Source organism: Hoskinsella mucinilytica (assembly GCF_045223415.1).
GTDB lineage: Bacteria > Bacillota_I > Bacilli_A > Erysipelotrichales > Erysipelotrichaceae > Hoskinsella > Hoskinsella mucinilytica.
Window position 1 is genome coordinate 1 of sequence record NZ_JBEQZJ010000034.1, and the last position, 44,715, is coordinate 44,715.

The following is a 44,715-nucleotide window of genomic DNA, read 5'->3' on the forward strand; positions in this document are numbered from 1 at the left end:
AACATAAGAATTTTTATCTTTAAGAAATATATATTGTAATAATAAATTACTATACCTCTCAAAATACTCAATAAGTCTATCAACAACTAAATCGTTAATTTTTTCCTTATAAATTCTAATTGAGTTTTTATTTAAATATTTTTTATTTGATTCCTCAATAAAATACGCTATTGGTATACTACCAAATGCTATAAAAAACTTTTCTAATTCAATAGAGGAAATTTTGATAATATCTATTATAATACCAATACAATTTTTTAAATCTATATTAAGACAATCTTTAATAATGATGGTTTCATGTTTATTTAAAGACCTCTTTTCAATATTTTCTTTTAATTTTCTACTTACTACATTATCGTCTGATATCAAATAAATTTTCATTATAAACCCTCATCTATCTATAAAAAAAAGATAACATAAAAATTATCTTTTACCAATACTATTTAATTCAATTAACTATTTTTTTTATATCTATGCTTCATTTAGATTTTTTTATAAATTCATCAACTAACTAAGATATTTCTTACCGCATAACTTGCAGCCACAAGCCCTGCAACACTTGGTACAAATGGAGAACTTGCAGGTGGCATCTTTTGTTTTCTTGTTACACCCTCTTCATTCACGATCAATGATTGTGTCATAGGTTGTTCTGTAGAAAATAATACAGGTATTTTTCCTTTGATTTTATGTTTTCTTACCATAGAACGCATGATTTTAGCTACAGGATCATAGCTTGTTTTCATAAGATCTGTAATTTCAATTTTCGTTGGATCCATACGATTTGCCATACCCATGCTCGAGATAAAAGGAATCTTATGTTCTAGACAATATTGAATCAAATCCAATTTCGAGCTCATAGTATCAATGGCATCTACAACAAAATCGACAGGCTGTTGAAATAATAACTCATTTTGTTGAGCTGAATAAAACATATCATAACAAATAACACGGCAATCTTTTCGATAAGTTTCAATACGCTCTTTCATCACCTTAGTTTTAGATTGATGTAAAGTATCATAAGTTGCGTGAATTTGACGATTTAAATTACTGATGGCTACAGTATCTCCATCTACTAGAATCAAAGATCCTATACCACAGCGAGCCAACGCTTCTGCTGCATAAGAACCAACGCCTCCTACGCCAACAACCATCACGGTAGCTGTACTTAATCTTTCTATTCCTTCTTTTTGAATCAAAAGTTCCATTCTCTGTAATGGTGTTTCTATCATGAAATTCTCCTTTTAGTTATTATTTTTTATTCTTTATATATCAGTATAATAACAAATGAAATACTATCTTTTTATCCATTCCTTAATATCATCTATAACATGATTAGGATATCCATCCTCAGTAATATCATACCAATGAACATCCATTTGATTTTTAAACCAAGTATATTGACGCTTTGCAAAGTTTCTTGAATTTTTTTTGATTAAGTCAATACAATCCTGTTTCGATGCTGTTCCATCAAAATAAGCTTTCCATTCCTTATAACCAATTCCTTTGAAACTTTGATACTCCCAACAATCAGGATATTGCTTGACGATATTTGTGATTTCCTCTAATAAGCCATCTTCTATCATTCGATCAACTCTTGCATTGATGCGTTCATATAGTGCATCACGATCCATTGTTAAACCAATGATATATGCATCATAGATAGGAGCATGTGTTTGTGCTTCTACAATTTCACTTTTCTTTTCTCCCATATGTGCCATATAAATTGCTCTACAAAGACGTTGTCGGTTATTAGGATGTAAATTACCACATGCTTTTGGATCAACTATTTGAAGAATACTCCAAAGTTGATCTCTTCCAAGTGTATGTAGAAACTCCATAAATTCATCATCTGATGGTTGTTCTACGAATTCATAATCATATAATGTAGATTTTACATATAATCCTGTTCCTCCGCAAATGATAGGTAATATATCTCTTTTACTCATATTTTGGATATAAGCTCTTGCTTTATCTTGAAATATTTTTACGTTATAATCTTCATTTAATGAAAAACAGTCTATCATATAATGAGGTATCCCTTTTGTTTCTTCTAATGTTACCTTAGCCGTTCCTATGCTCATTTCTTTATACACTTGCATAGAATCTCCACTAATAATTTCGCCATGTAATTGGCTTGCGACCTCAACACTTAATGCGGTTTTTCCTACGCCGGTAGGACCAACGATCACCAATACTTTTTCCATATCCTACCCTCTCTCGAATTGCTTAAACAAATCATCATCACTCATACAGATCAACGTTGGTCTTCCATGTGGACAATGAAATGGCTGTTCACATTTTCCCAAATCCACAATAACCTGTTTCATTTCTTCCATCGTTAAACTACGATGGAATCGAATAGAACTATGACATGCCATCGTTGCGATTGCATGTTTTCTTAACTTTTCGATACTGATATCACTATCTTGTTCGAAATAATCAATCATATCTCTGATAAAATCTTCTTCTTTGGTATCCTTCATCCAAATCGGTAATTCTCTTACAATAAAAGTTTGATTACCGAATACTTCTAAATGAATTCCAATTGATTCCATTAACGCATTGATTGCATCCACTTTTGTAATGGCTGACATCGGACAATCAATGGTAATCGGCAACAATAAAGGCTGTGTATCAGTGACACCATCTAATATTTGTTTTCCAATGACTTCATAATGATAACGTTCTTGAGCTGCATGTTGATCAATGATATAAAGTCCTTTTTCACCTTGTGCTATAATATAACAATTATGGAATTGTCCAATCACTTGTAATTGAGGTAAGCTTGGATTCACCGGTGTGAATTCTTTGATGACTTCTTTTGATGGTTCTTTGATTGCTTCTATAGCAATCTTATCTTCCTCAATTGGCGGTTGTGTTACTTTGACTTCCTCTATGTTTTGTAACTCTTCAACTTCTTTTTTTTCTATGATAGGATGTTGTTGCGTATCTTGTTTTATGTTAGTTTTTGTAAGTTTTTCTGCTTCTTTTACAAATGTTTCTCTTACACCTTTGGGATAAGAGGATTGTGGATATTGAATGGATGTTTTTTTATCCTTTTCTTCTTTTGTGACTGGTGGTTCCTCTATCATAGGGACAGGATTATTTTCCGGATGTACAAAGGAATCATTAATGTCATCATGTAGTTCTTTGACTGGTTTTTCTCTATCATAACTAAACTGTAATTCTTGTATTTCAACTTTTTCTTTGATGATATCTGCTTTCTTTATTTCAGGTACTTGTAATTGTTCCTTTAATGCTTGATGAATCGTTTCATATACCAATTTTTCAAGTTGCTTTTCTTTTGATAAACGTATTTCCCATTTACTAGGATGTACATTCACATCTACCAATTGTGCATCCATTTCCATATTGATGACAACAATAGGATATCTATCTTTTGGTAGATAATTTGCATAAGCATCCATTACTGCTTTTTGTAGATGGTAATTTCGAATCATACGACCATTGATATATAATAACATATAGTATTTGGTAGCACGATTGAATTGCGGTTGCATGACATAACCGGTAATATGATAATCTAAGTCTTTCCCGTTTAATTCAATTGCTGTTTTTGCAGTATCTCTACCATATATTTGCATTAAAACTTCTAATAAAGAACCGTTTTCTCTTGTTTTGAAAATGGTTCTTCCATCATGGGATAGACAAAAGCCAATTTCAGGATGAGATAATGCAAATTTCTGTACAACATCACTGATTAAGGAAAATTCATATTGTGGACTTTTTAAATGCTTAAAACGTGCAGGTGTTTTCTGAAAAAGGTTCTTTACTTCGATCATTGTTCCCTTTGGTGTTCCACAAGGTTTCGCACTTAACAGCTTACCATAATTGATTTCTACCTCAGTGGCATCTATACCATTATTGGTTCTCAATAATACATGGGATACAGAAGCAATAGATGGAAGTGCTTCGCCACGAAATCCCATCGTATGAATATTCCATAAGTCATTGACTTCTTTTAATTTACTGGTAGCGTGTCGCTCAAATGCTAAAGTCGCATCTTGTGCATCCATACCATCTCCATCATCAATAATGGTTATCGTATCGATACCTCCTTGTAAAATCTGTATTTCTATATTTTTCGCATGTGCATCCATACAATTTTCTACAAGTTCCTTTACGATTCCCATTGGGCGTTCAACAACTTCACCTGCCGCTATCATATTGGAAAGATGTTCATCTAGACGATTGATTTTTCCCATGAGAAGCACCTCCTTTTTATTTTATATTTGCTTTTAATTCATATAAAAACTGTAAAGCTTCCATTGGTGTCATTTTATTGACATCAACTGCATTGATCTGTTCTATCAGTTCTACATGTTTTGGATTTTCCTTTTCTATTACTACAGGACCTGTTAATTCCTTAAGCTGATTCGGCTGAGTCTCCAGATTATCTAATATCTGCTTTGCTCGATCTAATACTGAACTTGGAAGATGTGCAAGTCGTGCGACATTGATACCATAAGATTTATCTGCTTTGCCATCTACAACACGATATAAGAAGGTGACATGCTCATCTTCTTCATGAACATCTACATGAACATTATGAATAGAAGGATTTTTTGATTCCATCTCAGTTAGTTCGTGATAATGAGTTGAAAATAATGTCTTTGCTTTAATGTTTCGATCGATATATTCGATCATTGCTTGAGCTAACGCCATACCATCATAGGTTGAAGTACCACGACCTATTTCATCAAATAAGATTAAGGAGTTGGCAGTTGCATTTTTTAAAGCATTGTTTGCCTCTATCATTTCTACCATAAATGTAGATTGTCCGCTCATGATATCATCACTTGCACCTATTCTAGTAAATATTTGATCAAATATTGGCATATCTGCTTTTCTAGCCGGTACAAAACATCCGATTTGTGCCATGATGACGATCAGAGCTGTTTGTCTCATATATGTAGATTTACCACCCATGTTAGGCCCGGTAATCATTAAGATATCATTTTGTTCATCCATCTTCAGATCATTAGAAACATAACGTGTTGTTTTCATCATCTTATCCAAGATAGGATGACGTGCTTCTTCTAATAGAATACTATGTGATGTATGAAATTGGGGTCTTGTATAACCATTTTCACTACTGATTTCAGATAAAGAGAATAATGCATCAATGGTAGATAACGCATTAGATAAATCATGTAGCTTTGGAAGATATACTTTAATTTGATTTAATAAATCATTAAATAATTCTATTTCCAAACGAACGCTTCTTTCCTGTGCATGTACAATGGCATCTTCTTTTTCTTTTAATTCCTGTGTTACGAAACGTTCAGCATTACTTAGTGTCTGTTTTCGGATATAACCATATTCTTCTTTGATTTGTCCGACATTGGTTTTGGTTACTTCGATATAATATCCAAATACCCTATTATAACCGATTTTTAATGATTTAACACCGGTACGTTCTTTTTCTTTATTTTCTAAATCTAAAATCCAATCTTTTCCATGCTTTCCGATTTCTCTGACACGATCTAATTCTTCACTATAGCCATCTACAAAGACACCTCCATCCTTGAAGGTCAAAGGTGGATTATCTATTATAGCGCCATTGATAACATCATAAAGCTCTTTACATGGATCAATTTGACGAAATTCATCATAGCTCTTACATCCTTGAAAAAGTTCAAAGATCGTAGGGGCATGTTCTAATGTTTTTACCAGACGAAGAACATCTCTTGGATTGGCATTACCATATGCAACACGTGCACTTAAACGTTCCATATCATATACATAACCCAAATGCTCTTTTAATTCATCCTTGGTGATAAAATTATCGTTTAAGTATTCAATCGCATCTAATCGCTGATTGATTGCGGATGGATCTACTAATGGATATTCGATCCATTTTTTTAAAAGTCTGGAGCCCATAGAGCTTCTGCATTTATCTAAAAAATCCCATAACGTTTGTGATTTTGAATTATTGCGAATACTTTGCGTCAACTCTAAGTTTTGTTTTGTAGAGAAATCCATCTGTAAGAATTCATTTTCATACACCATTTCTACATGTTGTAGATGTGCCATATTACGCTTTTGTGTTTCTTCCAAATAATTCATTAAAATACCAAATGTTTGATGAACTCGATCATCTTCGATACCTTGTAATAAATATTGATATTCCTCTTTGATTTGCGAATTATTTTCTATGGATATGGTAATGCATTGCATATCTTCGATCATCTTTAAGATTTTTTTATCAAATTTTTCTTCCACGACGATTTCTTTTACATTATTACCCAATAGTACCTTTTGTATCGCCATAACTTGTTTGTCAATTAATTGTGCTCTCATTTCTCCTGTGGTCATTTCACATAATACCACGGCAAGACCAAATTGATAATCATGCATAGACGCAATATATACGGTATTTTTTTCATCACTAACTTCATCCATGATCGTTCCTGGTGTTACAATTTTGATTACATCTCTTTTCACAAGGCCTTTTGCTAAAGCCGGATCTTCCAGTTGTTCCACAATGGCAACCTTATACCCCTTTTGAATTAAACGCTGGATATAGCCATTTGCTGCATGATGAGGAATGCCACACATCGGTACTCTTTCCTCTACACCGGCATTTCTTCCGGTTAAGACTAAATCTAGCTCTTGACTAGCTGTTTTCGCATCATCAAAAAACATTTCATAAAAGTCTCCTAAACGATAAAATATAATTGCATCTTTATGTTGTTCTTTCACTTCCAGATAGTGTTTCATCATCGGTGTATAACTAGGTTTTTTACTCATTGTATCAACTCCACTTCGATTATATATTATAACAAATTTTCCTATCTTTTTGTGCGATTTCACTTGATTATTTTATCTTTCAAAATATTTAAAAATCCTTTTATTTACCAGTTTTTTGTTCCTAGATGAAATCTTTCTAATTCTTAAGAAGTTTTGCATATAACCAATCACATAACAGTTTTAAAACGTGTTATAATAAATACACTTGAGAAAATGGAGTTGATGCGAATGAAGTTAGGATTATCGCGTGCGAAAAGCCCCGATAAGTTTGATTATATACTCATAGGAACCATCATTATGATGATGTTTACAAGTCTTGCGGCGATATATTCTGCATTTGGAATCTTAGGAACTGCAGCTGGTATGAATTACCTTATAAAACAAATCATGTGGTATGTGTTAGGTTTCATCGTCATTGCTGCTTTGATGTTTTTAGGAAATGACTCCTTATTGCAATTTGCTAAAATCGGTTATTGGATATTACTGGTCATGCTTGCCTTATTGCTTGTTGATAAAGTGTACCATTCCTTTACATTAAGAGATCTTCCTTTTTTCCTTACAGTGAATGGTGCTACCTCGTGGTTTGATTTACCTGCTGGTATTGGTTCTTTCCAACCAAGTGAATTTATGAAGATCGTTTTGATTATACTAGTTGCGAATATCATTGATGAGCATAACAAAGAAAAGCTAACGGAATCCTATGAACAGGATTTTAAATTAATTATAGAAATATTAAAGTGGGCAATACCTCCTGTGATACTGGTGTTGATTCAACCGGATACAGGTGTAGTACTGATCATGTTTATCTCAATTGCGGCTATGGTTATGTGCAGTGGTATAAAAAAAGAATGGATCATGATATTACTTAGTATTGTAGCCATTGCGCTTGCATTGTTCTTCTATATGTATTTCTTTCACTTTGATACATTGAATGCCTTGATTGGCGGTGAAGGCGGTTATAAACTAAGACGTATCACAAGTTGGTTAAATCCTGAATCAGATATCGGTGGTGATGGTCATCAATTATACTTATCGCTTCTTGTTATAGGTTCTGCAGGGTTAAGCGGACATGGTATGCAAGCTAGCCTAGTTAGTTTACCTGAGGCTCAAACCGATTTGATTTTCGCAGTTATCGGACAAACATGGGGATTTATTGGAACGATATTTGTTGTTGGTTTATGTTTATTCCTTGATTTACATATTTGTAGGATTGCTTCATTATCTAAAAATATGATTGATAAATATATGTTGATTGGGTTTTTAGGTTTGTTGTTATATCAGCAATTTCAAAATATTGGGATGTTGATCGGATTACTACCGATTACAGGTATTACATTACCGTTTCTATCTTATGGTGGTTCTAGTATGTTATCCTATATGGTCGCAATCGGTATCATTATGAATGCTAGTAGAAAAGCAAAAAAACTTTCGGATTATGTATACGAATAAGCCAGGTCACATGACCTGGCTTTTAATATAGATTTTTTAATCGCTTTAAGTAACTATATTCTCGATATCTAGCAAACTTTACTTTTTTATCTGACATTCTACAAATAACTTGAGTTGTATTTTCCAGTTGTTCGTTTAAGTGATCATAACAAAGCATTGCTGTATCAAAGGTATTACTTTTCATTGTAACAACCCTATTTTCCATTAGAATATATGGACTTCCAAGCGAACGATGTTTAGAATGTTGAATAGCAGTTACTTCTGCCAATTGCATAACAGATAACCCACATTCAATCACAGCACCGCCCAATCCTCGATTATATGCGGTAGAACCTGCTTGGGTTGATAAACAAATTCCCGATCCTCTACATGTTTCAAAAAATTCACCATCGATATAGACGTCAACAATTTGTGATTTCACAAGATTTTCGATTCTCATTTCATTTAAAGCATAGAAAGGCGTCTTATGATCATCCAATTCGATTCTTAGTAAACGTGATTCATAAATATGTGGTGTCTTATGAAGAATATCATGTAGACACTCTTCTAACTCCTCTTCCGTATAGTCAGTGAAAAAACCAAGCGTCCCTGTATGGATACCTAAAAAAAGAAGATCATTGATTCTATCTAAAAACTGATGCACACCATATAATAGTGTCCCATCTCCACCAACACAAATAATGAGTTGTGCTGTTTTTTCATTTTCGATCCAGCCTTCTTCATTTAATCTTTTTCTGATTTTTTGTGAAACAATATGAGACTTCTCATCAACTTTAGAAACAATTGCATAATTCATCACAAATCACTTCCTTTTGCGTTGTTTCTATTGTATCATAGATTTCAGGGTGATGAAAGATGAATCAAAATATAGAAAAAGAATATAAGGTTTTATTAACGAAAGAACAATTTCATATTTTAACAAAACAATATGATCATTTGGTTTTTATCCGACAGATCAATACCTATTATGATACGGAAGATTGGCAGATACGAAAGAATTATGGTTCTATGAGAATAAGAGAAAAAGAAGGCCATTTTATATTTACGTTAAAAAAACATACGAATGAGGGTCTTATGGAATTTGAGAAAGAGGTTTTTGAAAATTCTATTTTAGCATTTGAAGATAGTGAAATAAAGGCTTTGTTGCTTGAGTTAAATATTAAATCCCCAATTGTTGAGCTAACGAGTCTTACAACAGATCGTGCTGTTATTTTTAATGGTTATGCTGAAATATGTTTTGATCATAATATGTATCATGGAATTGAAGATTATGAAATTGAGTATGAATATAAAAAAGAGCATGATGGATTGCGAATGTTTGAGGATATTTTAAAACCGCTAAACATTCATTATGAAAAAAATTGTGTTTCAAAAAGTAAGCGAGCCTTATCTACATTATGATTGATATTTTTTATATAGTTTACTTTATTTGGAACATGTTTGTCTTCTTCTTAATGGGTCTTGATAAATATAAGGCTAAGCATCATTTATATCGTATATCAGAAGCTACCTTACTAGGTTGTGCTGCTTTATTTGGTGGATTCGGTGGATGCTTGGGAATGGTATGTTTTCATCATAAAACTAAAAAAAGAAAGTTTCAGATACTCATGCCTCTTGCATTTGTCCTTCAGCTTTCTTTCTACTTGCTAGTCATCATTGACTAGCTTTTCTTTATATTGTACACCACTATGGTCTAATAATTTCTTCATTTCCTGATTTAACTTTTGTTGGAATACTAGGATCAAATCAATACTATTTGCATATTCACTCATTTGAATATAACTATTAAATAAAACATAGTGTCCTATATACCTCTGGAGTTTACTAATGGAATCATTTATACTGATCAAACAAGGAAGATATACACTTAGTTTCTCATCCTTATGATCAATCCAAGCATTTCTTCCAACCATCTTTTGATTTGCGGAGGTAATGAAGTGTTGGCAATATTTAAACACTTTTATATCTTCATATTTACTTATATCCAATTTTAGTTTTTCATTGATATTCATAATAAAATTAAACTTTGCATCATCTATGAATGTTTCATCATTTTCATATAAGATATTGGACCAGATATCCATACCTATTTCATTAGCAACATTAAGGATCTTACTTGTATTCATCATATCGTCTTTATCTAAATAAAAATAACTTTCTATTTTATTTGATATTTCAACACCAATCTCACTTAAATAAACAGGAGCTTGAAAGAATGTCACTTCTTGTAATTCAAAACAACTCAAAGAAGTCGGTAGTTTATGATTTTTAGTAATTTTAAGAATTGCTTCTTCTAATGCTTCTTTTGTTGCATATCCGTTCTTTGTACCATATCTCAACCACATTTGATCAAAGGAAAGAATATGGTTAACTTTTAGCTTTCCATAACCTAAAATTCCCTTTTCTTTCTTAATTCCCTTCTCTGTTCCTTTAGCAAGGAAAAATAGAAAATCACCATACTTAAAATTTGTTATCTTTTTTAGGCTTGGTTTCCAAAAGTTTATTTCTCTATTTGCATTTAGTCGATGGTATTCTATCATCTGTCGGTCTGTGACATAAGCAATGGAAGACATAGTATCACCCTTTTCTACTTTTATTTTAACATGAAATAAAAAGAAAAACCGTGGATATCACGATTTTTACATTTTATTTCGACCTTCAATTGCTTTGATTAATGTCAGCTCATCTGCATAGTCTAAATGTCCCCCCATAGGAAGCCCATGGGCTATTCTGGTCACTGTTACCGGATAGTTTTCTAATAGTTTTGAAATATAAAGAGCAGTGGTTTCACCTTCAACAGTTGGATTTGTCGCAAGAATGACTTCTTTTGTATCATCATTGATTCTATCCATCAAGGATGCAATATTGATATCATCCGGTAGAATACCCTTTGATGTTGAAATCACCCCATTTAAAACATGATATACACCATTAAATTCTCTTGTTTTTTCCATGGCGATAACATCCTTAGCGGTTTGTACAACACAGATTACAGATTCATCTCTTGTATGATCTTTACAAATTTCACATGTATCTCCTTCTGATAAGTTACCACATATATTACATCGTTTTAAATCACCATTCTGAATATTGCTTAGACTATGAATAAAATCATCTAACTTTTCTTCATCCCATTCTAGAATTTGAAATGCATATCGTTCTGCTGTTTTTAAGCCTACACCTGGTAAATTTCTAAGACTTTCAACCAGCGCTTCAAATTGTTTAGGATACATTAGAAGCCTCCTGGCATTTTTACTCCACCTGTAATTGAGTTCATAGTTTTTTCTTTATCCTCTACAGCTTGTGTAAAAGCATCATTTAATGCTGCTTTTAACATTTCTTGTAAATCCTCTTTACCATCCTTTTCAAGAAGTGATTCTTCAATTTGAATATCTTCTACCTTCATATCCTTTATCACTACTTTAACAACACCTCCACCCATGGTTGCTTCATATTCTTTTGTGGAAAGTTCTTCTTCTACTTTTGCTAAATCCTTTTGCATCTTCTGTGCCTGTTTTAATAATGCTTGCATATTCATATTGTTATTCCTCCATCACTGTTATATTTTCTTTTCCAAAGAGATCTAAAACAATCTCTTCTTGTGTTTTTTCTTTATTTTTTTCTGTATCGACTACTACATCTTGTACTTGAATTGGATCAGGTAATGTTCCATTTAGCATTCTCTCTTTAAATGCTTGAATTACTCTTTTCTGTTGATCCATAGAGATTGCAAATATCTTCTTAGACTTTTCTAATAATTCTAATAAAAACTCACACAATTCATTATTACTATCTAGTTCATTGATTTGATTTGCTTCAGCTTGATTATCAACAACAAGAACAACATAGTTATGTCCAGATCCAACAATTCCACCATGTTTTAATAGATTCGCATATTTTGCCCATTTTAAATTAATGGTATACTCATCAATACGCTTAAAATTTTTCATATCATTCGCTTTTTCAGGTTTATTTGCACCGGCTAATAAACCAAGTATGAATTCATCATCTAAAGGCTCTGCTGCTTTATTCTCATGGACCTTTACTTCAACAGGCGCCGATACTACTTCTTGATGAAAATTAAAGCTTCCATCATCTATATCTTGAATATCAGGGGATGTTTCCGGCATTTTATACACAGGCTTTGATTTTGATGTTTCACGTGAAACATTATTAGATGTTGGTTCTATAGAAATTGGTGTTTCCCTCTTTTTGAATAGAGGCTCTGGCTTCTGCTCAATTTGTTGGACATTAGATACTGCTTCATCAGAAGCCGCCAAATCTAGCATTTTCAGTAAACATACTTCAAAATATGATCCAGCATTTGCCGCCGTTCTATATTTATCATAAGTTTCCATCAAAAGAGTTATCATATCAAATCGCTTTTTAATTGATATTTGATCAGTAATATGGATAACCTCATTAGAAGTTAATACATGTAGCAGATTTGATTCTTTCGTATATTCGAAAATAATGGTTTCCTTTAATATCTCAATCAAATCATTAGTTAATCGTTTGATATCGATTCCCTTATCAATTAAAGTATCAATAATATTCAATAGTTCTAAAGCATTCTTTTGAAAGATATGATCAAATAATGTTAGTTTTTCTTTTACTGTTGTGATACCATAAATCTCATTGATATGATGTACTTTTATATCATCTTGAGCATAAGCAATACACTGATCAAGAATAGAAAGAGCATCACGTAGCCCACCATCTGCCAATTGAGCTATGATCCTAACAACCTCATCCTCACATGTAATATGCTCAGCCTCTAATATTGTATGCAAACGACCTATTATTTCATTATCAGAAACCTTTGTGAAATCAAATCGTTGACATCTAGAAATGATAGTTGGCAATACTTTATGAGGCTCTGTAGTTGCTAAAATAAAGATTACGTGTTCAGGTGGTTCCTCTATTGTTTTCAATAATGCATTAAATGCACCGGAAGACATCATATGAACCTCATCAATGATATAAACCTTATACTTGCCCTTTAATGGAGCATATTTTACTTTTTCAATTAAACTACGTACCTCTTCAACACCATTATTACTGGCTGCATCTATTTCAATGATATCAGGATGAGTACCACTTAATACTGCTTGGCAGTTTTCACAAACACCACAAGGTTTATGATCAGTACTCTCACAGTTAATCATTTTTGCAAATATCTTTGCGATAGAAGTTTTTCCAGTTCCTCTTGGTCCACAGAATAAATATGCATGTGCTATCTTATGCTGTTCAACAGCATGCTGTAGAGTCTTTACCACATGTTGTTGTCCTGCAACTTCCTCAAAGCTATTTGGTCGATAAGTACGATAAAGTGCTTTATATGCCATACTTCACCTGCTTTCTCTAGTGATTATTATACCATGGATTCATGAAGAAATTAATATAAAAAAGCAAATAAACAAATGCATAATTAACCTTCGTTTATTCGCTTATTCTTCTTACTTTCTCTCTTTTTTTTAAAGAAATCCTTTAATAATTGTGCACACTCAGTTGCTAAGACACCACTACTTATTTCAGGATAGTGATTAAAACCTTTATACTCATAGAGTTTAATACAACTTTCAATACATCCACCTTTTGGATCAGCAGCACCATAAACAACTCGCTTGATTCTTGATTGTAATATTGCACCTGTACACATTGCACATGGTTCTAAAGTAACATATAAGATACAATCATCTAATCTCCAACTTTTTAATTTTCTGCAAGCTTTTTGTATTGCAATAATCTCAGCATGTGCAATTGATTGTTGCTTACTCTCTCTAAGATTATATCCTCTTGCGATAATTTTATCATCCTTTACAATGACACATCCAATTGGAACCTCATCTATTGATTCAGCCTTTTTTGCTTGTTTCATTGCTTCCTTCATATATTTTTCATCCATTGATTTTTCCTCATAAAATAAAAAAGTGCTACCACACATAATAGAGCTCCCTTAAGGCTGCTTCGTTCCCGACCTGACCTAATTCAGTAGATATCATTGTAGTAGCTTTTATATTATAACATAGAACAAGAAAAATTCAACATCAACTTTTTATATTTTTCTAATTTTGATAATTTGTTTCACGTGAAACAAAAAAATAGCTATTTTTTTGTGAATTGAGATTAGTCATTCTCTATATCATGATATTTCGATGCAAATTACAAGTTGATAAAAGATAGTATAAAATACAAAATTATCCTTTATTTATCACTTATTTTAATATATTATATACATTGATTTTTAAGCTGTTTTTTTATCAAATAAGAGCAATTTTATATAAATTTCTAATGTTTCACGTGAAACTAATCATAGTTTCATAAAAAAATACTCTCATTCATAAAAATATGAAAAGAGTATCCTTTTATTATTTTGTTGGAATCATTTTTTCAGTTCCACCCATGTATGGACGAAGAACTTCCGGTATGTTTACTGATCCATCTTCATTCAAATTATTTTCAAGGAATGCTATTAACATTCTTGGCGGAGCTACCACTGTATTATTTAATGTATGAGCAAAATATTTTCCATCTTCACCTTTTACACGAATACCCAAGCGTCTTGCCTGTGCATCAGTTAAATTAGAACAGCTACCTACTTCAAAATATTTTTTCTGACGAGGACTCCATGCCTCAACATCAATAGACTTACATTTTAAATCAGCAAGATCACCTGAACAACATTCTAACGTTCTTACAGGAATATCTAAACTTCTAAATAAGTCAACTGTATTTGTATATAGTTTTACAAACCAATCTGCACTTTCCTCTGGTTTACAAACAACGATCATCTCTTGTTTTTCAAATTGGTGAATACGATACACTCCACGTTCTTCTATTCCATGTGCACCTTTTTCTTTACGGAAACATGGAGAATAGCTAGTATAAGTATATGGAAGTTTCTTTTCATCTAAAATCGTATCGATAAATTTTCCAATCATAGAATGTTCAGAAGTACCAATCAGATACAAATCTTCACCTTCTATTTTATACATCATTCCTTCCATTTCCGCAAAACTCATAACTCCTGTAACAACATCACTACGAATCATGAAAGGAGGAACAACATAAGTAAAACCTCTATTGATCATGAAATCTCTAGCATAAGAAATAACAGCAGAATGTAATCTAGCAATATCGCCCATCAAATAATAGAATCCATTACCGGCAACTTTTCTTGCGCTATCTAAATCTATACCATCAAATTTTTCCATAATCTCAGTGTGATAAGGAATTTCAAAATCAGGAACCACAGGTTCACCATATTTTTTCAATTCCACATTTTCACTATCATCCTTGCCAATTGGAACACTTGGATCAATGATATTTGGTATCTGCATCATGATATTTTTAATTTCAGTACTTAGGACAGCTTCTTTTTCTTCAGTAACTTTCATTTCATCAGCCATAGATTGCACTTGTGCTTTTATCTTTTCAGCTTCTTCTTTTTCACCTTTAGCCATCAATCCGCCAATTTGTTTACTCAACTTGTTTCTTTGACTTCGAAGTTCATCACCTTTTTGTTTTAATTCACGATTTTCCACATCTAATTGGATTACCTTGTCTACAAGTTCTAATTTGTGATCCTGAAATTTTTTTCTTATATTCTCTTTTACAAGTTCAGGATTTTCACGTAAGAATTTCATATCTAACATACTTTATAACCTCCATATTCCTATATAAATAAAAAAGAGGTATTGTCCGAAAGGGACGATACCTCGTGTTGCCACCCTTTTTCAATCAGAAAAACTGATTATCTCAAAGCGATAACGGTGCTACCGTAATCAACTACTCAATTCATTGATTCACTCCAAGGTTGATTTCATAAACAGTTATCATAACTTCCACCAGCCGTTATTTCTCTATGCATAAACATGTTTATTACTTATCCTTTTCAACGTTTGTTTATTTTATATCATTCTTTGTTTTCATTGTCAATCACTTCTTCAGAAACATCATTGATTTCCGTAGTTTCAGTAACATTGTCACTATTTTCTACTTCTTTTTCCTCTTCAATTTCTTCTGCATCAACAATTGCTACCTTAGATACTGATTCTTCATCGCCTACATGGATCAATCTTACACCTTGTGTATTACGGCTATAAATACCAATATTTTCTACTGCGATACGAATGATAATTCCACTATTTGTGATAATCATAACATCTTCATCACCATTCACTGCACGTACAGATATCAATTCACCGGTTTTATCAGTTACATTGATGGTTTTTACACCTTTCGCTCCACGTGTTGTCAAACGATATTCTGAAATTGGTGTACGTTTACCATAACCATTCTCACTTACTGCTAATAGATGTGTTCCATCTCTATTTGTAGCAAGACCAACAACGATGCTGCCATCTGTATTAAATCCTTTGACACCACTTGCTGTTCTTCCCATAGGACGAATATCATCTTCATTGAAACGCACTGCTTTACCATTTGATCCTGCGATAATGATTTCATCATCACCAGTTGTTTCTTTAACTCCAACAAGTTCATCATCTTCACGTAACGTGATAGCGATTTTACCGTTTTGACGAATAGAATCAAATTCACTCATAGGAGTACGTTTTACAATACCTTTTTTCGTCACGAACATCAAATATTCAGACTCAGATTCACGTTTTACAGGTACCAATGTACAAACTTTTTCTTCTTTATCTAAATTCAATAAATTAACAACCGGCAAACCTTTTGCAGTTCTTGAAGCATTAGGTATTTGATATCCTTTGATACGATATACTTTACCATAGTTTGTAAACAACAATAAATAATCATGTGTAGACATCGTAATCAATAAATCTACAACATCATCCTCATTCACTGCCATTCCCTTCACTCCACGACCACCACGATTTTGTGTACGATAAGTATCTACAGGCATACGTTTTACATAGCCGTTGGTTGTCATAGTGATCACCACATCTTCTACAGGGATCAAATCTTCATCCTGCATATCGAAGTCAGCTTCACTGATTTCTGTACGACGTGGATCACCAAAGCGATTTTTCACTTCAGTTAATTCATCTGTAATGATTTGAACAACTCTGGAATGATTTGCTAGAATATCTTTTAAATCGGCAATCTGAATCATCAATTCTTGATATTCATTTTCAATTTTATCTCTTTCCAAACCTGTCAAACGTCTTAAACGCATTTCAAGAATCGCATTAGCTTGTATTTCACTTAAATGAAAACGTTCGATCAATTCATTACGTGCAACTGAGTCAGTTTCTGATGCTCGAATGATACGAATGATTTCGTCAATATGATCTAATGCAATTCGTAAACCTTCTAATATGTGTGCACGGTCTTCTGCCTTTTTCAGTTCGAATCTAGTTCGACGAACCGTCACTTCAATTTGATGATCAACATAATGTTGAAGCATCTCTTTGATTCCCATTTGCTTAGGTGTTTTATTTACCAAAGAAAGCATATTGCATCCAAAACTGGTTTGTAAAGATGTTAATCGATAAAGTTGATTTAAGATAACCTCAGTCTGAACATCCTTACGAACCTCAATGACGATACGAATACCCTCACGATTGGATTCATCATTCAAATAAGTGATTCCTTCTATTTGTTTATCACGTACTAAATTTGCTATTTTTTCAATCAAATTTGCTTTATTTACTTGATATGGGACCTCAGTAACAACGATTCTATGCTTTCCATTATCCATTTCCTCAATATGAGATTTTGCACGTACTACAACACTTCCACGCCCTGTTTCATAAGCCTGTTTGATCCCTGCTCTACCTAAAATGGTAGCTCCTGTTGGAAAATCAGGTCCTTGAATGTAATTATCCATCAAATCTTTTACTGTGATTTCAGGATTATCCATGATAGCTAATGTAGCATCAATAACTTCGTTTAAGTTATGAGGTGGAATGTTTGTAGCCATACCAACTGCAATACCAACAGCACCATTCACCAATAAATTTGGAAAACGAGCCGGTAACACTTCAGGTTCCACTTCTTCTGCATCATAGTTAGGACGGAAATCTACGGTATCTTTATTGATATCCTTCATCATTTCCATTGCGATTTTGCTCATACGAGCTTCGGTATAACGCATAGCAGCTGCACCATCGCCATCCATAGAACCGAAGTTACCATGTCCTTGAACTAACATATAACGATAACTGAAATCTTGTGCCATACGAACCATAGCATCATATACTGCAGTATCACCATGAGGATGATACTTACCTATAACTTCACCGACGATACGTGCTGACTTTTTAAACGGTTTGCTGGCAACGATACCTAATTCATTCATTGCATAAAGAATACGTCTATGTACTGGTTTTAATCCATCACGCACATCCGGCAAAGCACGATCCATAATAACTGACATAGAATAGTTTAAGAAAGAGGTACGCATCGTTTCATATATATCTACTTGTTTTAGTTTATCTTTATTTATATCCATCTAATTGTTACCTCCTAAATATCCACAGTTGCATATTCCGCATTTTCTTGGATAAATTGTCGTCTTGGCTCTACTTCTTCACCCATCAGCATTTCGAATACTTCATCTGCTTTCATCGCATCTTCGATATTTACTTGCTTTAAGGTTCTAAATGCAGGGTCCATGGTAGTTTCCCATAGCTGTTCCGGATTCATCTCACCTAGACCTTTATAACGCTGAATACCAACATTATCACCCATCTGAGCAAGCTTTTCATCACGTTCAGGTTCTGAATATACATATTCTACCTTGTTTCCCTTTTGAAGCTTAAATAGCGGAGGCATTGCAATATATACATATCCACCTTCGATAATAGGACGAAGGAAACGATAGAAGAAGGTTAACATCAAAGCACAAATATGTTCACCATCGACATCGGCATCGGTCATGATTATGATCTTATGATAACGAAGCTTAGTTACATCCATTTCTTCGCCAATACCACAACCGAATGCTGTAATCATGGAACGAATTTCTGCATTTTCGAAGATTCTTTGCATTCTTGCTTTTTCTACGTTCAAGATTTTACCACGTAATGGCAAAATCGCTTGAAATTTAGAATTTCTACCTTGTTTGGCACTACCACCGGCAGAATCACCCTCGACTATGTAGATTTCACATTCACTGGCATCTTTACTACTACAATCGGCAAGCTTACCAGGAAGACTACTGATTTCAAGTACATTCTTACGGCGGGTCAATTCTCTTGCTTTCTTTGCGGCCATACGTGCTTTACTAGCAAGAATTGCTTTATCTACAATGATCTTCGCTGTATTTGGATTTTCCATAAAGAAGCGTTCTAATTGTTCTCCTAAGATACTAGATACAATTTTTCTTACTTCACTATTTCCAAGTTTTGTCTTTGTCTGCCCTTCATATTGAGGATCTGGATGTTTCACAGATATAATAGCGGTTAATCCTTCACGACAATCTTCACCGGCTAATGTTTCATCCTTTTTGATCATTCCCGCTTCTCTTGCATAAGCATTAATGATACGTGTTAACGCAAGACGGAAACCATCTTCATGAGTACCACCTTCTGCAGTATTGATATTATTACAGAAAGAATAAATATTAGGAATATAACCATCGTTGTACTGCATTGCAATTTCCGCTAGAATTCCATTTTCAATACCTTCTACATATACAACATCTTCATGTAAAGGCGTTTTATTTTTATTTAAATATTCTACATACTGACGGATACCACCATCGTATTTATATTCAATTCTTTTTGGTTCTTCTTCTCGTTCATCGATCAGCACCAATTTGATACTTTTATTTAAGAATGCAAGCTGACGAACTCTTGTATTCAGGGTATCGAAATCATAGATTTGAGTTTCTTGAAAAATGGTCGGATCCGCTTTAAAACGAACCATAGATCCATGCTTTTCACTATCACCGATTACTTTTAACGGCGCAACTGCTTTACCTCCGTCTTCAAAGCGCAGATAATGCGTATGACCGTTTTGAAATACCGTAACTTCAAGCCATTCACTTAATGCATTTACAACACTTGCACCAACACCGTGAAGACCACCGGATACTTTATAAGCTCCACCGCCGAATTTTCCTCCGGCATGTAGCACTGTAAAGATGGTTTCGACACCTGAAATTCCTGTTTTTTCAACGATACCTGTTGGCATTCCTCGTCCATTATCTTCTACACGAATGATATTATCTTTTTCAATCGCAATTTCTATATCTGTCGCAAAGCCTGCCAAAGCCTCATCGATTGAGTTATCGACGATTTCCCATACCAGATGGTGAAGTCCTCGTTCACTGGTGGAACCAATGTACATACCAGGTCTTTTACGTACCGCTTCTAAACCTTCTAATACCTGTATATCATCTGCGGTATAAGAATGATCAACCTTGATATTTTCCATTTCTTCTATTTCCTTTAACTGATTCTCATCCATGCGCATTTCCTCCTTCACATCGTTGAATCGTACCATGATCAACATTCCAAACACATACTTCCCGTCTGGTTTCTATATCCTGTAGTTCCAGTTGATCAGTCGTCGTAATAAATATCTGTACACTTTCCGGTAGAAAGGTCAACAGTTTCATCTTGCGGGTTTCATCTAGCTCAGAAAATACATCATCCAACAACAACACCGGATATTCATGTATGATTTCCTCGATCATATACACCATACCAATTTTCATTGCTAACAAAACACTTCGTTTTTGTCCTTGCGATGCAAAACTATTGATGTCTTGATCATTGAGCTTAAAAATAAAATCCTCTTTATGGATACCACTCATGGTCTGTTTCAAATATTTGTCTCTTTGAAGATTTCGTTGATACTTCTTTTTCAATTCTTCCTTCAATGCTGCTTCATCTTCATGAAATGTTACACAGCTCACATATTCGATATCCAATTTTGTATCATCTTGTGTCAGTTGTTGATAAAATTTCTGACACTTTGACAACAGGTTTTTTAAGAAAAAAAATCGTTGCTTCATCACGATGACAGATGCATCGATCAACTGATCTGTGACCACTTCAAGATAAGTATCATTTACAACCTCTTGCTTCAAATAAGAATTTCGCTCTTTTAAGAGCTTCTGAGCAGTAAATAAGGTATTCATGTACTTTTTACTTACCTTACTCAATTCCATATCCACAAAGCGTCTTCTGACTCTTGGAGAGGCCTGAAATAGCATCATATCATCCGGGCAAAACATCACCGCATTAAATTCACCAATAAAGTCACTTACCTTATTGACAGGGTTTTGATAAATAAACAAATTTTTCCCTTTCTCATTCACGGTGATTCTAATATCTTCCTTACGATTTTCTTTTTGAATCAGTCCCTTAATAAAAAAAGCATCACAGCCTTTCTTTATCAAATCCTGATCATCCTTTGTCCGATGAGATCTTGTTGTCGATAAATAAAGAATTGCCTCCAGTAAATTCGTTTTTCCTTGGGCATTTTTACCAGTTAATAACTGGATGCCTTTTGAAAACGAAAGCTTCTCTGTTTCATAATTTCTATAATTATGAAGACTGATTGCCGAAAGCATCATATAAGCTTCATTTTCTTACCCTCGATCACGATGACATCACCCTGACGTAGTTTTCTTCCACGTCGATTTTCTTTTTCTCCATTCACTTCGATAGAAAGCTCCTTCACTGCAAATTTTGCTTCACCACCGCTTTGAATAAAATCCGTCATTTTTAATAATTGACCTAGAGTAATATACTCACTGTTTATCTTTATTTCCATCACAAAACCTCTTTCGCATGCTTCTATATTATATCATATTTCAGGGCGTTTTTGTTAGTTTTTCTCTATGTTTTCGTGACCTTTTTAGAAATTTTTTTCTATGTGAAAAACTATTTACGATAATCGACTTTTTTCTATTGATTTTACCTAATATCTGACATATCAATCAGACAAAAAAAGAAATCTTATCTACTAATAAGACTTCTTTATCCAACCAAAGTGCTTATGACTACATTTCACGAAATTCTTGATGACCATAAAAACCTCTATACCATGGTGCTCTCAAACGAATTTCCATGATTTTTTCTTCATCCATCCACCAATCTTCGTATGAATCAAACTCTTCTTTTGTTATCTTGTAGAAATCAAAAGCCAAACTACTTTGAATCAGGCGCTCCATTACATAGTGTCCATCAAGAAGTCCAAAAGATACTAGCTTTCCAGAAACCATTCTTTCATAATCCTGCCATGTCATAACGCTACCTCCATTTTAATTTCATTATAAAACTAAACTATTAAAAAAATCAATCAGCTTTTCAATCTTTAAGCAACACCATGATAAAGAATCAATGGTATTTGTAACTCTTCTTCAGTGAAACCGGCATGAGAACCTTTTACTATGATCGATCTATCATAGTATAAATCAGTTGATGAGATAGCACATGCAACAAAATCACCCAAAAAGTCTTCGAATTTCGGATGAGATGTTCCTGTTCCGAAAAGTTTCATCGCTACTGCTTCTTCTCTTGTAAATAATTTAAAATCATTTTTAAAATAGGATAAAAATAACTTTTTAAATATATCCTTTTTTTCTTTTTTGATATAAAAAGCCATCGTTCTAGGTTCTAGTGCAGGAAGGTGTGAAAAGCATTCCAATAAATCAGGATAATCTATAAGATATTTACAAGTTACGTCAATATGTCCATGATCTGCAAGAATGATCAATCCTGTATCTTTAGATAATTGTGTCATTGTTTGATTTAAGATCTGGTCAAAACTTCTTAACATCTCTACGCTTTCTTTTGCGGATTGACCATGTTCATGCATAAAGGAATCATATCCATCCCAATATGCATAAACCAATTGATGTTGTTTGCTTTTGCTTTCGCTTTCTTTTACGATAGTATCACATAGTTCTTTAAAAGTTTTCGCTCCGTTATTTTTCCAGTAAGGAAAATATTCCGTAGCCTGAATACCTATTTCGTTTGCTTCTTCGATCATTGTTTTGATTGGTAGTCTTTGATAAGAAAACCTTTTTTCTAGTTTCTCATGTGTAAAAAAATCTGTACCGAAAAACATTTCTATATGATGATCGATATCTGAAAAATATTGTTGCCATCCTAACCAACCGGTTTCACATGGGTGCTTTCCAGTCAATATAGACGTTGTGGCGGCCACTGTGGTAGGTGGATATACTGTATCTAAAGTTTTCGCATGATACGTCTTTAAAAACCCTGTTTCATCGCAATGTTTATGTATTTGATGATCTCCCATACCATCTATCAACAAAACGATAACTTGTTGAATTTGATGTTGATGTAACCATGTTTTTATAGATTCATCTTGAGTGTGGTAAACAGGAATTCCGAAATGATCTCGAATCGCACTCATCACACCTATGACTCCTTGTTCATAATCAATTATTTTCATATGATTCCTCCTAGTTATTATAAAAATGACCTTCACATATGGAAAGTCATTTTCTTATTCTTATGTTATGCGTAAGTACGAACCGGCAATACCAATTGTAAAACAGAATCATCATCCACTGATTGAATGATAAAAGGTTTCATTTCTCCACATAAACTAAATTTTACCAAAGATCCATTCAATGCTTTGATCGCATCAAATACATAGCGTCCATTACAACTGATTTCCAAACGATCTCCGCTAAAACTTGCGCTATTTAAGACCTCAGTTGAAGAACCTACTTCGACGGATTTACTGGAAAGTACACATTCATCTTCGCTTAAAGAGAATTTGATGACTGATACACCATCATTCTTGATAAAGCTAGCACGATCAATGGCATCTAGTAAATCTTTTGCGTCCATGGTCAGCTCATATTCAAAATTTAATGGAATCAATCGATTCGTTTCAGGATAAACTCCATCGATCAATCTAGTTTGTACGATCGTATCGCTGATAATAAATTGAGCTTTCTTATCATTTACTGCAATTTCTACTTCTCCGACACCTTCCAAAGTTTTCACAACTTCTTGTAAGGATTTTGCTGGTACCGTGATGTTAAAATGAAGACTCTCTTTAATTTCTATCATTTTTTTCGCAAGTCGATAAGAATCGGTCGCAACACAATTTAAGGTAGTTCCTTCACATGCAAAATTAACACCAGTCAAAACAGGTCTTGTTTCTTTATCACTTGTCGCAAAACATGTCTGAAGGATGACTCTTCTTAAGACATCCTCTTCCATGGTAAAGCATTCCTTTGGCTTTGAAAAATCTATCGCAGGATATTCATTTGCTCTCATACCGTTGATTCTAAATTCTGCAGTATTTCCACTGATTTTTGTAGAACATCCATCAATCACTTCAAATTCTATTTCATCTGCATTTATTTTTCTTACGATTTCTAATATATATTTCGCTTCAATTACGATGCTTCCCATATCACGAATTTCCAATGTACAGTCATCACTTTTGATTAGCTTTGTCTGAATGGATACATCAGAATCACTACCAGTCAAAATCAAGCAATCCTCTTTGGCATCAATCTTGATTCCAGAGAATGCAGGTAGCGGTGAGAAGGTTGATATAGCTCTAGCAGCTACAGACAATGCGTTATAGAAATTCTTTTTCGATACTTTAAAATACATGGGTAAGACTCCCTTCTTTCTTTTTCTTTTTACAATACTATAATAATAAGTACTGTGGAAAATGTGGAAAACTCACAAATCCCTTGTAACTTACGTATATTCTAACACATTTTCATTGTGTAGTGAATGTGGAATTGTGTTGAAAACTCCTAATCTTTTACACCAAGCTTATTTTTGATTTGGAAGACCGCCGTTTGAAAGCTTTCTTTATCTTTCAACAATTTGACCATTTTTTCATAAGATGCCATGATCGTTGAATGATCTCTGTTTCCAAATTCAAATCCAATTTTCACAAAAGGCATATTCAATAGTGTTCTACATAGATACACTGCAATATGACGAGCATTGGCGATATTTTTGGTTCTGGATTTTGATTCGATTTGGGTTCTGGTAAGTCCATAGTATTCACAAACTGCTTGTTTAATGCTTTTTGCACTCAATACATCATCAGCAGGAATGCTTGGATTTTCTTTGAATATTTCTTTGGCAAAGGATAAATCAATGGTATCCGGGTTATATAATATTGCTTTAAAGAATAACTCATTTAAGCTGCCTTCCAGTTTTCTTACATCACTGCTGAATTTTTCTGAAAGATAATCTAATACTTCATCTTCTATTAGGATATCATCTTTGCGTCCTTCCATTTTCTTCTTAAGAATAGCTTTCGCTGTTTCAAATTCAGGGCTTCCCACAGAAACCGATAAGCCACTACTGAATCTTGAAATCAAACGATTTTCTATTCCTTTTAATTCTGTGGGATGAATATCACTGGTGATAACGATTTGTTTGTTGTCATTAACCAGTTTGTTATAAAGATTAAAGAAGATTTCTTGTGAGGTACTTTGTTTCAAGCGTTGAATATCGTCAATTAACAGATAATCAACCTCACAAATCTTTTCTTTAACTTCCTCCACATTTTTATTTTTCATTGCTTCGATCAGTAATGTAACAAAGTCTTCACTATATATATAGAGAACCTTTTCTTCTGGTTTATTTTCTTTTACATAATTACCGATTGCATGCAATAAATGTGTTTTTCCTAGTCCTGAATTACCGAAAATAAACAAGGGATTATTAAATTTACCCGGATAGTAGCAAACAGATAATGCCGCCGCATGGGCTTCTCTATTATTTTTACCTACCACAAAGCTGTCAAAAGTATAATCCTTCTTTATTTTATCTTCGAATAGTATATCGTTTCTTCTTTTTACCACAGATTGCGGTGTCATTTGTGCTACTTCATTTTTTAATAAAATCTGTATGGCTGTTGGTTGTTCCATGACTTGAGAAAGTTTTTCTTGAAGGAAGTCGATACTGTCCATCAAAACTTGCTTATATATCTTATAAGGAACTACAATCGTTGCCATTCCATCTGCGATATCGTATAATTCTGCACCTTCTTTAAACCATGTGTTAAAAACAGCATCATCAAACTTATTGCTGCTTTTGATCAGTGCCAATGTACTTTGCCATATTTCTTCTAATTGTTCGTTTACCATATTTGACATAAGACAACTCCCTTTGAGCTTTTATTTTACTATATTATGTGGAAAAATTCTACTTTTGTTGTTAGAAAAATAGTTTTCCACAGTAAAACAAGTGGAAATCATGATAAAAAAAGGACTTATGAAGTTTTCCACGATTATCCACATGGAAAAATAGTGGAAATTCCACTGTGGAAATATCCATTTTGTGGAAAAGTGTAAAAGTTATGGCTTTCCACAGCATTGTGGAAAGATAATCCACATCAAAATAGATGATAAATAAAGGCTATTATACATAATCCACAGTTTCCACAATATGTGGAAAACTACTTGAAAAACCTATGTGGAATACTTGTGGATAAGTCGTTTTTAGTGTAGAAAACCACAAAATCCTATTCTTTCTATTCAGTTTTCCACTTTTTTCTGTTGTATTGTGTAACTAATGGTTGAAAACTGATGAAATCTTTGGAAATATTATTATCATATCTTGTGGATTTTTTGCATATCATAAAAAGAGTGTGAAAGATTATGATATAATAGTTCAATATTGGAGGTAAAAATATGATAGAAGAAACAAAAAAGACCTCTTTGTCTTATCAACGTTTGTTATTGCTCTTGGTATTATATTTCGTTGGGTTTACGATGATATTACCTGATTTATTAAAAAAAATTACTTTATTTTTAGACCCTTATGCTGTAGTGATCAATATACCGATATTATTGGTAAGTTATCTTGTTATTACATTACTTGCAATCTATATTGCTTTGCCAGTCTGGAAAAGTTCGATTCAAAACTTTATTGCTCATAAAAAAGAAGGTATTACGATGATTTTTATTAGTATCGTCGCAATATTATGTATTAATTTTGCTTTAAGTGCGATTATTTCTATTTTGACTCAGACAAGCAATAGTCAAAATCAAGAGGTAGTAATTGAAAATGTTAAAATTTCACCTTTATATTCCTTTTTTTATACATGTATGATTGCTCCTATATTAGAAGAAACAATTTTTCGTGCCGGTGTGTTTACTTTTATCAGAAAGCATGGTGGATATATTCCTGCGCTTTTGATTAGTAGCTTTTTATTTGGGTTTATACATGTCATGAATTCTTTTACTTTAGGTAATTTTGCCGATTTAGCTTATCTTTTGGTTTATGCAGGTGTAGGTCTAGTATTAGGTATCGCATATGAAAAAAGTGATTCTGTACTCGTATCTATTGGGATACATGCAGGAAACAATTTATTTGCTTTTCTTTTGATGATGATTTAAGCTAAAGTATCTTTTAACATGATAAAATATATTATCTTTTCTATATAAGATGTCCATACAAGAAAAAATAATTGATGTCTATGATATTAGATTTCACTTCAGAAATTTCACTTTCTTTATATGTTTTATTGACTTTACTATTGAATTTATGTATAATTTAACAGCAATGCTCAATTTGTATAAAAATGAAAAGAAGTGGAGGTGGCTCTTATGAAAAGAACATATCAACCGAGCAAAAGAAAACACCAGAAAACACATGGATTCAGAGCCAGAATGGCTACTGTTGGAGGACGTAAAGTTTTAGCACGTCGTCGTAGCAAAGGTAGAAAAGTGTTATCAGCATAAAAAGTCGCCTTCGGGCGATTTTTTTGATGTAGTATGTTATAACTTTTATAGAAAGGAAAGTGATGGTATGAAAAAAGAATTTCGAGTGAAAAAATCACAAGAATTTTCTGAAATTATGAACTATAAAAAATTCTTTGCTTGTCCTTCCTTTTCTATCTATGTTAAACCAAGAAAAGAAGATCACGCAAGAGTAGGACTTTCTGTTGGAAAGCGTATGGGAAATGCTGTTGTACGTAATAAAATAAAACGTCAGGTGCGTGAAATGGTACATGATATTTATACATTTGATGAGAATTTTGATACGATTATACTTGTTCGTCCGAAATATCATGAAGAAAGTTACCAAAACAACAAAAAACTCTTGGAAAGATTGGTTAAAAAAGTTAAAATATAAAGGTAGACAAAAATAGTGAGGAGAATAACAGATGAAAAGTATTCTAAAAGGTAAAAAGAAACTTCTCCTAGTAGCAATGTTGATGATGATTACGTTAACTGGGTGTAGTGTTCCCCGTGATCAAAAAGGTAGAACCTTTGTCGATAAGATTATTGCTATCAAAGAAGTACAAGTAGAAAAAGGAAAGGTCAATACAGATCACAATGAAGAAGTAGAAAAGCAATATAAGGATTTAAAGGATGATGATCTAATCACGATCCAGGGTACTTCCTTCGGTGAAATCATGGATGATGGTTGGTTTGATGGATTGATCGTTTATCCGATCGCTCAGTTGATCAACTGGGTCGCAAGCTTTAGTGATGGTGGTGTTGGTATCATCGTTACAACGTTATTGATTCAATTGTTGATCTTCCTGTTCTCAATCAAATCTCAGGTCGCAAGTCAGCGAATGCAGACACTACAGCCTGAAATGAACAGAATTCAAGCAAAATATGCGGGAAAAAATGATCAACGTAGTAAAATGATGTTAGCACAAGAAACACAGGAATTATATAGTAAATATAAGATCAATCCATTTGGTACGATCATTATTACCTTTATACAGTTCCCAGTTATTCTTGGTATGTATCAGGCAACAATGCGTGCATATGGTGTTGTAACCGGTGACTTTATGGGAATATCTCTAGTAGATACACCAATCGAAGGATTTACAGGCGGACATGTTGCGCCAATCGTAATCTTTATATTGATGGTATTGTTCCAGTTGATTTCCTTTAAGCTTCCACAATGGCTACAAGCTCGTAGAAAGAAAAAGAGTCATGTGAAAGAAAAGAAATACGCAGAACCAAAGAATCAGCCAAAGGGTATGATGGGTTCTATGAATATGATGATGTACATGAGTACAGGTATGATTGCGATTTTTGCGATTAACTGGCCATTGGGTATGTCATTCTATTGGTTGGTAAACTCTCTTGCCAGAGTAATCCAGAATATTGTTATTCACAAATTCTTCATTAAAGACTAGGAGGTTTCTTATGAAAACATATACCAGTAAAAATCTGGAGGAACTGTTGAAAGAAGCCGCTGCTGATAAAGGTGTGAATGTAGAAGATCTAACCTATACGGTCCTAGAGGAAACAAGTGGTTTCCTTGGACTTGGAAGCAAAGTCACAGCTAGTGTGTATTGTGATCAAGATATCAAAGAATTCATGAAAGAATACATGATGACTTATTTCGATGGTATCAACATGCCTGCTACAGTAGAGGTTGAGGAAGAAGATGGTTTCTTCCATGTAAATATCGATGCAGAAAATAATGCAATTTTGATAGGTAAAAATGGACAAACATTGCAATCTATGAATAATGTGTTAAAATCTGCTGCTTCCAGTGAGTTTAAGCGCCGTATCGGTGTTCTGATTGACATCAATGGATATAAAGAAGAGAAGTATCAAAAGGTAACTTCTTTGGCTATCAGGGTTGCAAAAACAGTACAGCGAACAAAAACTGATGCTGTCCTTGATCCAATGCCTGCTGATGAAAGAAAAGCAATTCATAATTGTCTAACCAATATGAAGCATATTTCAACAGTAAGCGAAGGAGAAGGAAATCAAAGAAGATTAAAAATCTGTTATAGCGCAGATAAAAATTAAAACAATAAGAGGAACTCTAATGAAAAAAGGTTCCTCTTTTTATATGAAATTGAAATTATTTTTACTGGTTAATTTCATATTTGTTAGATTTCTGATATACTGTACCTATACATGTAAGGAGTGAGCGATTGTGTTGAACCTAAAAGAAATAGAATTTCAAATGAATAGGTATAAAGATGACAAAGATCTAGTGCATTTAGCGCAGTATGCCCAACTTCTCTTAGATGAATCTTTAAAACAAAATAATAAATATTATCAAGTCATCGCAAATTACCATATTGCGAGCGGTCATTATCAAAAAGGTGAATTTAATGAAGCATTAAAAATCGTATTAAATACATTACAATTATGTAAATTTATCGATCACCCTTTCTATGAAATGGTATTAAATAATCTTGCCGGTGTTTTATATGGATCTTTCAGCGATGAGATTACTTCAATAGAATATACATTAAAGGCCTATTACATTGCATTAAATCATCCTGAATTAGATTATATATACATCATTGAAAATAACTTAGGAGTTTTATTCTTTAACTTAAATATATATGAAATCGCATATGATTATTTTTTGAAAAGTATTGAACGAAGAAACATCAACGATTATGAAGATATGAGAGAAAGAGATGGTTTTAATATCATAAATATCGTTGGTTGTTGTATGAAAATGAAACATATAAAAGAATATAAAAAATGGATACCTTATTTAGATTATTACTTAGAAAAATATGATAATCAGACGGTAAAAGATGATTATTTGTTATATCAGATCTATCAATCCTTTTATGAACATAATGAATCAGAAATTTATGAGAAAGTTTTGATTTTATTAGATAATGTAAATAAAAATGCAGATAAACTTCATACGCTAAAGAATCTGAATGATGTATTTAAAATCTGTATTGAAATAGAAAATAAGACTTTATGTGAAAATGTTTATCATAAAATGCAAGAAATTATAAAGGAGTATCCAGACTATAAATATATTTCCAGATTAAATGATTATTTGATACAAATGAGCATTACATTTCAAGATGATAGAGTTCTTTATCAAGCATTGTATGACTATTATGTTGATAAGAAAAAAGAAGATGAACGATGGCGCCAAAATTTACGAAAAAGTTTGATTACAAAAATAGAATTAGAAGAAACACTTTATCAACAAAAGGAAATCGTAAAGAAAAATGAAGAGCTTATGAAAAATAATGAGATTGAAGATTTCACAAAGGTATTGAATAAAACGGCTTTTAAAAAGCATGTGGAAGAAGAATTAAAGTATTTTAAAGATGATCAATATATGGCTATGTTTGTAATAGATTTAGATAAATTTAAATCCATCAATGATAATTATGGGCATTTGTCCGGTGATCAATTATTATTAGATGTGGTGGATATCTTAAAATTAGAAACAAGAGAGATTGACTATATTGGAAGAATCGGTGGAGATGAGTTTTGTATCTTTATGAAAAATATTCTTTCTTTGCCTTATATAGAAGAAAAAGCACTTATGTTATTAAAGAGTATACAAGCAATAAAAATTAACAATATTGGAATTGATATGACAGTCAGTATCGGTATTCAGGTAATTTCTAAGGCATGGGATTACAATAAGCTGTTCAAAGAGGCTGATCGCCTTATGTATTGTTCAAAAACTGCCGGAGGAAATCGATATACAATGAAAGTAGATGAAAGCATTGACTAATTTAATCAATGCTTTTCTTGTGTGACTGATATAGAATACAACTAGGTGGTAAAAGTATCCTTGAGAGGATAATAAACATACACTGTACATTAAAGGCTGAAAAAAGGATGAAAACGGTGTTGTCATTCTTATCCAGTAGCTTCTATAGATTTTGGGCGAACTGAAAATCGAGCAGAAAACAATCTTTAAAAAGCCAGTCCAAAGTATCTTTGATATTGTGAAATATCCATTGTCAACATCAACTGAAGTGCGATATAATAGTCACTACAATTAGGTTCTGTTAATATAGTGGTTTCTATAGCCTAGTGATACAACAATAGTCAGAAATTCTTCACAATGAATTTAACTGGCTTTTTTTACTAGGATTTTGTATTGTTTTTTTACATTCCTATGATCTTTTCCAATATTTGTGATATTTCAAGTAAATTATCATGATTGAATTTGCTTTCATGATCCTCTTGCTTTGTGATGATACCATTAAACTCAGCAACATCATTTTTATATTGAAAATAAGTCTCATATTCATCAGTTCCCAAACGATTTCTTATTAATGTAACATTAATTTTCTTGATATCAATGGTGATGGTATCACTTATAACTTCATCATCGAAATTTTTATTATCTGAATTTATATTTAAAAGTACTTGAGTATGATTATTTAAAAGCATATGAATCTGATAATAGGGTTGTTTGAAAAAACCTTGATGTTTACTGACTTGCCCAATATCGATGTCATAAAGTCCAAGCTTATAAGTTTCACATAATGTTTCTACAGTAAGATTACTTCTAGATGTTTTTTCAAACATGATGGAAAATATAATTGAAATTCCAATTAGTATAATAATGATCATTACGAAAAAAGCCTTTAGTATCTTTCTGATTCGATCATAATTGCCCATTAATACCATATCTCCTCCATCATATAATCTTGTGAAAAGTAATGAAACGAAAATATTAACCTAACACTCTTGATGATATCAATCTTATTTTATTTCTCAATTCTATTTTTTCTTTTTAAACGATGTTAAAACGATTATATAGTAAGCATAACAGAATAAAGTAGGAGAGAAAAGGTAGAAATAAAAAATTTATCATCTTTCTTATTTATATAATAGATATAAATAACGATAATTTCAGCCATTTTTTTAACTGTAATGTATTTTTGATTTTATCAACTTAGCTTGTATGAGATATTAAGGATACATAATAAAAAAATAATGAATACTTATGAAAAAAGTGTTTTTCTCAATGCATTTCTTGTAGTTTTATGGTATCATGTACTAGCTATTGAGGTGATGAAAATGAAATTGATCGTTGGATTAGGTAATCCAGGTAAGGAATATGAAAATACAAGACATAATTCCGGCTTTTGTGTCATGGACGAGCTGGCTAAGGAATGTCAAGTTCAAATAGAACAAAAAAAATTCAAATCATTGATTGCGACTACTAGAATTCATGGTGAACAAGTCATGTTAATGAAACCACAGACATATATGAATAATAGCGGGGAAGCTGTCATTGAGGCTGTTAAATTTTATCATATCGATTTAGAAGATATCCTTGTTATTTATGATGATATGGATATGCCGATCGGTAAGATCCGTTTACGTGAAAAAGGAAGTGCAGGTGGACAGAATGGTGTAAAAAGCATCATTGCACATTTACATACTCAGGATTTCAAACGAATTCGTGTAGGAATCGGAAAAGATTCACGAGTACCTGTTGTTGATTGGGTGTTGGGAAAGATACGAAAAGAGGAATTAGAAGATTATCATCAAGCAGTATGCATGGCAAAAGATGCAGCAATTTATTCTATTTCTCATAGCTTTGTGGATACCATGAGCCGTTTTAATAAGAAATAGGTGATGTCATGAATATCTTATTGAATGAACTAAAACAAAATGAAGCAGTACAAAGTATCTTACATAAACAGAGTAATCTAGGAAACCTATCTTTAAGCGAAGAAGCATTACTACTTGCGACAGCATTTTGTGAAGAACCTAAATCTATTTATGTCATTAAGAATAATACCTATACAGCACAAAAGCTCTATGAGCGCCTGAATGCCTTAATAGAGGACGATGTGCTGCTTTTCGTTATGGAAGACTCCTTGCGTGTAGAAGCAATCGCAGCGTCACCGGAAAGTAAAGCAAATCAAATGGAAGTAATGGCAAAGATGATGGAACAAACACCAAGGATCGTTGTGATGAATACGGCAGCTGCTATTCGTTATGTACCTTCGCCTGAAAGGTTTCAACAGCATTTTATCTCGTTAAAAACAGATCAAGAAATTGAATATGATTCTTTAAAACACTTATTATTTGAAGCAGGATATACACATGTCAATCGTGTAGATCAGCCGCTTTGTTATGCAGCAAGAGGTGGTATCATCGATGTATATTCTATGAATTATGAACATCCGATCCGAATTGAATTTTTTGATAACCTCATAGATAGTATTCGTTTTTTTGATATCTCTACACAAAGAACGATCGAAGTAATCAAAGAAGCACATATCGTTCCGGCAAGTGATCTTTTGTTTAGTGATGATGAGATTGCGATGATTTGTGAACGTGTGAATGATGAAATAAAAAAACAGGAACTACAGCTACATGAAAGCTATCGTAGCATTTTGAAAGAGCGAGTAAATGAAGATCTAGATGCAATTGCAAATCGTATCCCAGAAAGTCGATTATATCGTTACTATGCTTATTTAGATGAACATGCGACTATTTTTGATTATATGAAAAAAGCTTGGATCATCGTTTCCAGTAAGGAAGAGGTAAAAGAAGCCAATAAACATATTTTAGAAGAAAATGTAGCTTATTTACAAGAATTATTTCAAGAAGGGCAATCATTATATAAATTTCAAGTATTTGAAGATTTAAACAAACAGCTCGGTAAACATCAAACCATTGAATTTGGTCTGTTTCAAGACTATAAAAAACCTGTATCTTCTCAAATCATGACAATGGCTTTAGGTGATATCAACTTAGAACGTACAATGAAGGAAATAATCACGGAATCCAGAAGACGTAAGGTTTTATTATGTTTAGATGAAAAAGAAATACCTCAAGTCGAAAAAATTCTGAAGGAAGAAAATATAGAATATCATCATGTATCAGATTCTGATAGCTTAGAAGAAGGCATTTCTATCTTGAAAAAGAAATTGGTAGAAGGCTTTACTTGTTTAAAAGAGAATATCAATGTTTATACCAGCAAAGAACTATTTCATACCATAAAAAAAGCTAGCCGTTATAGCAATAAATTTAAAGAAGCAGAAGTATTACATGGCTATCAAGAATTAAATCCGGGTGATTATGTAGTCCATAACCAACATGGTATTGGCCGTTATATGGGAATCATTAACAAAGAAATGGATGGAATTCATAAGGATTTTTTACATATTGTTTATAAAGGTGATGCTGAATTATTGGTTCCTTTAGAACAATTCCAATTGATTCGTAAATTTGTATCAAAAGAAGGAGCTTCTCCTAAATTAAATAAGCTAGGAAGTAATGATTGGGAGAAGACGAAGAAAAAGGTTAGTGAAAAAATCGCTGAATTGGCAGATCGTTTGATTCATCTATATGCCAATCGTGATGAAAATATTGGATTTGCATTTAGTAAGGATACTCCTATGCAAGAACAATTTGAACAGGATTTCCCATATGAATTAACAACAGACCAGTATAAGGCAGTGAAAGAAATCAAACGAGATATGGAAAGTCCTAAACCAATGGATCGTTTGTTATGTGGTGATGTTGGATTTGGGAAAACCGAAGTAGCAGCTCGTGCAGCATTTAAAGCGGTAATAGACAATAAACAGGTGGCGTTCCTTTGTCCTACTACCATTCTTTCTTTACAACATTATAAGACGTTTGTAAAACGATTTGAAAATTTCCCGGTTACGATTGCTGTGATCAATCGATTCATTACGACTGCAGATCAAAGAAAAATATTAGAAGGTCTTAAAGATGGTACCATTGATATTTTGATCGGAACACATCGATTATTAAGCAAGGATGTTGTATATCAGGATCTTGGATTATTGGTCATCGATGAGGAACAGCGTTTTGGTGTTGAGCATAAAGAAAAAATCAAGGAATTAAAGAATAGTGTTGATGTTTTAAGCCTAAGTGCAACACCGATACCAAGAACATTACAAATGTCTTTGATTGGCATTCGTTCATTATCACAGCTTGATACACCACCATTAAATCGTATGCCTGTACAAACTTATGTGATAGAGAAAAACTTTTCTATGATCAAAGAAATCATCCAGCGTGAGCTTGCAAGAAATGGACAAGTATTTTATTTATATAACAATGTTAAAGAAATCTATAATGTCGCATCTAAATTGAAACAGGCATTACCGGATATTGAAATCGGTGTAGCCCATGGAAAAATGGATCGTGAAGATATTGAAGATGTAATGATGCAATTTACTGATAATCAATATCAGGTCTTGGTATGTACTACCATCATTGAAACGGGAATAGACATTCCTAATGCCAATACCATTTTGATCGAGGATGCAGACCATTTCGGATTGAGTCAGCTATATCAGATCAAAGGACGAGTTGGTAGAAGTGATCGACTTGCTTATGCTTATCTTATGTATTCTCCGGATAAGCAACTTAGTGAAGTGGCTATGAAGCGTTTGAAGTCTATTAAGGAATTTACTCAACTTGGTAGTGGCTATAAAATCGCAATGAGGGATTTAACGATTCGAGGTGCCGGTGATATGTTGGGACCTCAACAAGCAGGTTTTATTGATACTGTCGGAATTGATATGTATATAGAAATGCTGAATAGTGCAATCATGGAGCGAAAAGGTATCAAAAAAGAAGAAAAACCTGTTATGAAAAAAGCGAATATCAAAGTAGATGCATATATCCCACAAGATTTTGCGACAGAAGATTATGAAAAAATCACTTTATATCAGAGAATGGATGCCATTACATCTAAAAAAGAACTTTTAGATATGCAAGATGAGATAAAGGATAATTATGGTAAACTACCAAAGGCAGTACAGCTCTTATTTGAAAAGAAACGATTGGATATCTTATTGAATGAGCCTCATGTAGAAAATATCATAGAGGAACCTAAATTTGTTAATGTAACCTTTACCAGTGCATGGTCTACAAGAATCGACGGTGTCAAATTATTTGAAATGATGACGACCATATCCAAAGACACTAAAATTCGTTATGTTAATAGTAAAATATCTATGAAATTACCAAAAAGCAGAGATTGGCTTTATAAAATGGTTGAAATATTAGAAAGAACAGAACATTTGTCTTTCACATAGTATACAAAAACATCTATATTCAATTATGGATGTTTTTTTACATATCAATTTTATTGTAAAAAAAGATGAGCATTCACTTAACGTGATTACTCATCTTCTAATAGATCCATCGCTTCATGAGAAGTAACCTCCATGATTTGATGATAAAATTCTTTCTGTTTTCTCTGATTTCGTTCTAATATTTGATCGATCTTTCCATCAATTAAAAACAATAAACGTTTGGAATAACTGGCAATCATAGCATCATGAGTAACCATTAAAATAGTAACTTCATCTTCTTGATTTAGCTTTTTTAACAATGTTAAGATCTCATGTGAATTTTTTGAATCCAAATTACCGGTAGGTTCATCCGCTACGATCAGCTTAGGCTTTGTAATTAAGGCTCTTGCTATCGCTACACGCTGACATTGACCACCGGAGCATTCTGTTGGATATTTATCCAATAATGCTTTGATACCGACCTTTTCTGATATTTCTATAACTCTTTTCTCTATCACCTCATCAGATAGTTTCTTAGATATCGTAAGCGGTAAGGCGATATTTTCAAATACGGTCAAATTATCTAATAGGTTGAATTTTTGAAAGATAAACCCAAGATATTGATGACGAAAATCACCAATTTCTATTTCTCCCATTTTACGAATATTTTTATCTTCAATCAATACTTTTCCTTTAGTTGGAGGATCTATGGTAGAGATCGCATTTAATAATGTTGTTTTCCCAGAACCAGATGGCCCCATGATACAAACAAAATCTCCCTTGTAAATGGTTAGGTTAACCGAATCTAATGCAATCGTAGGGGGTACTGTATTTAATACCTCTGCTATTTTACTTTGAAAAACATCAGCCATAGGATTTGCTGAAATGTTACTTTTTTCATAATGACTACCATAAACTTTTGTTATATTGATTGCTTCAATGATTTTTTCTTCCATATTATTTTTCCTCCTTTGATGATCCTAAAACAATATCACAATAAGATTTTCTGGTAATCCAACCGAAAATCATTAATATGATGATATAGCTACATACAATAAATGAACAAAGCCAGATACTAACAGATTCAGCAATTATAAACTTAATACATATCAAAAGACAATAAGGTAATGTCGCAATTATGATCATGGTAAAGAATAATGTCAATTGTTTTAAAAGTATTTTTTTCAAATCTTTTTTCAAAAAACCAAGCAACTGCAAATGATAAAATTCATTGATCTGTTTTTTAGCCTCCAAGATAAGTTTGTAATAAATGCTAATACTCATCATGAATAAGAGAAGTAAATATCCGATACATAAAATAGACTGAATATAAGGATCAATTGTTAATGTAATTAGAAAACAACTCATAAAAAGTAATGTTCCAAATAGCATCAAGATATAAAAACCGGTATTTTTTAATATAGAATAGATACCACCTGAAATCATGATGGTTTCAGGTATAAGATTGCGATGAATATTTTTCATTCCTTCAATACGTTGTGGTATTGCATAACGAAGAATGCCCTGTAACCCAAAAATACCAAATACACATCCTAGCATACATAAGGAGGACACAGCCGGTACAATAAGAATAAAAATAAGGCCTAAAATAAAAAAGATAATATAGGCTTTTTCTGATAATTTGATCATTCTTGAATCACCGAGGGTCATACGATGACTATCATCTAGTAAATCTTTTAATTCAGTACGATAGGCATATCCAACTGTGGACATGACCATAAAAATAAATTCAAACAATAGAATTGCCAACCAAGTTAACGTTCCTGTAAAGGTAATATTAAAAATAGGAATAGAAATGGATATCAATTGTGAAATGAATAAATTAATGATTGGATTCAATATTAATCCAAGAATGCCACCAAGACAAGTAGAAATCAAAAGTAGGATAAGATTTTGAATGAATAGATATTTTGCTAAAGCAACGATATTCATCCCAATAGATAAATAAATACAAAGCTCTTTAGCTTTTGCTTTTTGAAAATAGGTATTAGATAAGAAACAATTAAAAGCACAGATCAACGCAATGGCACATGTAAATATCAACATGATAAGATCTGTAGTGCTACCTTCACTTAAATTGATGGTGTTTGATGTTGAAGTTGCACTTTGTAGATTAACGAATAAATATAATAACCCAATCGATAAGGTTAATGTCATAATAAAGGATAACGATTCCTTTTTATTACGGTGTAACATTGTAATTGCTCGTTTCATCGTTCGCATAGTTCATTGACCACCTTTCTTTCTAGTTCGATTACATCTTTTGATAATACATTCATTTCTGGTCTCTTATATTTGATCATAAAGAATTAAGATCATATCAGCACTGGCTAGATGCTAAAATCGAGAAAGAAAAAATGGAAAAAGAAACCAGAAGGTGAATGGCGCTAATTAGCGACAAAATCATTATAGCATTGTTATGATCTTACTGCAATAGAAAATGATATCGCTATCATAAACAATTGTATATCGTATAAGCAACGATTCATTTCCATCCTATATACTAGACTCATCCACCTATTTCGTTTATTATATAAACAAGGAGATGTCTAAAATGAGTGAAATAGGTAAACATATTCTTCATTATAGAAAAAAAGAAAAATATTCTCAACAAGATCTTGCGGATCGAATATGTATGACAAGACAAACCATAAGTAGTTGGGAAAGAGGTATCAATGAACCTGATATTGATAGTATAAAAACGTTAGCGGAAATTTTTCACATCGAGGTTGAAGACTTGATCAATGGGACTCGTTATGATAAAAAAAGAGCGAAGCTTAACCATATTATGAAAGGATATCTCGTAGGGTTCATCATTAGCATTGTATTTATGATTACCATTTTGCAAAATGGGATAGATGCCTCATGTATATTTCCTATCGTAATGCAAAGTTTTCTTTGTGGTATGCTCATCATTATATTTCGCACTGCAATCGTAAATGATGATTTCAGTATGATTTCCGGTTTTGATGATAGCATTGATTATGATTTAAATGGTGTAGTAGATATGCTAGTATTCATACAAATTTCTTTTGTATCTTGTTATCTTTTGTTAACAGTTCTGTCTTATCTTCTTGTCTTTGTTAATCATTACTTATTCATGCCATACTTAAGTTTGATTATTTTTATCATTTATTTCATCACTACTCTGTTTTTATCAAATGTAAGATATCGAAATCAAATTTTTAGACATGAAATTGATCGACAGCATGCGAAAAAAGCAATGCCTTCTATGATATTATTAATTTGTAATATTACAATATGTATCATGATTACTTTGATAAGCTTTTCTATCCATCAAATCAAAAATAATACCTTAGAAGCAACCTTACTTGGAGGATTAGCAATCTTGAGTGTTATGTTAGATATTTTATTTCTTTTTTACTCAGATCATATCATAAAAAAAGACAAATCACCTATAGAAACGATATATATAGGTCTTACTCTTTTTCATATCATTGTATGGTATGAAATGATTATGCTGTTTTAAAGCCATGGAGGTGACTATATGGATGAATTATTCTTTTATAATGTTTATGCTATCGTACAAGAAATACCAATTGGCTGTGTCGCAAGTTATCAAATGATAGCTACCTTGGCAGGTAGACCTAGAAATAGTCGTTTGGTAGGAAAAGCGTTAAGAAATGCTCATTTGTTTGGAAATTATCCATGTCATCGTGTTGTTCATGCTGATGGAAGTTTAGTAAACGGCTGGGAAGAACAACGAAGTTTATTAGAATCTGAAGATGTAGTTTTTTTGACAAATGGTAAAGTAGATATGAAATCCTGTTTATGGAAAACAACATCATTTTGATTGATCATTACCTAAAAAGGTATGAAAAAACCAGACACAATTGAGGTCTGGTTTTTTCTGCCCGTTTACTTAATTTCTTGATCAAGCCCAGTAAAATGTTCTGATTCAAAAAACTGTGTCAATGTGATATCTAATCCATCACAGATTTTTTTGATTGTGGAAACTGTTGGGTTCTTACTTCTACCAGAAGTAATGTTACTCAATGTTGACTGAGTCATTCCACACATGTTACTTAGCTTGTTTAATGAAATTTTGCGTTCCTCACACAATTCGTGGATTCTGTCGCAACAAGCATCTCCCGTTGTCTTTATCATATTTATCACTCCTATTTCTTATGACATATTTATTCTACTTTTTTTATTTATTAAAGGTTACTTTAATATAGTTAATATTACATATATAAGATAACTTTTTCTAAAACATGCGACTAAAAGCGCAAAATAATTCATTTGTATATTAAAAAAACACATGAGCATACTATCAATACGTGAGTGAAGGAGTGTCATGGAAATGAAAGCTACAGGTATAGTAAGAAGACTGGATGATCTGGGACGACTGGTGATTCCCAAGGAAATAAGAAAACAATATCGCTTAAAGGAAGGAGATTCTATTGAATTTTTCATAGATAATGATCGCATTGTAATACAGAAATTTGATGTCATGTCCAAGCATATGGAAGAAATTGATATTATGTGTGATACACTACATGCAATGTATCAAAATACCGTGATGTTTATCCAAGAAGATTGGCTACATAAAAAAAATATCCATTTGAGAGATTCTTTTTTAGAAGAATGCCATATTCATAGAAAAAAGATTTTTGAGGAATCTAAAGTTTATGAGGGTGATTTGAAAGGATATCAAGGAATGATCTATCCAATCAATGCTTATGGTGATTGGTATGGAGCTTTTGTCGTATTGTTTGATAAAAAAGAACTGACTTTAGAGGAAACTTATGCTTTAGAAGCATTTGTACAACTTTTATCTCGCCAACAGCAACAATAAATGATAAACTATTGGAGTAGAGGTGAGAAGATGCGTCTAGATAAATATTTAAAAACTGCTCGTATTCTAAAAAGAAGAACTGTTTCAAAAGAATTGGCAGATAATGAGCGTGTTTATGTGAATGGAAAGATTGCAAAACCAAGTACAGATGTAAAACCACAGGATACGATCAAGGTAATATTCGGATACCGAGAGTTGACCATACGAGTTTTATCTACTCCAAAACAGGTAAATAAAAATGATGCTGCATTAATGTTTGAGATACTGGAAGAAAAATTAATCAAAAAAGAAGACAATGTACTTTAAATGCTTCCATAAATGAAACCATGAGGACTCTAAACCATGGTTTTTTTTCATATCAGATATATATTTATTTTTTTAAATAAGAATATTCCTCTTGTGAAGTTACATGGTATAATATAGAACATGAAGGAGGCATCATTTTGAATAAGAAAAATAATTTATTATTGCGTTTAATCACTATTGTTTGTTCATGCATCATATGTATAGTAATCGTCTCTATTCTACGTGTTCATTTTCAAAATATCTATCAAACACAATATGAACAAGGAAAAACCGCAAATGTTGAAGTGATAAAGGAAGTAAAAACACAGTTATCTAATGCAGAAGAAAAAATTGATATATCATCCATTACGATACCAAAAGAAGGAGATGCATATGCAACCATCTCTGTTGATCGTGTGAATTTTAAAAAGCCGTTGTATTATGGCGACAATGATGTAATTCTGAATCTTGGTATTGGACATTATATGGGAAGTGGATTACCCGGTCAAGGGAAACCAATTCTATTAGCGGGTCATAATGGTACAGAATTTTATCAATTACAAAATATGAAAAAAGATGATATCGTTAACATTAAAACCGAATGGGGAACCTATACTTATAAAATATATGATATTGAAATTATGGCAGCAACAGATTTTGATGCTAATGTTTTGGATGATAATTCAGAATATCTTATTATGTACAGCTGTTATCCATTTGATGTAGCAGATACTCCTGATCGTTATTTTGTCTACGCTTCTTATGTATCTGGACCTTTACTAAAAGGGGGGAATGTAAGATGAAGTTACAATTTCACAATGTAATTAAAAATATATTGTATATTATTTTATTTAGTAGCATATTACTAGCTATCACAACATGGATACCATCACTTTATCAATCAGCCGGTAGAAATAATGATATCATTTTACAAGAGATTCAAAAGAACTATCAAGTAATAGCTGAAGAATTAAAATTAGATAAGGATAGTTTTCAAGATGTTGTTACATTGGATAATATCAAGCAAAACACTTCTTCACTGGATATTCAAAAGCAAGCTGTAAAAGTAATTAGTGATAAAGCAAAGGATAGTAGCTATGACATCAAAGATACTATGATAGAAAAGTTAGCTATTGAAATGCAACAAATCTATGATCATCTTATGTTTCAGGTTGATACAACAGAAACATTACAACAAGTAAGAATCTATTCATTGGGCACTATCATCCTAAGTGAAGCCTTGATTCTTATCATCGATAAAATAAAAAAGAAGAAAAACAGTTAGAATTGTTCTATCTGTTTTTTTTCAGCCATATGATGTAGAGAAAAAGGAGGTTATCAATAATGGAAGATACAACAAACAACCCTTTGCGTTTTGAAACCAATCCTTATCATAATGTTGTGATTAAGGATCGTAAAATACTGGAAATTACAGGAGTAAAACAGATTGACAGCTTTGATGCCAGTGAATTTCTGTTGGAAACAGCACAAGGATGGATGGTGATCAGCGGAAAAGATTTGACGCTGGGTAAGCTAGATACAGAAAGAGGGGATGTCATCATACGAGGTTTAATTGAATCCCTATCGTATGTAAGTAACAAAAAAGGCAAAAATTCAGATTCAATGATAAGTAAAATCTTTAAGTAATGCTTCTTGCCACACAGGTTCAATCTATTCTTTATCATTTCCTGCTTGGTTGGATATTTGCCTTTGGTTTCAGTATGCTGGTTTCTTTCAAAAAAGCATTTCGTTTTGGCTTTTTAAAAGCAGCAATGGAATTTTTGTATCCTATCATATTTTCAGCAGGAATGTTTTATGGATTGTTCTATATCAATGGTGGAATTACCAATTTATACCTTATTTTGGTATTTCTTTTAGGTATTATGATTTATTATCGCTTTTATCTAGCTGTCTTTCTTCAATTTTTTACAGGAATCAAAAAATTATTCCGGCCTTTTTGTCGTAAACTTCTTCTTGTAAAATCAAAAATCCTTGGTATAATTAGATTACCAGCGAAAGCGTTTATCAAAAGGAGGAGAAAGAATGCCAGAAAAAAACGTAACAAGCAAACCAAAAAAGAAGAAACACCCAATTCGGACATTCTTTAGTTTAGCAGCAATCATTGCCTCCTGTTTTCTAATTTATCTTGCAGCTGAAGATTTTATAACTACGATGAATCTTCGAAATGAAATATCTGAATCTCAGGCGTCAATATCCACGCTGCAGACAGAAGAAGGTAAGCTGACTGATGAAATAGAGAAGCTAAATGATCCTACCTATGTTCAACGATATGCAAGAGGTAAGTATATGGTTAGCAAACCTGGTGAACAGGTTTTCAAGTTACCAAGCAAAGATGCAGCAGCATCCGATAAAGAAGATTAGAGGTCATACATAAAGGTATGATCTTTTTTTCTGTTTTATAATTTAAAAATTGAAAAAATTTGTCCCATTCATGATTTAAATTTGCGTTTTTATCGTATATTTATTTATCACTTTATTTATGTTTAATTTATTATCAAGAGTTACTATTTAGATTTTGTGTTATACATTTGATAAAATTTTATGAAATATTTTAATCATATAACCTTATGGTGATATAAGCTTGTGACAGCAATAAAATAACCATCCCAAGGATCAAAATGAAAGGAAATTTGAAGAATTTGGCCAAAAAATATAAT

Annotated in this window: 44 protein-coding genes, 1 other RNA gene and 1 other annotated feature; of the genes, 20 read left to right on the forward strand and 25 right to left on the reverse strand. The window is 32.6% G+C overall.

The annotated features are described in order from the left end of the window. From UGRO018_RS12550 to mutS, 5 genes are all read right to left on the reverse strand, one after another. A partial coding sequence (locus UGRO018_RS12550) for a hypothetical protein (protein WP_416326837.1) occupies positions 1–381 on the reverse strand: 381 nt, incomplete at its 3' end. A gap of 122 nt (positions 382–503) precedes the next feature. After that, positions 504–1,229 (reverse strand): tRNA threonylcarbamoyladenosine dehydratase, encoded by a 726-nt coding sequence (locus UGRO018_RS12555; protein WP_463667563.1) that lies wholly within the window; start codon positions 1,227–1,229, stop codon positions 504–506. 63 nt (positions 1,230–1,292) lie between these two features. Continuing rightward, positions 1,293–2,204, reverse strand: coding sequence for a tRNA (adenosine(37)-N6)-dimethylallyltransferase MiaA (miaA, locus tag UGRO018_RS12560; protein WP_416326838.1), 912 nt, complete (start codon positions 2,202–2,204; stop codon positions 1,293–1,295). 3 nt (positions 2,205–2,207) lie between these two features. Continuing rightward, complete coding sequence (gene mutL, locus UGRO018_RS12565; RefSeq protein ID WP_416326839.1) at positions 2,208–4,226, reverse strand: DNA mismatch repair endonuclease MutL; 2,019 nt, start codon at positions 4,224–4,226, stop codon at positions 2,208–2,210. A gap of 16 nt (positions 4,227–4,242) precedes the next feature. Further along, positions 4,243–6,774 carry a DNA mismatch repair protein MutS gene (gene mutS / locus UGRO018_RS12570; protein ID WP_416326840.1) on the reverse strand — a complete coding sequence of 844 codons (2,532 nt, stop codon included), beginning with the start codon at positions 6,772–6,774 and terminating at the stop codon, positions 4,243–4,245. A 228-nt stretch (positions 6,775–7,002) separates the two neighbouring features. On the opposite strand from mutS, the gene UGRO018_RS12575 reads away from it, so the two are divergent. Further along, entirely contained in the window at positions 7,003–8,223 is a 1,221-nt protein-coding gene (locus tag UGRO018_RS12575; RefSeq protein WP_416326841.1) for an FtsW/RodA/SpoVE family cell cycle protein, read from the forward strand. Positions 8,224–8,245: 22 nt separating this feature from the next. On the opposite strand, the gene UGRO018_RS12580 is transcribed toward UGRO018_RS12575, so the two are convergent. Further along, positions 8,246–9,019, reverse strand: coding sequence for an NAD kinase (locus tag UGRO018_RS12580; protein WP_416326842.1), 774 nt, complete (start codon positions 9,017–9,019; stop codon positions 8,246–8,248). A 59-nt stretch (positions 9,020–9,078) separates the two neighbouring features. Between UGRO018_RS12580 and UGRO018_RS12585 the strand changes: the two genes are divergently transcribed. Continuing rightward, positions 9,079–9,624 carry a CYTH domain-containing protein gene (locus tag UGRO018_RS12585; RefSeq protein ID WP_416326843.1) on the forward strand — a complete coding sequence of 182 codons (546 nt, stop codon included), beginning with the start codon at positions 9,079–9,081 and terminating at the stop codon, positions 9,622–9,624. 35 nt (positions 9,625–9,659) lie between these two features. Then, positions 9,660–9,887, forward strand: a complete 228-nt coding sequence (locus UGRO018_RS12590; RefSeq protein ID WP_416326879.1) for a DUF1294 domain-containing protein — start codon at positions 9,660–9,662, stop codon at positions 9,885–9,887. On the opposite strand, the gene UGRO018_RS12595 is transcribed toward UGRO018_RS12590, so the two are convergent. From UGRO018_RS12595 to dnaA, 15 genes are all read right to left on the reverse strand, one after another. After that, a complete protein-coding gene (locus UGRO018_RS12595) occupies positions 9,870–10,796 on the reverse strand; it encodes a hypothetical protein (RefSeq protein WP_416326844.1) in 927 nt (308 codons plus the stop codon). The genes UGRO018_RS12590 and UGRO018_RS12595 overlap by 18 nt on opposite strands. 66 nt (positions 10,797–10,862) lie before the next feature. After that, positions 10,863–11,456, reverse strand: coding sequence for a recombination mediator RecR (gene recR / locus UGRO018_RS12600; protein ID WP_416326845.1), 594 nt, complete (start codon positions 11,454–11,456; stop codon positions 10,863–10,865). Beyond that, positions 11,456–11,761: a YbaB/EbfC family nucleoid-associated protein gene (locus UGRO018_RS12605; RefSeq protein ID WP_416326846.1), complete on the reverse strand. Its 306-nt coding sequence runs from the start codon at positions 11,759–11,761 to the stop codon at positions 11,456–11,458. Before UGRO018_RS12605 ends, recR begins: the two co-directional genes overlap by 1 nt. A gap of 4 nt (positions 11,762–11,765) precedes the next feature. Then, entirely contained in the window at positions 11,766–13,571 is a 1,806-nt protein-coding gene (gene dnaX / locus UGRO018_RS12610) for a DNA polymerase III subunit gamma/tau (protein WP_416326847.1), read from the reverse strand. A gap of 83 nt (positions 13,572–13,654) precedes the next feature. Further along, complete coding sequence (gene tadA, locus UGRO018_RS12615; RefSeq protein ID WP_416326848.1) at positions 13,655–14,131, reverse strand: tRNA adenosine(34) deaminase TadA; 477 nt, start codon at positions 14,129–14,131, stop codon at positions 13,655–13,657. 15 nt (positions 14,132–14,146) lie between these two features. Further along, positions 14,147–14,244: signal recognition particle sRNA small type (gene ffs / locus UGRO018_RS12620), an RNA gene on the reverse strand. A gap of 350 nt (positions 14,245–14,594) precedes the next feature. Beyond that, positions 14,595–15,881 carry a serine--tRNA ligase gene (gene serS, locus UGRO018_RS12625; RefSeq protein WP_416326849.1) on the reverse strand — a complete coding sequence of 429 codons (1,287 nt, stop codon included), beginning with the start codon at positions 15,879–15,881 and terminating at the stop codon, positions 14,595–14,597. 48 nt (positions 15,882–15,929) lie between these two features. Further along, positions 15,930–16,133 (reverse strand) — a binding site (T-box leader). An 8-nt stretch (positions 16,134–16,141) separates the two neighbouring features. Beyond that, complete coding sequence (gyrA, locus tag UGRO018_RS12630) at positions 16,142–18,667, reverse strand: DNA gyrase subunit A (RefSeq protein ID WP_416326850.1); 2,526 nt, start codon at positions 18,665–18,667, stop codon at positions 16,142–16,144. Between the two features lie 14 nt (positions 18,668–18,681). Further along, positions 18,682–20,595, reverse strand: coding sequence for a DNA topoisomerase (ATP-hydrolyzing) subunit B (gene gyrB, locus UGRO018_RS12635; RefSeq protein ID WP_463667564.1), 1,914 nt, complete (start codon positions 20,593–20,595; stop codon positions 18,682–18,684). 25 nt (positions 20,596–20,620) lie between these two features. Continuing rightward, a complete protein-coding gene (gene recF, locus UGRO018_RS12640; protein WP_416326852.1) occupies positions 20,621–21,739 on the reverse strand; it encodes a DNA replication/repair protein RecF in 1,119 nt (372 codons plus the stop codon). Continuing rightward, entirely contained in the window at positions 21,739–21,942 is a 204-nt protein-coding gene (yaaA, locus tag UGRO018_RS12645; protein WP_416326853.1) for a S4 domain-containing protein YaaA, read from the reverse strand. The genes recF and yaaA overlap by 1 nt, the downstream gene beginning before the upstream one ends. A gap of 229 nt (positions 21,943–22,171) precedes the next feature. Then, positions 22,172–22,417, reverse strand: a complete 246-nt coding sequence (locus UGRO018_RS12650; RefSeq protein ID WP_416326854.1) for a hypothetical protein — start codon at positions 22,415–22,417, stop codon at positions 22,172–22,174. Between the two features lie 68 nt (positions 22,418–22,485). Then, a complete protein-coding gene (locus tag UGRO018_RS12655) occupies positions 22,486–23,592 on the reverse strand; it encodes an alkaline phosphatase family protein (protein ID WP_416326855.1) in 1,107 nt (368 codons plus the stop codon). Between the two features lie 65 nt (positions 23,593–23,657). Beyond that, positions 23,658–24,776 carry a DNA polymerase III subunit beta gene (dnaN, locus tag UGRO018_RS12660; protein ID WP_416326856.1) on the reverse strand — a complete coding sequence of 373 codons (1,119 nt, stop codon included), beginning with the start codon at positions 24,774–24,776 and terminating at the stop codon, positions 23,658–23,660. A gap of 149 nt (positions 24,777–24,925) precedes the next feature. Continuing rightward, positions 24,926–26,284, reverse strand: coding sequence for a chromosomal replication initiator protein DnaA (gene dnaA, locus UGRO018_RS12665; RefSeq protein WP_416326857.1), 1,359 nt, complete (start codon positions 26,282–26,284; stop codon positions 24,926–24,928). Positions 26,285–26,821: 537 nt separating this feature from the next. Here dnaA and UGRO018_RS12670 point away from each other — a divergent pair. The 6 genes from UGRO018_RS12670 to UGRO018_RS12695 all read left to right on the forward strand — a co-directional run bounded on the left by UGRO018_RS12670 (position 26,822) and on the right by UGRO018_RS12695 (position 31,619). Continuing rightward, positions 26,822–27,529 (forward strand): CPBP family intramembrane glutamic endopeptidase, encoded by a 708-nt coding sequence (locus UGRO018_RS12670; RefSeq protein ID WP_416326858.1) that lies wholly within the window; start codon positions 26,822–26,824, stop codon positions 27,527–27,529. Positions 27,530–27,739: 210 nt separating this feature from the next. Further along, a complete protein-coding gene (gene rpmH / locus UGRO018_RS12675) occupies positions 27,740–27,874 on the forward strand; it encodes a 50S ribosomal protein L34 (protein WP_008977969.1) in 135 nt (44 codons plus the stop codon). Between the two features lie 67 nt (positions 27,875–27,941). Next, positions 27,942–28,268, forward strand: coding sequence for a ribonuclease P protein component (gene rnpA, locus UGRO018_RS12680; protein ID WP_416326859.1), 327 nt, complete (start codon positions 27,942–27,944; stop codon positions 28,266–28,268). 31 nt (positions 28,269–28,299) lie between these two features. Next, complete coding sequence (locus UGRO018_RS12685; protein WP_416326860.1) at positions 28,300–29,292, forward strand: YidC/Oxa1 family membrane protein insertase; 993 nt, start codon at positions 28,300–28,302, stop codon at positions 29,290–29,292. 10 nt (positions 29,293–29,302) lie between these two features. Continuing rightward, positions 29,303–29,917, forward strand: coding sequence for a Jag family protein (locus UGRO018_RS12690; RefSeq protein WP_416326861.1), 615 nt, complete (start codon positions 29,303–29,305; stop codon positions 29,915–29,917). A 130-nt stretch (positions 29,918–30,047) separates the two neighbouring features. After that, complete coding sequence (locus tag UGRO018_RS12695) at positions 30,048–31,619, forward strand: GGDEF domain-containing protein (RefSeq protein ID WP_416326862.1); 1,572 nt, start codon at positions 30,048–30,050, stop codon at positions 31,617–31,619. A gap of 380 nt (positions 31,620–31,999) precedes the next feature. On the opposite strand, the gene UGRO018_RS12700 is transcribed toward UGRO018_RS12695, so the two are convergent. Beyond that, on the reverse strand, positions 32,000–32,527 hold the full coding sequence (locus UGRO018_RS12700) for a hypothetical protein (protein ID WP_416326863.1): 528 nt from the start codon (positions 32,525–32,527) through the stop codon (positions 32,000–32,002). A 393-nt stretch (positions 32,528–32,920) separates the two neighbouring features. Here UGRO018_RS12700 and pth point away from each other — a divergent pair, with 393 nt between their 5' ends. Together pth and mfd are read left to right on the forward strand one after the other, a co-directional pair. Next, positions 32,921–33,481, forward strand: a complete 561-nt coding sequence (gene pth / locus UGRO018_RS12705) for an aminoacyl-tRNA hydrolase (RefSeq protein ID WP_416326864.1) — start codon at positions 32,921–32,923, stop codon at positions 33,479–33,481. 8 nt (positions 33,482–33,489) lie between these two features. Continuing rightward, complete coding sequence (gene mfd, locus UGRO018_RS12710; RefSeq protein ID WP_416326865.1) at positions 33,490–36,933, forward strand: transcription-repair coupling factor; 3,444 nt, start codon at positions 33,490–33,492, stop codon at positions 36,931–36,933. A gap of 86 nt (positions 36,934–37,019) precedes the next feature. On the opposite strand, the gene UGRO018_RS12715 is transcribed toward mfd, so the two are convergent. Next, positions 37,020–37,868, reverse strand: coding sequence for an ABC transporter ATP-binding protein (locus tag UGRO018_RS12715; protein WP_416326866.1), 849 nt, complete (start codon positions 37,866–37,868; stop codon positions 37,020–37,022). A gap of 1 nt (position 37,869) precedes the next feature. Then, positions 37,870–39,156: an FtsX-like permease family protein gene (locus UGRO018_RS12720; protein ID WP_416326867.1), complete on the reverse strand. Its 1,287-nt coding sequence runs from the start codon at positions 39,154–39,156 to the stop codon at positions 37,870–37,872. 331 nt (positions 39,157–39,487) lie between these two features. Here UGRO018_RS12720 and UGRO018_RS12725 point away from each other — a divergent pair, with 331 nt between their 5' ends. Then, the gene (locus tag UGRO018_RS12725; RefSeq protein WP_416326868.1) at positions 39,488–40,423 is read left to right on the forward strand and encodes a helix-turn-helix domain-containing protein; all 936 of its coding nucleotides are present in this window, start codon (positions 39,488–39,490) and stop codon (positions 40,421–40,423) included. 18 nt (positions 40,424–40,441) lie between these two features. Continuing rightward, positions 40,442–40,747 carry an MGMT family protein gene (locus tag UGRO018_RS12730; protein WP_416326869.1) on the forward strand — a complete coding sequence of 102 codons (306 nt, stop codon included), beginning with the start codon at positions 40,442–40,444 and terminating at the stop codon, positions 40,745–40,747. A gap of 65 nt (positions 40,748–40,812) precedes the next feature. Here UGRO018_RS12730 and UGRO018_RS12735 read toward each other — a convergent pair whose 3' ends face one another. Next, complete coding sequence (locus UGRO018_RS12735) at positions 40,813–41,061, reverse strand: helix-turn-helix domain-containing protein (RefSeq protein ID WP_416326870.1); 249 nt, start codon at positions 41,059–41,061, stop codon at positions 40,813–40,815. 196 nt (positions 41,062–41,257) lie between these two features. Between UGRO018_RS12735 and UGRO018_RS12740 the strand changes: the two genes are divergently transcribed. The 7 genes from UGRO018_RS12740 to UGRO018_RS12770 all read left to right on the forward strand — a co-directional run bounded on the left by UGRO018_RS12740 (position 41,258) and on the right by UGRO018_RS12770 (position 44,419). After that, positions 41,258–41,752 (forward strand): AbrB/MazE/SpoVT family DNA-binding domain-containing protein, encoded by a 495-nt coding sequence (locus UGRO018_RS12740; RefSeq protein ID WP_416326871.1) that lies wholly within the window; start codon positions 41,258–41,260, stop codon positions 41,750–41,752. A 30-nt stretch (positions 41,753–41,782) separates the two neighbouring features. Next, a complete protein-coding gene (locus UGRO018_RS12745) occupies positions 41,783–42,058 on the forward strand; it encodes an RNA-binding S4 domain-containing protein (protein ID WP_416326872.1) in 276 nt (91 codons plus the stop codon). Positions 42,059–42,195: 137 nt separating this feature from the next. Beyond that, the gene (locus UGRO018_RS12750) at positions 42,196–42,840 is read left to right on the forward strand and encodes a class D sortase (protein ID WP_416326873.1); all 645 of its coding nucleotides are present in this window, start codon (positions 42,196–42,198) and stop codon (positions 42,838–42,840) included. After that, the gene (locus UGRO018_RS12755) at positions 42,837–43,322 is read left to right on the forward strand and encodes a hypothetical protein (protein WP_416326874.1); all 486 of its coding nucleotides are present in this window, start codon (positions 42,837–42,839) and stop codon (positions 43,320–43,322) included. Before UGRO018_RS12750 ends, UGRO018_RS12755 begins: the two co-directional genes overlap by 4 nt. 59 nt (positions 43,323–43,381) lie before the next feature. Further along, complete coding sequence (gene yabP / locus UGRO018_RS12760) at positions 43,382–43,684, forward strand: sporulation protein YabP (RefSeq protein WP_416326875.1); 303 nt, start codon at positions 43,382–43,384, stop codon at positions 43,682–43,684. Beyond that, positions 43,684–44,145, forward strand: a complete 462-nt coding sequence (gene yabQ, locus UGRO018_RS12765) for a spore cortex biosynthesis protein YabQ (protein ID WP_416326876.1) — start codon at positions 43,684–43,686, stop codon at positions 44,143–44,145. The genes yabP and yabQ overlap by 1 nt, the downstream gene beginning before the upstream one ends. After that, complete coding sequence (locus UGRO018_RS12770; RefSeq protein ID WP_416326877.1) at positions 44,081–44,419, forward strand: FtsB family cell division protein; 339 nt, start codon at positions 44,081–44,083, stop codon at positions 44,417–44,419. The genes yabQ and UGRO018_RS12770 overlap by 65 nt, the downstream gene beginning before the upstream one ends. The last annotated feature ends 296 nt before the right edge of the window (positions 44,420–44,715 follow it).

Coding starts and splice junctions, on each gene's coding strand:
- UGRO018_RS12555 (WP_463667563.1), bottom strand. CDS start 1,229: ATGATAGAAACACCATTACAGAGAATGGAACTTTTGATTCAAAAAGAA.
- miaA (WP_416326838.1), bottom strand. CDS start 2,204: ATGGAAAAAGTATTGGTGATCGTTGGTCCTACCGGCGTAGGAAAAACC.
- mutL (WP_416326839.1), bottom strand. CDS start 4,226: ATGGGAAAAATCAATCGTCTAGATGAACATCTTTCCAATATGATAGCG.
- mutS (WP_416326840.1), bottom strand. CDS start 6,774: ATGAGTAAAAAACCTAGTTATACACCGATGATGAAACACTATCTGGAA.
- UGRO018_RS12575 (WP_416326841.1), top strand. CDS start 7,003: ATGAAGTTAGGATTATCGCGTGCGAAAAGCCCCGATAAGTTTGATTAT.
- UGRO018_RS12580 (WP_416326842.1), bottom strand. CDS start 9,019: ATGAATTATGCAATTGTTTCTAAAGTTGATGAGAAGTCTCATATTGTT.
- UGRO018_RS12585 (WP_416326843.1), top strand. CDS start 9,079: ATGAATCAAAATATAGAAAAAGAATATAAGGTTTTATTAACGAAAGAA.
- UGRO018_RS12590 (WP_416326879.1), top strand. CDS start 9,660: ATGTTTGTCTTCTTCTTAATGGGTCTTGATAAATATAAGGCTAAGCAT.
- UGRO018_RS12595 (WP_416326844.1), bottom strand. CDS start 10,796: ATGTCTTCCATTGCTTATGTCACAGACCGACAGATGATAGAATACCAT.
- recR (WP_416326845.1), bottom strand. CDS start 11,456: ATGTATCCTAAACAATTTGAAGCGCTGGTTGAAAGTCTTAGAAATTTA.
- UGRO018_RS12605 (WP_416326846.1), bottom strand. CDS start 11,761: ATGAATATGCAAGCATTATTAAAACAGGCACAGAAGATGCAAAAGGAT.
- dnaX (WP_416326847.1), bottom strand. CDS start 13,571: ATGGCATATAAAGCACTTTATCGTACTTATCGACCAAATAGCTTTGAG.
- tadA (WP_416326848.1), bottom strand. CDS start 14,131: ATGGATGAAAAATATATGAAGGAAGCAATGAAACAAGCAAAAAAGGCT.
- serS (WP_416326849.1), bottom strand. CDS start 15,881: ATGTTAGATATGAAATTCTTACGTGAAAATCCTGAACTTGTAAAAGAG.
- gyrA (WP_416326850.1), bottom strand. CDS start 18,667: ATGGATATAAATAAAGATAAACTAAAACAAGTAGATATATATGAAACG.
- gyrB (WP_463667564.1), bottom strand. CDS start 20,595: ATGGAAAATATCAAGGTTGATCATTCTTATACCGCAGATGATATACAG.
- recF (WP_416326852.1), bottom strand. CDS start 21,739: ATGCTTTCGGCAATCAGTCTTCATAATTATAGAAATTATGAAACAGAG.
- yaaA (WP_416326853.1), bottom strand. CDS start 21,942: ATGGAAATAAAGATAAACAGTGAGTATATTACTCTAGGTCAATTATTA.
- UGRO018_RS12650 (WP_416326854.1), bottom strand. CDS start 22,417: ATGACATGGCAGGATTATGAAAGAATGGTTTCTGGAAAGCTAGTATCT.
- UGRO018_RS12655 (WP_416326855.1), bottom strand. CDS start 23,592: ATGAAAATAATTGATTATGAACAAGGAGTCATAGGTGTGATGAGTGCG.
- dnaN (WP_416326856.1), bottom strand. CDS start 24,776: ATGTATTTTAAAGTATCGAAAAAGAATTTCTATAACGCATTGTCTGTA.
- dnaA (WP_416326857.1), bottom strand. CDS start 26,284: ATGTCAAATATGGTAAACGAACAATTAGAAGAAATATGGCAAAGTACA.
- UGRO018_RS12670 (WP_416326858.1), top strand. CDS start 26,822: ATGATAGAAGAAACAAAAAAGACCTCTTTGTCTTATCAACGTTTGTTA.
- rpmH (WP_008977969.1), top strand. CDS start 27,740: ATGAAAAGAACATATCAACCGAGCAAAAGAAAACACCAGAAAACACAT.
- rnpA (WP_416326859.1), top strand. CDS start 27,942: ATGAAAAAAGAATTTCGAGTGAAAAAATCACAAGAATTTTCTGAAATT.
- UGRO018_RS12685 (WP_416326860.1), top strand. CDS start 28,300: ATGAAAAGTATTCTAAAAGGTAAAAAGAAACTTCTCCTAGTAGCAATG.
- UGRO018_RS12690 (WP_416326861.1), top strand. CDS start 29,303: ATGAAAACATATACCAGTAAAAATCTGGAGGAACTGTTGAAAGAAGCC.
- UGRO018_RS12700 (WP_416326863.1), bottom strand. CDS start 32,527: ATGGTATTAATGGGCAATTATGATCGAATCAGAAAGATACTAAAGGCT.
- pth (WP_416326864.1), top strand. CDS start 32,921: ATGAAATTGATCGTTGGATTAGGTAATCCAGGTAAGGAATATGAAAAT.
- mfd (WP_416326865.1), top strand. CDS start 33,490: ATGAATATCTTATTGAATGAACTAAAACAAAATGAAGCAGTACAAAGT.
- UGRO018_RS12715 (WP_416326866.1), bottom strand. CDS start 37,868: ATGGAAGAAAAAATCATTGAAGCAATCAATATAACAAAAGTTTATGGT.
- UGRO018_RS12720 (WP_416326867.1), bottom strand. CDS start 39,156: ATGCGAACGATGAAACGAGCAATTACAATGTTACACCGTAATAAAAAG.
- UGRO018_RS12725 (WP_416326868.1), top strand. CDS start 39,488: ATGAGTGAAATAGGTAAACATATTCTTCATTATAGAAAAAAAGAAAAA.
- UGRO018_RS12730 (WP_416326869.1), top strand. CDS start 40,442: ATGGATGAATTATTCTTTTATAATGTTTATGCTATCGTACAAGAAATA.
- UGRO018_RS12735 (WP_416326870.1), bottom strand. CDS start 41,061: ATGATAAAGACAACGGGAGATGCTTGTTGCGACAGAATCCACGAATTG.
- UGRO018_RS12740 (WP_416326871.1), top strand. CDS start 41,258: ATGAAAGCTACAGGTATAGTAAGAAGACTGGATGATCTGGGACGACTG.
- UGRO018_RS12745 (WP_416326872.1), top strand. CDS start 41,783: ATGCGTCTAGATAAATATTTAAAAACTGCTCGTATTCTAAAAAGAAGA.
- UGRO018_RS12755 (WP_416326874.1), top strand. CDS start 42,837: ATGAAGTTACAATTTCACAATGTAATTAAAAATATATTGTATATTATT.
- yabP (WP_416326875.1), top strand. CDS start 43,382: ATGGAAGATACAACAAACAACCCTTTGCGTTTTGAAACCAATCCTTAT.
- yabQ (WP_416326876.1), top strand. CDS start 43,684: ATGCTTCTTGCCACACAGGTTCAATCTATTCTTTATCATTTCCTGCTT.
- UGRO018_RS12770 (WP_416326877.1), top strand. CDS start 44,081: ATGCCAGAAAAAAACGTAACAAGCAAACCAAAAAAGAAGAAACACCCA.